This is a genomic window from Sphingomonas sp. ERG5, from assembly GCF_000803065.1.
Taxonomy (GTDB): Bacteria; Pseudomonadota; Alphaproteobacteria; order Sphingomonadales; family Sphingomonadaceae; genus Sphingomonas.
This window is the reverse complement of the sequence record NZ_JSXI01000016.1, coordinates 1-57,671: the sequence shown is the minus strand read 5'-3', so window position 1 is coordinate 57,671 and position 57,671 is coordinate 1. Positions and strand designations below refer to the sequence as shown.

The following is a 57,671-nucleotide window of genomic DNA, read 5'->3' as shown; positions in this document are numbered from 1 at the left end:
TCGCCCTGAGCCACTCGGCGTCGGCCCCTCGGCTGGTGAAATCATCGCGTTCAACGCACAGGTTCAACGCCTCCGCTCTGCTCTGGGGATCGCGATGCGCCCGAGCGGTCGCCCTGAACGCATGATCCGTTCGGCCGAGACGACGGGAGCCTGTGCCCGCGCGGATAATAGTTGACAGAGTCAACCACTATCCGCATCCTTGCGACATGGACTCGACGATTCAGTCGCTGCGCGCCTTCAACCGCTTTCACACCCGCTTCATCGGGGTACTCGGCGCGGACTATCTCCACAGCACGATGTCGCTGACCGAGGCGCGGTTATTGTATGAGATCGCAACGCGCGATGCCCCGCTGGCAGTCGATCTGCAGCAGATACTCGGGCTCGATGCCGGCTATGCCAGCCGCATCGTCCGGCGCTTCGAACAGCGCGGCTGGGTCGCGCGCGGTCGAAGCGACGATGCCCGCCGCCGCCCGATCGAGTTGACCGAAGCGGGGCGAGCGATATTTGCCGACCTTCAGCGACGCCAGCACGACTTGCTCGAAAGCCGGGTCGGATCACTCGGCGCGGCCGATCGCCGCATGCTGGTGACCGCGCTCGACACCGCGCGCAACCTGCTCTCCCATACCGAGCCGGCCGGCTATACCGTGCGGACATTCGAAACCGGCGACATGGGGCTGGTCGCCGCGCGCCAGGCGATCCTTTACCACGAAAGCCATGGCTGGGGGGCGCCGATGGAGGTCTTGCTGGGCGAGGTAACCTCCCGCTTCCTGCGCGATTTCCAGCCGGGGCGGGAGCAATGCTGGATCGCCGAAAGCGCGGGCACGATGGCCGGGTCGGTGTTCGTCGTCGATGCGGGCGATGGCGCCGCGCAGCTGCGATTGCTCTATGTCGAGCCTTGGGCGCGCGGCATGGGCATCGGCGGTGACCTCGTCGCGCGCTGCCTGACCTTTGCGCGGGCAGCCGGATATGGGTCGCTGCGCCTGTGGACTCATACCATTCTGGAAAGCGCGCGCCGCATCTATGCCGATGCAGGACTCCGCATTGTCTCTACCGAGATACACCATGAATTCGGCAAACCCGAGCAGGGCGAAACCTGGGAAATCGCGCTGAACACGTAATTTATTTCGGGGACACAATACTAAACTTGGACTTCCGCTTGCATTTCCGCAGGCTGAACACTCGACCGGTCCGCTTCCTATTGCTCGCCCCCCTCCTGCCCACCGGGCGGGCGATACGCAGCCTGCGTCATGTGATGTGCGGCATCGGGGATCGCGAGGCGCGCCATGGCCCTTGGTACCGTCATTCGGCGACGCCGGCTAATTAGTATTGTGTCCCTATATTAGTTGATGGGGATGCGAGTTTGTTGCTGCCGTGACAGGAGGTGGCCGATTGCGCTTCCAATACCCGCCTTCGCCGCTCGCTACGGTCCGCGCACAACCCTCGCCGTCATCGAACAGCACCACAGCCATCCGGACGCGGAATAAGCACCCTGCAAAATGAGGCGATGCTACCGTCGGTTTTGACAGGCTTTATCCGCAAAAGATGAGACAATAGGGAATATACATCGACATTCTCGAAAGAATTCAATTCGGCGCCACTCGTTATTCCCGGACCAGCGGCGAGAAAGAACGCATGCATATCCTGCATCGCATTGTCGTAGCCATGCATGCCTCGCATGGCGTTGCAACGAAGATCGGATCGGACGCAGAGGACATACCCCGGATCCGCGACCAGCAAAAAAGGCGGCGCGCGATCAGAGGTGCTGTTGTGGAAACGCTTTGGCAGGTCGCCCTTGGCCACCATGCGCAAATGGTCGGTATCGCGGGGCAGCGTGGGGACATAGCCATGCTGCGGCCACAATGCCATCGCGGGGCCCGATCCCAGCGCGACGCGGTTCAACCTGTTCAGATCAACCAGATCATCGACATTGATATTATGGCCGGCAGGCACGTCCATGTGCCCATGATCTGCCACGATCACGATCGCCGTGGTGTCGAACGCGCCAATCTCCTTGAGCCTCGCGACGAGATAACCGACCATCGCGTCAACCTGCGTGACCGCGTCCCGGGTCTCGTTCGATTCCGCGCCATGGGCATGTTCCGCATCATCAACCAGCGGGGTGTAGATCGTCAGCAACGCCGGTCGCTTGTCATCGCCGCGCGTCAGGAGATCGATCACAGTGTCGACGCGCGCGTTGAGCGGCATTCGCGCATAAAACGGGTCATAAGACATGCCGTAAGTGGGCCGCCCCTCACCCTGGGTGGCTTCGGAGCCGAGCCAACTCAATATCGCCGTCTTGCCGCCCTGCTTCTCCAGCGTCGCCCAAATGGGCTCCCCCCGCCACCAGCGACTGTCGTTGAACGGCCCGTCCCGGAAGCTTCGACCCGTTGCGGGATCGAACATCTCGTTCGCCACTATGCCGTTATGATCCGGATAGAGGCCAGTCGCGATGGCCCAGAAGTTTGGATATGTCAGCGAAGGCCAGACCGGGATCATCTCGGCCCGCACGCCGCTCCTGGCCAGCATATCGATATTGGGGGTATGGAACCGGTCCGGGATATCCCAGCGAAAACCATCGATCCCGATCAGAATGACGGCCTTCGGTTTGGCATGCGCGTCCCGCGCCGCGGCCGGACTTGTCGCCAGCATCGCGGACGAAACTAGAACCACGATAAGAGATATGATTCTCATTGTTCATTCCACGCGATCAATGATGGACCATAGAACAGGGAATCGCGGATGCTGCTGTCGGACGGTTGAACGACAACGCTGTATCCATCGACATGCGACACCCCCTGCACATTATCGACGGCCCAAAGATTGTCCTTGTGCGCGAGGAATAAATCCCGGCCGGCTGTTTGCAGTACGCGGGCGCTCGCTAACGCCGCGCTCTTTTCCACGACGAGGCTGACGTCGTGGAACTCTCCGAATGCTCCCTGGCGATAGAAACCGATATTGACGAAGAACAACCTGTCGTCCGCCATCGCGGGAGAAGAAGGTGGCGTTTCAGCCAGGCGTATCTCAAAACCCCCGACGTGCGAGACTTCGCGTAGGGTATCGAGGTGAGCGGAAGCCGGCTTTCCGGGCCATCGCGCCTTTGCCATTTCCGCCGCGCTGCTCAGCTCTTCCGCCGCCAGAAAGCAGACATCATGGGCTTCTATGCTGAGCCCCTCGATTGCTCCGCCGATACAAGCCATATATAATTTCACGGTGCTGCCTTTTATCAAGCGCTATGCGTCGCGGGTCGCGTTCGGCATCGATATGGCGGCGGTTTCGTAGGGTATATCATGGAATTTCAGCCCCGGACCTCGCCGCGAGTTGCTGACTGGCATGGCCAGGCGATCGGGATTCAACTGTTGCCCGGCCAGGGATATCGCACGAGCGAACCAATGACCGCGGCCAGCTTCGGATTGTCCTATGAGCGGCAGCGCGGCGTGCACAGCATCGCCTCCGACAAGTATCGAGACTTTGACCGCTTGCCGGGAACTTATTGCTGTATTCCGGCCGGTGTCGACATGTTCTCGGAGTCCGAATTGGGCGGCGAATATCTGGTGATACGATACGACCATAGCCTGGTGGACGACTTTTCTCCGATGGTCGATCATATCCTTCGGGGCAGCAATTATGGAATTTGGGTTATCGCGCAGGCGATCCGTTCAGCGCTTCTGATCGGCCAGGACGATGAAAACCAATTGGAGGAGCTCGCCCTGCAGGTGATGATGGCGATCCACGAAAGCCTGCCCTCCAAGGGCAGATACCTCAGCCAGGCTGAAGACCATCACCTTGTCTCCATTGGATTGGAAATCATCCAGGATAATCTGGGCAGCGAGCGTTTCAGGTTGTCGGACATCGCAACGACGCTGGGCTTGTCCCAAGTCGCCTTTCTGCGGGTTTTTCGACGGGTGACAGGTCTCTCCCCCAGCGAGTTCGTGCGTGAGTGCCGCGTCCAGCGCGCGCGCCGGTTGATCGGGGGACACCCCGCGCGATCCTTGAGCGAAATTGCCTTTGCAAGCGGCTTTTCTCACCAGTCACATATGGGCGCCGCCTTCCGACGCGTTCTCTCCATGACGCCGCTCCAGTACCGTCAGGCTATTTGACGATACTTGGTTGGTATTGGCGCTCATTAGGGCGGACAGTCATGCAACGTGCGGATCCGTGATTGCCATGGTCCATGATTTGGTGGCGTGACTCCGCACTGGCCGCTGCCGGAAATGGTTCGGCCCGATTCAAATCGCTCTCCGACATCGTCATTCCTGTTCTACCGCGCAGGTCTCGCGGCACCGGTACCCCCTTCGACCAGAGAGCTGAATCGAGCCGCCCTGAATCGAGCAATCCATGAATCTCCCCGGACACTTCCCGTTTTTCCCGCAGAGCGCTCGCAAAATTCCCGTGCGGCCGCGCCGGTTTTCCCGCAGATTTTCCCGCAGATTCCCGCAGAGCCCTCGAAAAAGCGGATTCCCGCAGCCCTTCCCGTGGCTGCGGGAATTTGGGTCGAAAATCGCTGGCGCCAAATCACCGCGGCTCTGAGGTAATGGCGCCCCCGATTCAAACCCGCCCTTCTCGCTGCCAGGACACCCCCAATCGGCACCTGAATACCGCTGCCCGCTCTTTGACATGTCCAGCACCAACCGCGCCCCTGTTGCGCCGATGACGGCAGGGCCCGGCACCCGATCCGCCACTAGGACGTGGTCGCTGGCCGAACGCCGCTCGCTTGGGATAACGCGTATTGCTACGCTTCTTGCGCCAGCCGGCGAACGGTCCTTCCACCGTGAATGTCTGAACCCGGCCAACGCCATGTTTCTTCGCTGCCAACAGGATGCCGGTCACCCATGCTCAGTCAGGCCGAACAGGCGATCCTGAACCTGGAGCAAGCGCGTGACTTGCGTGCTTCCGGCACGCCCTATCGGCAAATCGGTCGCCAGCTCGGGCTCACCTCCGGGCAACTCGGGCATATCCGTCGGACGCTCAAGCGGGAAAAAGGGTCACGCACCAGGCTGTTTTCGGCGAACCGCCAGGCAACGGACCGGGATTTGCCGGTCAGTCAGTCCGCCCTGCCGTCCGGCCTGCGGCAACGTCTCACCGCATCGGGATACCGAACGCTCGGCGACCTGGCGGACAGGCTTGCCGATCCGGACTTTCCCGGGCTGGAAACCATGCCCGGCATCGGCCCGCACCGGGCCAGACTGGTGAACAGGCTATTGGATCATTTCGGCCTGCTCCCCGGGCCGGACGACCTGCAGGCGGCGATCGAGCATATCTTTCCGGAATTCGGTGACGCGCCGCCGGGCGGGCAAGGGTCAGGGCCCGTGAAAAAACCAGCGCCATCATCTGGACGCCGCCGTGCCCGCCCCGCTATCGGCACGCGATGAGCATCATCGCCACCATCATGAATACGTCCACCGGACAGCCCATCCAGCGCATGACCTTCGGGCGCATGCCCAAGCCCTGGGCCTCGTTCAACCTCGAGAGCGGCGAGCTCGTCACCGCCGACCGCGTCCATGTCGGCAAGCCTGCGCCGGGCAAGTTCGTCGCACCGGTCGAAGTGTGGGTGACGCCCAAGAGCTGAGGGCCGGCCAATCGCCCGGGACATCGCCAACAATCTATCGCCATCACCGCCGGAATGGGGCTATCGCTGCGATGACCAAGGGCGACGCAGCCCTGAAAGGATGCCGATGCGCCGCCTGATTCTCGCCGCTGCCATGATGGCGATGCCCGCCGCCGCGCAGCAGTCCCCCGCGCCGACCACCACTGCCCAGCCCATCGCCACCGCGCCACCTGGTCCCGGTCAGCCCGCCGCGACGATCGTCGCCGAGCCGGTTGCGCTGATGATCGCCGCCTGCGACGCGGATGGCGACGCGCGCGTGACGGCCGCCGAGCTGACCGCATGCGTGGCGAAAACCTTTGCCGGCACCGAGGGGGCGGCGAGCGGATCGATCGGCTATATCGCCTATAGCGACTGGGCGCTGAAATGGCTGGGCGACCGAAATGCCCTGCCCAGCCCGTTCACGGTCGATGCCGATAATGACAACCGCATCACCCTGGCCGAGATGCAGGCGCAGTTCGCCAAGCTGTTCGCACGGTTCGATGTCGACAAGGACGGCGTGGCGACGCGCGCGGAATTGCTGACCATCAAAAGCGGGTTCCGCGATCAGGGTGGCCCGGGCGGCGAGCATGGCAAGCGCGGCGGCAAGCCACGACGGTGAGCAGGATCGGCCCGGGCCCGATTGCGGGCCGGCGATGGCGGCGGTATCGAGCCTGATGACCGCGTCGCGCTACAAGATGGTGATCTTCGATTTCGATGGAACGCTTGCGGACAGCGGCGACTGGTTCCTGTCGATCTCCGACGAACTCGCCGACCGCTTCCGCTTCCGCCGCGTGCCGCCCGAGGAAATCGAGATGCTGCGCGGCCAGTCGAGCCGTGAAGTGATCCGTTACCTGGGCGTGCCGCGGTGGCGGTTGCCGGCGATCGGGCGGTTCGTTCATGCGCGACTTGCCGAGGAGACGGACCGGATCCCGTTGTTCGAGGGCGTCAGGCCGATGATCGAGGCCCTGGTCGCCGCCGGCATCCGACTCGCTCTGGTCACCTCGAACTCGCAACATAATGCCTGCGCCATCCTCGGCCGCGAGATCACCGATCATATCGAGCATTTCGAATGCGGCGCATCGCTGTTCGGCAAGGCCCCGCGCTACCGCAAGGTATTGCGCCGCGCGAAGCTGTCGCCCGATCAGGTCTTCTCGATCGGCGACGAGACACGCGACATCTCCGCCGCGCACAAGGTCGGGATCAAGGCCGGCGCGGTGATGTGGGGCTATGCCAACCGCGCCGCGCTGGCCCGGCTTGCGCCCGAAGCGATGTTCGAAACACCTGCTGAGGTGCTGCAATTGCTGCTTGGCGAACAGCCTGCGCCCCTGCCCGTCGCCTAGATGCGCTCGATCCCCGACACTTTCGATGCCGCCACCGTCGTGGCGATCGACGCAAGGCTCGATTCGGTCGCGCGCGACGAGCGCGTATCGCTGCCGCTGGTGATCGAGAGCGGCAGCCGCGCCTGGGGCTTCGCGTCGCCCGACAGCGACTATGACTGCCGCTTCATCTATGTCCGCAGGCGACGGGATTATCTGGCGTTATGGCCGAAACGCGACGTCATCGAAACGCCGCTCGACGCCGTGCTTGATGCCAATGGCTGGGATCTTGCCAAGGCGCTGCGGCTGATGGTCAAGGGGAATGCGGTGGCGGTCGAGTGGCTGCGCTCGCCGATCGTCTATCGCGGCGACCGGGAATTTCGCGACGCGCTCGACGCCTTTGCGATCAAGCACATGCCCGCCGATGCGGTACAGAGCCATTACCTCCATCTCGGACTGCAGCAATGGGGCGTGCACGGCGCGAGAATCACCTCCGGCAAGAAGCTCTTCTATGCGCTGCGCCCCGCGGCGGCCTTGCGCTGGGGCCGGTTGCACGATCGCGCCCTGCCGCCGATGCATTTCCCGACATTGATGGCGGAGGGCGATCCGCCCGCCGATGTTGCCGCGATCACTGCCGACCTGATCGCGCGCAAGGCCGAGACCCGGGAACGCGGCGCGGCGGTCATTCCGGCCGAGATCGCGGCGTTCATCGAAACCGAATATGCACTGGCGGCGAACCCGCGGCGCGATCGCCGTACCAGCGACACGGCGAAGGTGGCCGCCGACGCCTTGTTCATGACCTTATTGGACCGATTTTCCCCCGATGACTAAACCCCGTTTCGACTTCACCATCCACGCCACCGACGGCAAGGCGCGCAGCGGCGAGATCGCGATGCGGCGCGGCACGATCCGCACGCCCGCCTTCATGCCGGTCGGTACCGCCGCGACGGTCAAGGCGGTCAAACCCGCCGATGTGCGTGCCAGCGGCGCCGACATCATTCTCGGCAACACCTATCACCTGATGCTGCGCCCCGGCGCGGAACGGATGGCGCGGCTTGGCGGTCTGCATGGCTTCATGGGTTGGGACCGGCCGATCCTGACCGATTCGGGCGGCTATCAGGTGATGAGCCTGTCCGACCTGACCACGCGGAGCGAGGATGGCGTAACCTTCAAGAGCCATCTCGACGGCACGCGCCACACGCTCAGCCCGGAACGCTCGATCGAGATCCAGCGGCTGCTCGGCTCCGACATCGTCATGGCGTTCGACGAGCTGGTCCCGACCACGTCGACCCGCGAGGTTCAGGCGGCGGCGATGGCGCGCTCGATGCGCTGGGCGAAGCGTAGCCGCGACGCCTTCGACGCCGGCGGCGAGCATGCCGAGAGCGCCGCGCTGTTCGGCATCCAGCAGGGCGCACTCGATCCGCGGCTGCGCGGCGAGAGCGCCGGCGCACTGATCGAAATCGGCTTCGACGGCTATGCGGTCGGCGGGCTGGCGGTGGGCGAAGGCCAGGAAGCGATGTTCGCCTGTCTCGATTTCGCGCCCGGCCAATTGCCCGAGGACAAGCCGCGTTACCTGATGGGCGTGGGCAAGCCCGACGACATTGTCGGCGCGGTCGAACGCGGCATCGACATGTTCGATTGCGTGCTGCCGACGCGCTCGGGCCGCACCGGCCAGGCCTTTACGCGCCAGGGGCCGATCAACATCCGCAACGCGAAGTTCAGCGAGGATATGGGACCGCTCGACCCGGCTTGCGGCTGCCCGGTATGCAAGACCTGGAGCCGGGCCTATCTTCATCACCTGGTGCGGGCGGGCGAAATCCTTGGCGCAATGCTGATGACTGAGCATAACCTGTATTTCTATCAGGCGCTGATGGGCGATTTGCGCGCAGCGATCGTTGAAGGGCGGCTGAAGAGTTTCGCCGATGGGTTCAGGGCGGATTATAACAAGAGTGCGACGTGAAGGATGATGGCGTGAGTGACGAGAGCGTACCCGAAATGAACGAGATCGAAGCGGCAGCGCATGAGGCAAAGCGCGCACGCGCCGCCGCCGATGCCAGCGTGGCGAAGCGCGATAGCAGTGGCAATTGGCCGATCGGGCCGATCAGCATCGGTATCGGTTCGGCCGCGCTGGTGGCTGCGCTGCTCTACGCGACCCGGTCGCGCAAGAAGCGCTAGGCGAGATTTAACTCTCCGTCTCCGTTCGTGCTGAGCGTGTCGAAGCATCGTTCTTTTCTTTCTGCGGTCGAGAAAGTGGAACAGCGCTTCGACAAGCCAGGGCGAACGGGTTTCTCGGGACATCGCCCCGAAAGATTACGTTAACTATCAACTGTTTCGTCGTGGGACGCGGCGAAATGGGGGGCATCCTGTTAAGCCCCTTCACGCTATGCGGGCACAGGCGGACTCAAGGGCTGAGTCGGCATGGGCCAGGGGCGCGACCGCTTGACGCTGGACTTGATCAGGAACTGGTTCCGGATGCGGCGGCTGGGCAAGCTCGGCGTCGCGGGGATCGTTGCGCTGGTCTTTGCCGGCGTGTCGGCGCAAGCGGCGCTACGCGCGATCGTCGAGCATAGCGGCCAGCCCGTCATCGCCGCGCCGCGCGCGATCGGCTATGAAGCCGAGGATCATTTCCCCGGCGCCGCCTATCTCTATGTCGCCGATGAGAATGCCGCACCGGCCAAGGGCGCGACCGGCACCGCCACATTGCCCGATCTGCCGTTGCCGCCCGAGGCTGCGTCGCTTGCCGCCGACACGTCGATCCGGCCCGCCTTGCCTTTCTCGATGCATTCCGCCAGCGCCACCGATCGCGGTCGCGCGCTGGAATGCCTGACTGCCGCGATCTATTACGAGGCCGCCTCCGAGCCCGATGCCGGGCAGCAAGCGGTCGCACAGGTGATCCTCAACCGCGTGCGCCATCCCGCCTTTCCCGCAACAGTGTGCGGCGTGATCTATCAGGGGTCGGAACGCACCACCGGATGCCAGTTCAGCTATGCCTGTGACGGCTCGATGGCGCGCATTCCCGCCAAGGCATATTGGAACCGCGCGATGCGCGTCGCGGCGCAGGCGCTGAACGGCTTCGTCTACGCCCCGGTCGGCATGGCGACGCATTACCACACTTATGCGGTGACACCGTCGTGGAACCGCAGCCTGGTAATGACCGCTGCGATCGGCGCGCATTTTTTCCATCGCTGGCAAGGCTATTGGGGCACGCCGGCGGCATTCCGGCAAGTCTATCGCGGCGGTGAACCGCTGCCCGGCCCGCATCCCCGCGCGGAAATGCCCGCCGTCACTATGGCCGCGGCGGCCGCCGTACCACCCGCACCGCGCACGGCTCCGACAGCAATTCAGCCGGCCTATGCACAAAGCGGGATGCCGACCAACGGCTACACGCCGCCTGTCGCCGCGCCGGCTTCGCTGCCGGGAGAGTCGCAGATCCTCGACCGCTGGAAGGATTCGGGCAAGCCGCTCCGCTGAAACGCGAAACGGCCCCGCCATCGCTGGCGGGGCCGGTCTGGTGCGCGGGCTTAGTAGCGGCCACCCTGACGGTCGTGCTTCTGGATCCGGATGCGCGCACTCAACCTGTCGAAACGACGGTCGAGGTCGCGGCGCTCGGCTATGGTCAGGCCGGGCCGGCTGCGGCGATACTGCGCTTCGAGATTGGCGATCTGACGGAACTCCGCCTTCAACCGGCTGGCTTCGACGCGGTTGAGCGCACCCGAACGAATGCCCTGATCGATCCGGTTGTACAGATTGGCCTGGCGCTGGTTGACGGTCTGCCACTGCGCCTGCGGATAAGGCGCCGCGCTGGCGGCGACGGGAAGCGCGGTGGCGGCAAAGCCGAGACTCGCGATCAAAATGGCAATCTTCTTCATAACCCTCACTCCTTTTACTCGGCCGGTCCGACCGGCCTGAAAGGAGTTATGAAAGCCGCCTGTCGCACGGATGTCCCGCAAAGGCGGGAAAAGTGTCGCGAACATTGTCAGTGGGCGATGGTTCGTTCAGGTTTGCCGGGACGGTGGACGCAGTGATCGCGGTTTGGGGCTCGCGATCGGACCGGCCGTCCCGGCAATAGGGTCAGTTCGATGCCAGCCGCCTGGCGAAATGAACTTCGACTGCGCGGCGTACGCTTTGCGCGATACGCTTGCGGCCATCGGGGGAATCGATGAACGCGGCGTCGTTCGGATTGGAGATATAGCCGGTCTCGAACAGGATCGACGGCATGTCGGGAGCCTTCAGCACCATCAGCGACGCCATGCGGTGGAAGTTTGCCTTGAGCGGTATCAGCGGCTGGGCTTCGCGACCAAGCAACCGGGCGAAGTTCGCCGAACTGTTCATCGTTTCGCGTTGCGTCAGGTCGATAAGGATCGACGAGATGTCAGTGGTGGTGCTGCCGAGATCCACGCCGGAGATGATGTCGGCCTTGTTCTCGCGCGCCGCGAGCCGCGCCGATTCCTTGTCCGAAGCGACCTCCGACAGCGTATAGACCGATGCGCCGCTCGCGGTTCCGGATCCAACGCTGTCGCAATGAATCGAGATGAACAGGTTCGCCTTCAACTTGCGCGCGATGCCATAGCGCTCCTGGAGGATCAGGAAACGATCGTCATCGCGAGTCAGCGCGACGCGCACCCGGCCCGAGCGCAGCAGTTCGTCACGGATCGCCTTGGCGATGCGCAGCGTCACATCCTTTTCGCGCAAGCCGCTATCGGGGGAAATCGCGCCGGGATCGACCCCGCCATGGCCGGCATCGATCACCACCAGCGGACGGCTGTCGTCATCGCCATAGACGGCCGGCAACGCGAGCGTCTTGCTCGGCCTGGGCACGGGGACCGTCACTTCATAGCGGCGCGGCGCCGGGGTCGAGCCGAAGCTGTTGAACGGCGGCAGGAAGCTCATCCGTCCTTCGGCCGCGGCACGCGCGAAACGGGCGTCGTCGACAGTGCGCAACTCAAGCGTCAGGTCACGGCCATCGCGGCCGAATACCCCTTCAGTGACGATCGCCGGGCGCGCCAGATCGAAGACGACGCGCGCGCCGTCTTCACCACGGGGCGCCTGACGGATCGAACTGACCGGGCCACCGGTGCTGGTCCGCCCGCCCGGTGTCGCGCCGCTCAGGTCGAGCGCGATGCGATTGGGCCCGGCGAGCATGAACATCGACGCATCGACGATGCGCTCGTCGAAATGCACCACGATACGGTTGCTCTTGACCTCGACGCGCTCCACCGACGCCGCCCAGCTGGGGGTGCCGGCAAGCCAGCATGCCAGAAGGGTCAGGAAGAAGGACACACGAGTGTAATGCCGCGCCGATGGTGGCGCGGTCCAGCGAAAATACATGGGCGGGGGGTCCCATTCGAAACAGTAATGACAATTGGCTGGATAATGCCCGTCCCCTTCCAACACGGTGAAGCGAGACAGTTAACAGCGCGTTCGGCATGAAATTGCCGGAAGGACGGCAGAAACGTGCCGGTTGCTGCGCGGAACGTCCGGTGCTAGATGCGAAATTGCACCGGTAAGCGCAATGTTCATGCGCCGAATCCGGTCCAACGGCCGCCCCGGCTTCCCGGGTGTGGTCTTTCCAGGTTGAAGTTCGCAATGACGCATTTCCTTTCCCGCCCGCACCGACCGGTTTCGACCGGCGGGATCGTGGGCGTGTCAGGTGCCACGGGCCATGCGCCCAGGCGTGCGCTGCGAGCAGAGGCACATTTCGACACCCCTAATCTCAACAACAGCGGCATGTCCGGGCCCGGCGGCTCTTCCGCCCGGCACGACGGCCATCACAATCGCGCGCGGCCTCACCGGCCCGGCCTGTTCCGGCCAAGCCCCGGACCGCGCGCCCGGAGAATATTCAATGACCACGCGTATGCTGATCGACGCACGCCACCGGGAAGAAACCCGTGTGGCGGTCGTCAAAGGGAACCGGATCGAAGAGTTTGATTTCGAGTCCGCCGAGCGCAAGCAGCTCAAAGGGAATATCTATCTAGCCAAGGTTACCAGGGTCGAACCGTCGCTGCAGGCGGCGTTCATCGACTATGGCGGCAATCGCCATGGCTTCCTGGCGTTCAGCGAAATCCACCCCGACTATTATCAGATCCCCAAGGAAGACCGCGAAGCCCTGCTTCGCGAAGAGGCGGAGCATGCCGCCGAGGAAGCCGCGCTGCGTGCCGAACAGGATGCGCAGGATGAGCTGCATGGCGACGATTATGACGACGAGCATGATCACGATCATGACGCCCATGACCATGACGGCGATATCGACGAAGAGACGGTAGAGCGGTTCGAGGATGACGGCGGCGTGCAGGCCGAAGTCGCCGCGGAAGAGGGCGGCCGCTCGCGCGGGCGCCGCAAGCGCGGCGCATCCGACGACGCGGTCGACGATTTGCGCGAGCGCCGCATGAATCTGCGCCGCCGCTACAAGATCCAGGACGTGATCCGCCGTCGTCAGGTACTGCTGGTGCAGGTCGTCAAGGAAGAGCGCGGCAACAAGGGTGCCGCGCTGACCACCTATTTGTCACTCGCCGGCCGTTATTGCGTGCTCATGCCCAACACGTCGCATGGCGGCGGGATCAGCCGCAAGATCAGCAATGCAGGCGACCGCAAGCGGCTGAAGTCGATCATGGCCGACATGAAGCTGCCGCCGTCGATGGGCTGCATCGTACGCACCGCCGGGTTGCAGCGCACCAAGGTCGAGATCAAGCGCGACTTCGACTATCTCGCGCGGCTGTGGGACGGGATTCGCGACACGACGTTGCAATCCTCGGCGCCGGCGCTGGTCTATGGCGACAGCGACCTGATCAAACGTGCGATCCGCGACATCTATAATCGCGAGATCGACGAAGTGATTGTCGAGGGCGAGCATGGGTATCGTCACGCCAAGGACTTCATGAAGCTGCTGATGCCGAGCCATGCGCGCAAGGTGAAGCATTATTCCGATCCCGTGCCGCTGTTCCAGCGCGCGCATGTTGAGGATCAACTCGGCGCGATGTATCATCCGGTGGTGCAGCTGAAATCGGGCGGCTATCTGGTGATCAACCCGACCGAGGCGTTGGTGTCGATCGACATTAACTCCGGCCGCTCGACGCGCGAGCATTCGATCGAGCAGACCGCGACCGCGACCAACCTGGAAGCGACGCAGGAAATCGCCCGCCAGTTGCGCCTGCGCGACATGGCCGGCCTCGTCGTCATCGACTTTATCGACATGGACAATGGCTCCAATGTCCGGAAGGTCGAGAAGGCGATGAAGGAGGCGCTGAAGAACGATCGCGCCCGAATCCAGGTCGGCCGCATCTCCAGCTTCGGCCTGATGGAAATGAGCCGTCAGCGGCTGCGTACCGGCGTGCTCGAAGCCTCGACTCGCCAGTGCCCGCATTGCGAGGGCACCGGCCTGGTACGCACCGCATCGTCGGCCGGCCTGTCGGCGCTGCGCATGATCGAGGATGAGGCCGCGCGTGGCCGGGGTTCCGAAGTCACGTTGCGCGCCAGCATGGAAGCGGCGTTCTACCTGCTCAACCGCAAGCGCGCAGAACTGGCCGAGATCGAGGATCGCTACGGCGTGAAGATCGAAGTCGCACCCGATGGCGAGCAGGAAGGGGCGCGCATGTCGGTCGAGGTCTCCGGACCGCCGCCAGCACATGCGCCGCGCTTCGACGCGCCGATCGAAGAATTCGACGAGGACGTTCCCGAGGATATCGAGGACGAAATCGATGACGTCGAGGAAGATGAAGCCGAAGAGCCGCGCAAGGCACGCGAACGCGGTGATCGCGGGAGCGACCGAAGCGAGCGTCCCGAGCGGTCGGGCGATGATGAGGGTGGTTCACGCCGCCGTCGTCGCCGTCGCGGACGTCGCGGCCGTAATCGCGTCGAGGGCGATGGCACGCCCGAGGGCGATGCCGCCGCCGAACAGGCCAATGCCGCGGCCGATGCTGAGGATGCGCTCGAAGATGCAGCCGGGGATACCGAAGCCGGCGCAGTCGATGCGACGGGTGAACAGTCTGCCGGTGACGGCGAAGGCCGCCGCCGTCGCGGGCGTCGCGGTCGTCGTGGCGGTCGTCGCACCGAGGGCGAGCGGACCAACGAGGGCGGCGAAGTAATCGCCACCGACGAGGCTTCCGTGGAGACGGAGATCGAAGCACTGGTGGCAGAGCCGGCGGCCGAGGCCGAACCGGTCGAAGCGCCGAAAAAGGGTCGCCGCCGGCCCAAGGCGCGCGAAGCGGCCGAAGCGCCGGCAGTGGTTGCTGAAGCCCCGGTCGAGGCGCCCGTCGCCGAAGCCGAAGCCGAAGCGCCGGCCAAGCCCAAGCGCGTGCGCAAGGCCAAGGCTGCTACTGCCGCTGCGGCTCCGGTCGAAACCCCCGCACCTGTGCCCGAGCCGGTGATCGAGGAGGCAGCACCCAAGGCCAAGCGTCGCGCGCCGCGCAAAAAGGCCGGCGCGGCAGCCGAGGCAGCTCAGCCAGATGAATCCGACATGCGGGCCATCCCGCTCGCTGACGGACTTGATAGTGCGGCCGCTGCCGATCCGGCGGCAGGCCCGGGCGATGCAGCCAATGATGCCGACCCGGGCGAGGCCGGCTCGCCGCGCCGCGGCTGGTGGCAGCGCACCTTCGGGGCGTAAGTCGGGATAGCCTCTCCTTCGAGGGAGGATACGACGGATAGCAGCGGCGAAGGCTTGATGCCTTCGCCGCTGTTTCCATTTCAAGGGTGCCCGCTTCACCCGTTATTCAGCGATGTCCCGCCACAGACGGCCCTTCCCCCGTTGCCAGAGCTGGAAGAAGCGTCAATATGTCAGGCATGAAGCGGATTCTCGCTGGTCTGACGGCCGCTCTTCTCCTCTGGGCACAGCCCGCCGTGGCGCAGTCGATCCTGCGCGATGCGGAAACCGAGGCAATGTTCAACGACATGTCGCGGCCGCTGATCATCGCGGCCGGGCTGAGCCCGCGCAATGTCCGCGTCGTTCTGATCAATGACGATTCGATCAATGCCTTCGTCGCGGGCGGGCAAACCGTCTATGTCCATTCCGGGCTGCTCCAGGCGGCCGACAATGCCAATCAGGTACAGGGCGTCATCGCGCACGAACTCGGCCATATCGCCGATGGCCATGTCGTGCTGCAGGACGCTGGCACGAAGCCGGCGATGGGCATTTCGATCGTCAGCATGGTACTGGGCTTGGCCGCAATCGCCGCCGGCGCGGGAGATGCCGGGATCGGCATCCTGCAAGCCGGTAAGCAAGCGGCAATGGGCAAGTTTCTGGCCTTCACCCGCATCCAGGAATCGAGCGCGGATGCGGCGGGTGCGCGTTATCTCAATGCATCGGGGATCACTGGCAAGGGTATGATCAGCTTCTTCAAGAAGCTGCAGAACCAGGAATATGCCTATGGGGTGAAGAATATCGATCCCTATGCGCAGAGCCATCCGCTGAGCGGCGCGCGCATCGCCAACCTGACGCACGATCTGGAATCCGCGCCCTCCTGGAACGCGAAGCTCGATCCGGCGCTGGAAATCCGGTTCAAGCGCGTCAAAGCAAAGCTGCTCGGCTTCGTCTCGGATCCCAAGACGACATTGAACGTCTTCCCCGATCAGGATCAGAGCGTCTACGCCCATTATGCCCGCGCCTATGCCTGGCATAAGTCGGGCTATCCCCAAAAAGCCGATGCCGAGGCCGCGGCGCTGATCAAGGCCGATCCGCACGATCCGTATTTCCTCGAGATCCAGGGCCAGATCCTGCTTGAGGCAGGCAAGCCGGTCGACGCGTTGGTGCCATTGCGTGAAGCCACGCGCCGGTCGGACAATTCGCCGTTGATCGCGACGACTTTCGGCCATGCGTTGATCGCCACCGAGAACAAGACAAACTATCCCGAAGCAGTGACAGTGCTGCGCGGCGCCATCGCGCGCGACGACCAGAATCCGTTCGCCTGGTTCCAGCTTGGCACGGTGTACGAACTGACCGGCGATCAGCCCCGCGCCTTGCTGGCCAGCGCGGAGACCGCGAGCATGCGCGGCGATTCACCGACCGCCGCTTATACGGCGCGTGGCGCGATGGCCGGGCTATCGCCCAACAGCAGCGACTGGATTCGTGCGCAAGACATCGCGATGACGGCGCAGAACGACATCGACGAGAATCCGAAGAAATTCAAACGCCGATGAGCGGCGGCGAACCAGAGAAGTAGCAGCAATGATCGATCGATTGCCCAGAAATCCGCTGGCGCTGGCCGGCGCCATCCTGCTCGCCGCGCTGGTCGGCGCGGGCGCGATGTGGGGCCTGCAGCGTATCGTGCCCAACGCATTGAGTGCAACCGACACCGCGCGCGTCGAGGCGGTGGTGCGGGACTATGTCCTTGCCCATCCCGAGCTCATCCCCGAAGCGATGGACCGGTTGCGTGATCGCGAAATGGGCAAATTGATTTCCGCCAACCGCCAGGCGATCCTCGAGCCGTTCGGCGGAGCCTGGATCGGCAATCCGAAGGGCGATGTCACGCTGGTCGAATATTATGACTATAATTGCGGCTATTGCCGCGCCAGCCTGCCGGCCATCGCCAAATTGATCGAGCGCGACCCCAAGGTGAAGATCGTATTCCGCGAATTTCCCATCCTGAGCGAAGAAAGTATCATCGCGGCGAAGCTGAGCCTCGCCGCAGCCGAACAGGGCAAGTTCAAGGTGTTTCACGACGCGCTTTATGCCGGCGGCCCACTCACCCCCCAGAGCATGGCGGCTGCCGCCAAGCAGGCCGGGCTGGATATGGCCAAGGCGGCGGCAATGACGCCCCGCGCCGAAGCGGAAATCGCTGCGAACCGCAACATCGCGCAGCAATTGGGGCTGACCGGCACGCCGAGCTGGGTGATCGGCGACAAGGTCGCTTCGTCAGCCCTGACGCTTGAAGAGCTGGAGAAAGCGGTCAAGGCGGCGCGCGAAAAGAGCTAGCCCACGCAATTGAAGCGGGACCATCGCAGTCCTACTTAAGGCCCATCCTAAAAGGGGGCCAAGTGGACACCATTCTCTCCGTCAGCGGCGTATCCAAGACCTATGGGTCGGGTACGACCGCGCTGCATTCGGTCGACCTCGACATCGCCAAGGGCGAGATCTTCGCACTGCTCGGGCCCAATGGCGCGGGCAAAACGACGCTGATCAGCATCATTTGCGGCATCGTCACGCCATCGACCGGCTCGGTCATGGTGATGGGGCATGACGCCATCCATGAATTCCGCGCCGCGCGCCGGCTCGTCGGGCTGGTGCCGCAGGAATTGTCGGTCGACATGTTCGAAACCGTGCTGGCGACGGTCAAGTTCAGCCGTCGCCTGTTCGGTCGGTCGGGCCATGATGCCTATATCGAGGAAATTCTCCGCGACCTGTCCTTGTGGGACAAGCGTGACGCCAGGATCATGGAACTGTCCGGCGGCATGAAGCGCCGCGTGCTGATCGCCAAGGCGCTGAGCCACGAGCCCGACATCCTGTTCCTCGACGAACCGACCGCCGGCGTCGACGTCTCCTTGCGCCGCGACATGTGGAAACTGATCCACCGGCTGCGCGACAAGGGCACGACGATCATTCTCACCACCCATTATATCGAAGAGGCCGAAGAAATGGCCGACCGGGTGGGCGTGATCGACAAGGGCAGATTGATTCTCGTCGAGCGCAAGACCGAACTGATGAAGCGACTGGGCAAGCGTCAGATGCTGATCGCGCTCCAGGAACCGATGACCGTGATCCCGCCCGAGCTGGAGGAGTGGCATCTCGAGCTGGAGGATGACGGCAAGAAACTCCTCTATATCTTCGACGCGACCAGCGAGCGCACCGGAATCCCGTCGCTGCTGCGCAAGCTTGCCGAGATCGGCATCGGCTTCAAGGATCTGGAGACGAGCAAATCGTCGCTGGAGGATATTTTCGTCGATCTTGTTGCCCAGGGTCAGACTCAGACGGGGGTGGCAGCATGAGCGGACACAGTTTCAACGCGCATGGCGTCTGGGCGATCTATCGCTTCGAAATGGCGCGCGCGCTGCGCACTTTGTGGCAGAGCCTGGTCACGCCGGTCATCACCACCTCGCTGTATTTCGTCGTGTTCGGCGGCGCGATCGGCAGCCGCATGCAGACGGTCGACGGCGTCGGCTATGGCAGCTTCATCGTGCCGGGGCTGATCATGATGTCGCTGCTGACGCAAAGCATCTCCAACGCGTCGATCGGCATCTACTTCCCCAAATTCACCGGGACGATCTATGAACTGCTTTCCGCCCCGGTGTCGGCGATGGAAATGGTGCTGGGTTATGTCGGCGCCGCGACCACCAAGTCGGTGATCCTCGGGCTGATCATCCTGATCACCGCGATGCTGTTCGTACCGCTGCCGATCGCGCATCCGTTCGCGATGCTGGCGTTCCTGGTGCTGACCAGCGTGACGTTCAGCCTGTTCGGCTTCATCATCGGGGTATGGGCCAAGGGCTTCGAGCAATTGAACTTCGTGCCCGCATTGCTGATCACGCCGCTGACCTTCCTGGGTGGCGCATTCTATTCGATCAGCATGCTGCCTCAGCCCTGGCAGACGATCAGCCTGTTCAATCCAGTGGTCTATCTGGTCAGCGGGTTCCGCTGGAGCTTCTTCGATAAGGGCGATGTCAGCGTCGGCATCAGCCTTGGCGTCACGGCGTTGTTCATGATCCTGTGCCTCAGCGTGATCGCGTGGATCTTCAAGACGGGATACCGGCTGAAGAGCTGATTCAGATCCTCCCCGATGGGGGAGGATCTATTTGATCACCGGCAACACGATCTTCGAGCCCGAGCACACGCTTTGCGTGGCCTTGACGAAATCGCCCGGCTTCGCCCGCGCGATATTGGGCACGAAGCTCTGCGGATTGCGATCGATGACGGGGAACCAGCTCGACTGGATCTGCACCATCAGCCGGTGCCCCTTGAGGAAGACATGGTCGTGATCCTTGAGCGGCACGTCCCATGCCGTCACCTTGCCCGGCACGAGTGGCTGCGGATCGGTGCCGCTCGCCAGGAACTTGCCGCGCCGCACCTCCATCGCGATCGGGAACTGATAGCCACCCAGTTGCTGCGGATAGGCACCGAGCGGCGCGCCATAGTTGAACGGCGCAAAATCGTCGGGCAGCACATCGATCAGCTTGACGACAAAGTCACTGTCAGTGCCGGTGGTCGCGGCCATCAACTGCGCGACGATCGTGCCGGTGACGGTCAGGTTTTCGGAGAGCGGCGCACTGACATAGCTCAGCACATCGGGACGATGATCGACGAAGCGCTGATCCTCCGCCTCCCACCAGCGCCATTCGGGGCGCGGATAAGTCTTCGAGATCGGCCGTGGGCGAAACGGCACCGGATTGGCCGGATCCGACAGATAGTCGCGGCATGCTTCCCCGGCGGCGGGCGCGGTGAAGGATAGCGACCCGTCGGCGTGGAAGTAGAGATCGGTCGCCCTGGCTTCCACGGGCGGCCAGCTCTTATATTGTTTCCAGGCGTTCGATCCTGACTGAAAGCTCTTCACCTCGAAATCGGGCCGCGGTCCTTTGCCATGGAGCCAATAGGCGAAGAACGGCGCCTGAATCGTGTCGCGAAAATCCTTGCCGCTGTCGCCGCCAAGCGGCACGCGGCCGATCATCGACGTATTGCCCTGCCATCCGCCATGCGCCCAGGGGCCGGCGACCATCTGGCTGAGATGATCGGGATCGTTCTTCTTCTGCCGGGCATAGATCTGCCAGGAACCCCATGGATCCTCCTGATCCCAATAGCCCGCGACATTGAGCGTTGGCACGACGGTCTTGCCGAGTGAATCGGTCCAGCGTTGGTCGGTGTAAAAGCTGTCGTGATTGGGATGATCGAGGAGCGCGGTGAACATCGGCGAGCGGCCCTTGAACTGCGCTTTGTCGATACCCTCGGCGGTGCCCATGCGCAGGAACCAGTCATAGGTGTCGAGCGTGTCGTATTCCGGCCCGACATCATTGGTCTTGCTCAACTGCAGCGAAGAGACCCAGTCGGTCGCATAGCTCAGGCGAAGCGCACCATTGCGGTGCAGATCGTCATTCTGCCAATAATCGATCCATGCGGCCTGCGGCGAAACCGCCTTCAGCGCAGGATGTGGCTTGGCCAGCGCGACTGCGGCGGCGAAGCCGGGATAGGACACGCCCCACATCCCGACCTTGCCGTTGTTCGGCTTGGCATTCTTCACCAGCCAGTCGACCGTATCATAGGCATCCGTCGCTTCGTCGACCGCTTTCGCGCCCTTCCTGATCGCGGTGGAGAGCGTGAACACGCCGTCCGATTTGAAGCGTCCGCGCATCGACTGAAAGACGAAGATATAGCCATCCTGCGCCAACGCGCTGAAGCGGTCCGGCATCGCGGGTGGCACGGTGTCCGGGACGCCATAGGGCGTGCGCTGCAGCAGGATCGGCAACGGCCCCTTCGCGTCGCGCGGGCGCCAGATCACGGTCTGCAGCTTCGCCCCGTCGCGCATCGGTATCATCACCTCTTCAAAGGTGAAAGGCGACTGCGCAGCGGGCGCGGCAGCCGGGGCCGCCTGCGGTCGGGCAATGGCAAGCGGCGCGGCACTGGCGACCGATACCGCCGCGAGAGAAAGGAAGCCGCGAATCCGCATATTCATCACCCCTGATGTGAGACGATGACTAAAGGCGCGCGGCGATTCCCTGTCAATCGAGCGGATTGAGCGCCGCCTCAGAGGCGGTGTTCGCCCTTCACCCAGCGCACCGTGCCCGAGCTGGCGCGCATCACCACGCTTTCGGTGGTCATCTTGCCGGCCTTGCGCTTGACCCCGGCGAGCAATGATCCGTCGGTCACGCCGGTCGCGGCGAAGATGCAATCGCCCCGGGCCAGTTCAGTCAGGTCATATTGCTTGTCGAGGTCGGTCACGCCCCATTTGCGTGCCCGCGCGCGTTCGTCATCGTTGCGGAAGATCAGCCGGCCCTTGAACTGACCGCCGACGCAGCGCAGCGCAGCGGCCGCCAGCACGCCCTCCGGCGCGCCGCCCGATCCCATATAGATGTCGATCGTCGTGTCCGGATTGGTCGTCGCGATCACGCCCGCAACGTCGCCATCACCGATCAGCATGATACCAACACCGAGCGCACGCAATTCGGCGATCAGCTTCTCATGACGCGGGCGGTCGAGCACGCAGGCGATGATCTGCGATGGCGCCACGCCCTTGGCGGCGGCAAGCGCAGTCACGTTCTCGGTCGGCGATTTGTCGAGATCGATCAGGCCGTCGGGATAGCCCGGGCCGATCGCGATCTTTTCCATATAGACGTCGGGCGCGTTGAGCAGCCCGCCCTGCTCCGCGATCGCCAGCACGGCGAGGCTGTTCGGACCGGCCGTCGCGCAAATCGTGGTGCCTTCGAGCGGATCGAGCGCGATGTCGATCTTTGGCCCCTTGCCGATCGCCGATCCGACTTTCTCGCCGATATAGAGCATCGGCGCCTCGTCACGCTCACCTTCACCGATCACGACGGTGCCATCCATGTACAATTCGTTGAGCGCGGCGCGCATCGCCTCGACCGCCGCGGCATCGGCCGCCTTCTCATCGCCCCGGCCGACCAGCGTCGATGCGGCAATGGCCGCAGCCTCGGTCACGCGGACCATTTCGAGCACGAGAACGCGGTCGAGGACCTTGCTGGCGGTGGTGTTCATGGGAATCCTCTTCTGATCTTTGTCGGCGCGGATAGGCGGCGCACGTTGCATTGTCGAGACTGGCCCAATCTCGAACGTCGGCCTTAGCGTCGTCCGGCGGCTTTTGGGTGTGTGCCCTTGGGCGGTACGATTTCGAACAGATAAGGCCATTCCTTGCCGGTCACGAACAGACGGCGGCGCGCTTTGTCCCAGGCAATGCCATTGGCGACCTGATTCTCCCCGAAGACGCCGGCGCGCGCATGCAGCGCGGACAGGTCGATCCAGCCGATCACATGGCCGCTCTTCGGATCGATCCGCACGATGCGGTCAGTGAGCCAGACATTGGCGAGGATCTCACCATCGACATATTCGAGCTCGTTGAGCTGCTCGATCGGCAGGCCATTCGCGGTGACGCGGAGCGTGCGGCGCTGGCGGAAATTGCGCGGATCGAGAAAGCGCAGGGTCGATGTGCCGTCGGACATGATCAGGCTGGTGCCATCCGACGTCAGCGCCCATCCCTCACCTGGATAGCGGAAGCTGCCGACCTTCCTGAAGCCGTTGATCGACCAGCGGAAGCCGATGCCGTTCTTCCAGGTCAGGCTGATGATCTGGCCGCCCCATGGGGCGATGCCTTCGCCGAACAGCGGCGGTTCCACCGCGACGCTCGACTCGACCTTGCCGCTGTCGAGCACGACCTTGCGGATGCCCGAACGGCCGACTTCGCCGGTGCTCTCATAGAGCATGCCGTCGAGATAGAAGAGGCCCTCGGTATAGGCGCGCGGGTCGTGCGGATAAGTCCGCACGACCTTTGCCGCCTCGACCGGCGCCTGCTGCGCCACGGCAGGGCCGGATGCGAGCAACGCCGCGGCGAGAAGAAGCCGGCGCCTCACGCTGCGGGCACCGTATCGCGAACCCAGGAATTGCCGCGCTGATGCGCGACAATCAGCGTCATGGCATCGACCTTCCATCCATCAGACGTGCGGAAAAGATGATGGCGATAGGTACCCCAAACCTCCCATAACGGGTCGCCATTACCCTCCATTCGGTTCCACGCATAACCGGCGGATTCCACCTCAGCCACGTCGCCGGCAAGCGTCACCTGATGATTGGTGCGCATATGGAAGCTGGTCTTGGCCGCAGTCAAATTCGTCGCCCAGGCCTGGACCAGCGCATCGCTCGGAATATCGGCAGCGGGCTGGCCCGACAGCGTGCTGAAATCGGCGGTCAGCCGATCAGCGAAATGGGATCGCACCACGGCCCAGTCCTTTCCATCCACCGCCCGGTCGATCGCATCGACGACGCGGATGATCTCGGCGATGGTCTGGCTGTCGGAGGCATGGCTGTCAGGCATGATCTTTCCTCAGTCGCGCAGCAACTCGTTGATGCTGGTTTTGGAGCGCGTCTGAGCATCGACGCGCTTGACGATCACCGCACAATACAGGCTGGGCTTGCCGTCGCCACCGCCGGTCGATCCCGGCACGACGACCGCATAGGGCGGCACTTCGCCGCGGAACACTTCGCCGGTCGCGCGGTCGATGATCTTGGTCGAGGCGCCCAGATAGACGCCCATCGACAGCACCGCGCCTTCACCGACGCGCACACCCTCGGCGACTTCGGCACGGGCACCGACAAAGGCACCGTCGCCGATGATCACCGGATCGGCCTGGAGCGGTTCGAGCACGCCACCGATACCAGCACCGCCGGAGAGGTGCACGCCCTTGCCGATCTGCGCGCAGCTGCCAACCGTCGCCCAGGCGTCGATCATCGACCCTTCGCCGACATAGGCGCCGATATTGACGAAGCTCGGCATCAGGATCGCTCCCTTGGCGATGAACGCGCCACGCCGCGCGACTGCACCGGGCACCACGCGAATACCGGCGGCGCGGAATTCCGCCTCGCCCCAGCCGGCGAATTTGGAAGGGACTTTGTCGAACGCGGGCGCGCCGGCCGATCCGCCGTCGATCAGCACATTGTCGTTGAGCCGGAACGAGAGCAGCACGGCTTTCTTGAGCCATTGATTGACTCGCCAGCCGCCCGCCCCGTCCGGTTCGGCAACGCGCGCCGCGCCCGAATCGAGCAACGCCAGCGCATCATCGACGCTTTTGCGCACCGCGCCGACCGTGGTGAAGCCGAGATTATCGCGGTCGTCCCAAGCGGATTCGATCACGGATTGCAGATGGTCGGTCATTGCGCCTCCAGAACGGCTTGCAGCCAGTGCGTGATGTCATGGGTGGTGAAGTCGATATAACTGCGATCGCGGTCGACCGCCTGTTCCGAGCCGTTATCGACCCAGACCGTGGTCATGCCGATCGCCTTGGCCGGGGCAAGGTTGCGCGCCATATCCTCGACGAACAACGCGGTATGCGGATCGAGATCGAACGCCGCGCAAAGCCCGGCATAGGCCGATTCCTGCGGCTTGGGGGCGAGATCCATCGCGTGGATATCGTGGATCGCCTCGAACGTTTCGCCCAGCCCGAGCCGGCCGAGCACCTTGGTCGCATAGGGCGTGTCGGCATTGGTGAAGACCAGCTTGCGTCCCGGCAGCTTGGCGATCGCGGCGGCGAGCGGCGCATTCTCCTCCAGCACGTCCATCTCGATATCATGGACGAAATCGAGGAATTCGTGCGGATCGACGCCGTGTTCGGCCATCATCCCGGCCAGTGTGGTGCCGTGGCCGTGGAAATAGCCCTTCTGGATACGCCGTGCCTCGACCAGGTCGACGCCGAGGCGCCGCGAAATATAGGCGCCCATCTTCTCGTCGATCTGGTCGAACAGCTTCGCGCTCGCCGGATAGAGCGTGTTGTCGAGATCGAAGATCCAGGTGCGGATATGGGAAAGGCGCGGGTCCATAGGGGCGAGGCTCTAGGCCGGGGGTGCGGATCGGGCAAGGCGGCGTGCCATAAGTTCGGCAAGTGATGACATGCCCGTTCCCGTGTCATGGTTGAATCGCCGCCAGCGACAGGACCAGGGGGCAGTAATGTGGGTGTCGGCGGGAGATATGTTACACCAGACGTGTAACATATCTCATGTAGGGCAGCTTCGGTGAGATGAGATAAATATTATTATCTATCAGATACTTATGTATTTAATCCTTGAGACAAACTCTGCCGTCATCCCCGCGAAGGCGGGGATCCCGCTGCCTTGCCCCATCCTCAGAAAAAAAGCGGGATTCCCGCTTTCGCGGGAATGACGGGAGTGGTCCAACCGAATGTTATCCCACTCCCGATCCCTTTCCGTACCGAATGCACTCTGCTCGGCACGAAGCGCTCGGATCAAATGCGCCGCGCCCGATACCCGCAAACAAGTTCGGCGCGACGAAGATTTTCTAATCTGGCGAAGCCCCGTGCCCCTCCCCATCTTCCAGCCATGACAGCCTATTCCTTGCTCGATCTCGTTCCTGTCGTCGAAGGCGGCAGCGTGTCCCAGTCGCTCGCCAATGCCGCCGATCTCGCCAGGCATGTCGAGGCGTTGGGGTTCAGCCGCTACTGGACCGCGGAGCATCACGGCATGACAGGCATCGCCAGCGCCGCGACCTCGATCGTCATCGCGCATGTCGCCGCCGCGACCAGTACGATCCGCGTCGGCGCGGGCGGGATCATGCTGCCCAACCATTCGCCGCTGGTGATTGCCGAGCAGTTCGGGACGCTCGATGCCCTGTTCCCGGGCCGGATCGACCTGGGGCTGGGCCGCGCACCGGGGTCGGACCAGAAGGTTGCGCGCGCCATGCGCCGGACGCTGGAAAGCGACGCCAACGCTTTCCCGCAGGACGTGCTCGAACTGCAAAGCTATTTCGCCGATGACGGACAGACCGGGATCAGCGCGACGCCCGGCGCCGGGGCGGACATCAAATTATGGATCCTGGGATCGAGCCTGTTCGGCGCACAACTCGCCGCCGCGCTTGGCCTGCCCTATGCTTTTGCTTCACATTTCGCGCCCGATGCGCTCGATGGGGCGCTGGCGATCTATCGTCGCGACTTCCGCCCTTCGGCGGCGCTGTCGAAGCCCTATGTGATGGCGGGATTCAATGTCTTTGCCGCCGACACCGACGATGAGGCCGAACTGCTGGCGAGTTCGCAGCAGCAGGCGTTCGTTGCGCTACGCACCGGCAATCCAGGCAAGATGAAACCCCCGGTCGCGAATTATCGCCAGTCGCTGGGTCCGCAGGGTGCCAGCATTCTCGACCATGTGCTGCAATGCTCGGCGGTCGGCAGCCCCGCCACGGTGGCGCGCGGCATTGCCGCATTCGTCGAGCGCACTGGCGTGAACGAGATCATGGTGGCGAGCTCGATCTACGACCATGAAGCCCGCAAACACAGCCTTGAGATTACCGCGGATGTAATGCGAGAGTTGGTCACGACGGCATAAGGACCGCCGCACCCCGCAGGAGGGAATGCATGCCCGACTTCATGTTGCTGATGCACAACGACACTGTGCGCGAGCCATCGTCCGATATGTGGGACAGCTATTTCACCAGCCTGCGGCAACGCGGCGGCTTTTCCGGCGGAAGCTCGATCGGCAGCGGTGAGACGGTCCGCAAGGATGGGCCGGCGGGTCCGGTTGCCGACCATCTCGTCGGCTATATCCGCATCGAAGCCAACGACCTTGCCGATGCGAAAAGCCGTGTCGCCGGCAATCCGGTCTATGAGTGCGGCGGCACGGTCGAGGTCAGATCGCTACCGCGCGGCGAGGATTAGGTGGCTGCAGGGCCTGGCCGCTGAAGTGAAAACCGGGTCGCCGTCGGCAATGCGGAACAAACCGGCAACGTGAAACTATGAACTGGCGACGCCATATCGGGCTCCCGCGAATGATGGAGCGCCGCCCTATGACACCAGCAGAACTGACGCATGAATTCGATCGCCAGATCACGGTACTGATCGAAAGGAATTATCTGCAGCACAGCGGCGCGGATGAAGCCGTATTCCGCGCACTGCTGGCACCATTGGGCGAAAAGGCCATGACGCTTCAGGTTGGCGCCAGCGACGTGGAGATCGGGAAACTGCCGTTCGTCATTGCCGTCAAAAGCGAGCTGGTTGCGGCCGACATACAGATGGCCGCCGTCAGCAAAGATGGCCGGCACGGGGTTTCAAAACTGTTTCCGCGCTCGGCAGCCGATTTCCACACCACAGCCGACACCGTCCTGCCGCACAACCCGGCCTATTTGATCGTCGACATCGATCGCGGGCAGCAGAACAGGAACCTGCCGCCGAACGAAGCGCTCATCCTGATCAAGGACCAGGCCAGGCTAGCGCTGACGATCGAAGAAGGCATTGCGATCGCTACACAATTCCCCGACTTTCTCAGGAAGAATAATTGCTACTCGCTTCTGGCGTCGCGCCACGCGGGCGATCAGCGCGTTCCTGCGATATGGATTAACGCCGCTCGCCAGCCGAACCTTGGTTGGTGCTGGGATGGCAACCCTCACACTTGGCTGGGTTCGGCCTCATGTGCGAGCCGGATCGGCTAGCCTGCTTCAGTTCGCGGCGGGCAACCGCAACCGCACCAGCAGCCCGCCCAGATCCTCGCTCTCCTCGAGGCTGACGGTACCTTCGTAAATCTCCGCCACGTCGCGGACGATCGCCATGCCCAGGCCGGTGCCCGGCTTGCCCGAATCGAGCCGCACGCCGCGGTCGAAGATGCGCACGCGTTGTTCCTCCGGGATGCCCATGCCGTCATCCTCGATGAGGAATTCAACAAAGCCCGAATGCTGACCGACCGTCACGAACACGCTGCCGCCGCCATATTTCGCGGCATTCTCGATCAGATTACCAAGCATCTCGTCGAGATCCTGCCGTTCGACATGGACCTGCAGCGTCTTGGGTCCCGCAATGTCGATACGAACATGGCGGTAGAGCCGCGCGACGGCGCGCTCGACCGATTCGAGGCTCGGCCACACATCGGCGCGGCTATGCGCCGATCCGCGGCGGCCGACCGCGCGGGCGCGGGCGAGATGGTGGTCGACCTGGCGGCGCATCGTCCGCGCCTCTCGCACCACCGTTTCGCCGAGATCATCGGCCTGAGCGGTGGCCGCGTTCATGATCACGGTCAGCGGCGTCTTCAATGCATGGGCGAGGTTGCCGGCGTGGCGCCGCGCCTCCTCCGCCTGGCGTTCGTTATGCGCGATCAGGCCGTTCAGTTCCTCGACCATCGGCGCGACTTCGATCGGCATGGCGCGTTCGATCTGCCGCGACTTGCCGGCACGCATGCGGGCAATCTCCTCACGCACTTTCCGCAGCGGCCACAGGCCGTAAAAGGTCTGCAGCGCGGCCATGATGATCAGGCCGAGGCCAAGCAGCACGAAACTGCGCACCAATGTCCGGCGCAGCGCGTTGATCTGCGCATCAAGCCCTTCACGCGTTTGCGCGACCTGGAAGCGCCAGCGCAGCGGCGATCCCGGGAGTTTCACATCGCGTTCGAGAATACGCAGTTTCTCGGCATTGAACTGGACGCTGTCGTAACTGTGAATGCCGAGATCGGTATGCTGCGACCCGAACGACAGGCGCCGGTCCCACAGCGAGCGCGAGGGAAAATCCTCACGCCCCTTGGTGCTGACTTGCCAGTACAGGCCCGAATAGGGTTCGAGGAAGCGCTGGTCGGCAGGCTCGCGATTGAACACGACCTCGCCGTCCGGGCCGATCTCAGCCGAGACGATCAACGCGGTCAGGACATATTCGAGCTGATCGTCGAAATTGCGTGTGATCGCCGATGACAGCACCCGGTCGAGCGCAAAGCCGCCGCCGGTCAGCAGCAGCAGGATCCACGCCGCCGCGATCAGGATCATCCGGCGGCTGAGCGAACCCGTCGTACGGACATAGCCACGGCCAAGCGGCGCGTCGGCATCGGCCGTATCAGGTACCGCGACCTCATTTCCGTCCGCCCTGAGCTTGTCGACGGGCTGCTCTTCCTGTTCCACGGTCAGAAGGAAGAAGAACGGTGCTTCGACAGGCTCAGCACGAACGAGGAGAGGACAATCCGAAAATTACGCATCGGGATCTTCGAGGCTGTAGCCCAGGCCGCGGATCGTGGTGATCACATCCTGGCCGAGCTTTTTGCGGATGCGCGTCACGAACACTTCGATGGTGTTCGAATCGCGGTCGAAATCCTGATCGTAGATATGTTCGATCAACTCGGTGCGGCTGACCACCTTGCCCTTGTGATGGAGCAGATAGCTGAGCAATTTATATTCCTGCGCGGTGAGCTTGACCGGTTCGCCGGCGAGCGTGACTTTGCCCGAGCGCGTGTCGAGCCGGACATCGCCCGCGGTCAGTTCCGACGAGGCATTGCCCGAGGCACGGCGAATCAGCGCGCGCAGCCGGGCAATCAGTTCCTCGGACTGGAACGGCTTGGCGACATAATCATCGGCGCCGGCATCGAGACCCGCGACCTTGTCCGACCAGCTGTCGCGCGCGGTCAGCACCAGCACCGGCGCGGTGCGGCCTTCCTTGCGCCAGCGATCCAGGACGGTCAGCCCGTCAATTTCGGGCAGGCCGAGATCGAGCACGATCGCATCGTAATTCTCGGTCGAGCCCATGAAATGACCTTCTTCGCCATCAGTGGCGAGGTCGATCGCATAGCCCGCGCCTTCCAGCGTGTTCTTCAGTTGCTGACCGAGATTGGGTTCGTCTTCGACGATCAGGACGCGCATTCTTGTTCCCCTCTAGCCACGATCGGGCGAATTCAGTTACCGGTGCGGCCGATGATCTGGCCCGACCGGCCATCAACCTCGACCCAGATGACATTTCCATCGCGCAGGAATTTGAGCGTGTAAATGCCACTCATCGAATCGAGTTCGACGCCGAGATATTGCGCACCGCGCATTTGCGGCACGACACGGCGTTCAATCTCATGAAGCGGCAGCAATCGGCCCTTTTTGAGCTGATCGAACGCTTCGACCTGATCGCCCCGACGCTGGTCGGGCGCAGGTTCGGCCAGAGCCGGTCCAGTGGCGGCAAGGAGGCAGATTGTGACAGGCAGCAACATCTTCATGTGCGTCGCATAGCCGGGCCGGCTTGAACAGCCTGTGAATGTGTCGGTCAGGCAAGCGTAACTTGCCGTGTCCGCATCCGCCGCCTAACGGACCGCCATGGCAGCCCCAATCCTCGCATTTGAAAATCTCGGCATCATCCAGGGATCGGGGTGGCTGTTCCGCGGCCTCGACATCCATATCCAGCCGCGGGACCGGCTTGCGCTGATCGGGCGCAACGGTGCGGGCAAGACGACTTTGCTCAAGCTGATCGCCGGTGCGGTCGATGCGGACGAAGGACGGCGGACGATCCAGCCCGGCACGCGCGTGGTGCTGCTCGAACAGGAACCCGACCTGCGCAAGCATGCCACCCTGCTCGATTATGTGCTTCACGGCGATGATGCGCCGCTGCCGCACGAAGCGGATGCGATCGCCGATCAACTCGGCATCGACCTGTCGCGTGAGGCGGCAAGCGCGAGCGGCGGCGAGCGGCGACGCGCGGCGATCGTGCGGGCGCTGGCGCTGGAGCCCGACGTACTGCTGCTCGACGAGCCGACCAACCATCTCGACATCGCGGCGATCGACTGGCTGGAGGACTGGCTCGGCCGGTTCCGCGGCGCGTTCATCGCGATCAGCCATGATCGTACGTTCCTCACCCGCCTGACCAAGCAGACCCTGTGGCTCGATCGCGGGACGATTCGCCGCGCGGAAATCGGCTTTGGCGGGTTCGAGGCATGGACCGAACAAGTCTATGCCGACGAAGCGCGCAATGCCGAACGGCTCGACGCGAAACTCAAGCTGGAGGAGCATTGGCTGCTGCGCGGCGTCACCGGGCGGCGCAAGCGCAACCAGGGCCGGTTGACCAAATTGCTCGAGATGCGCGAGACGCGCGCGGCGATGATGGGGCCGCCGGGCACCGCGAACCTGTCGATCGGCAGCGACGACGCGCGCACCAAGATGGTGATCGACGTGAAGGGCGTGTCGAAATCCTTCGGAGATCGACCGATCATCAAGGACCTGACTCTGCGCATCATGCGCGGCGACCGCATCGGTATCGTCGGTGCCAACGGCGCGGGCAAGACCACGTTGCTCAAGCTGCTGACTGGCGAACTCGCACCCGATTCGGGACATATCCGCCTCGCCAAGACGCTCGATCGAATCGTGATCGACCAGCAACGCAGCCTGATGGCGCCGGAGAAGACGGTGCGCGAAGTGCTCGCGGACGGCGGCGACTGGATCGAGGTCCAGGGCATCAAGAAGCACATCATCGGCTATCTGAAGGAATTCCTGTTCGAACCCGGGCTGGTCGATGCGCAGGTCGGCACCCTGTCGGGCGGCGAACGATCACGCCTGTTGCTGGCGCGCGAATTCGCCCGGCCATCGAACCTGCTGGTGCTCGACGAGCCGACCAACGATCTCGACCTCGAAACGCTCGACCTGCTGCAGGAAGTGATCGGCGATTATGACGGTACCGTGCTGATCGTCAGCCATGACCGCGATTTTCTCGACCGCACGGTGACGATCACCCTCGGGCTCGACGGATCGGGCACAGTCGATGTTGTAGCGGGCGGTTATGAGGATTGGGAAAAGCGCCGCCGGCTGAAAGTCAGCGGCGGCAAACGGCCCAATCCGCGCAAGGTGGAGCCAACCGCGCCGGCCGCGCCGCGCGTGAAATTGAGCTACAAGGACCAGCGCGATTACGATCTGCTGCCCAAGCGGATCGAAGAAATCGAGGCGGCGATCAAACGTGACGAGGCATTGCTCGCCGATCCGGCGCTCTATTCGCGCGATTTCGCCAAGTTCGAACGGCTGACCAAGGCGATCGAGGCGGCGCGCGAGGAAAAGGATGCGGCGGAAATGCGCTGGCTGGAACTCGCCGAACAGGTCGAGGCGTTGACCTAGAGTTTGATCCAGCTGCGCTGAAGCGCGGAGCAGCCCAAGGTTCCGGCGATGCAACGCATCGTTGGAATGGCTGTGGAGGGCGGTGCCGTCTTGCTGAATCAAACTCTAGGCCGCCAGCTCCAGCGTCACGCGTGTTCCGGTGCGGTCGCTGTCCGTGGTGATCGTCCCCCCCGCCTGACGTGCGAACGCTTCGATCAGACGGCTGCCCAGACCATGATCGGGACCGGGGGCAACGGGTTTCCGGGGCAAGCCGACGCCGTCATCGGTCACCGTGACGGTCCATCCACCGCCGGTGCGGTTGTAGAAGACGACGCTGATGCTGCCGATATCCCGGCCGGGAAAGGCATGCTTGGCGGCGTTGGTGACCAGTTCGTTGATGACCAGCCCGATCGACACGGCGCGGTCGCGCGGCACCGATGCCTGGTCGGTGTCGCAGGCAAGGGTGATGCCGCCGCGCAGGAACAGGGCCTCGGACAAGGCCGCGCACAGATCGGGCAGATATTCCTGCATCTCGACCATGCCGGGCTGTTCGCTGCCGCGATAGAGGTGGCGGTGCGCACGCGCGATGCTGTCGATGCGCATTTGCGCGACGCCCAGCGCCTCGGCCGTCGCCGGATCGGTCGCGCGGCGCTTCTGCATGTCGAGCAGCCCGGCGACGATCGCGAAATTATTCTTCATGCGATGGTCGAATTCAGCCAGGAACAGGTCGCGATCGGCAATCTCCCGGTCGCGCTCGCGCGTTGCGCGATACGCCGCGCGGCGGAACAGCTCGGCAAGTCCGATGGTGATGAGGGCGGTGACCACCACCACACCGACCGACAGCGCCCCGGCAGAATCGACAAAGCGGAACGAGTTTGGGATCGGATAGAGATAATACCAGATGTACAGGATCATCACCGTGGCGGCGACGATTCCGGCAAAGGCGCGCGCGAACAGTGTCGCGAGCATGATCGCGGGGTAGATCAATGCGAAAGGCGCGGCGCCACCCGCAACGATGTCGAAGCCGATGCGCAGAAGACGCGTCGCGCCCGACGCGACCAGTCCGACAATGACTTGAGTCACCCAGACCGGAATGGTTGGCGAGAGTCGATCGCACAGGTCGAGTTCGCCGATACGGGCCATTCAGCAAGACAGCAGCGGCTGGCGGGTCAAGTCAAGCTACGTTTAGCGTAACCTGGTCCAAATCTGCTATAATCTCAGCGACCTGCCATGCTTTCCGGCCAGATCGACGATGTAATGCCAGGCCACACGACCCGACCGGCTGCCACGCCGGGTCGCCCAACCGACCGCCTCGACCGGATCGAAGGGCAAGTCATGGGTGTCGGTATAGCCCTTCACGATGGCGAGATACCCTTCCTGATCGACGACATGGAAACCGAGGCTCAGGCCGAAGCGATCGGCCAGCGCGAGATTGTCGTCGACCGCATCGCGCGGGTTGATCGCGCTTTCCTGCTCGGCAATGTCGCGCGGCACCAGATGGCGGCGGTTCGACGTCACCAGCAGCCGCGCATTTGTGGGCCGCGCCTCCGCCCCGCCCTCCAGCATCGAGCGCAGCGCGCGGGCGTCGCTGGCGGCATTGAAGCCAAGATCGTCGATGAACAGCGCAAAGGCGCGCGGGATGGTGGCAATCGCGGCGAAGAGCGTCGCGAGTGTGTCGAGTTGCGTGGTGACGACTTCGATCAAGGCGATCGCCTTGCCCTCTGCCTGCAACGCGGCGACGCTGCTCTTGACCAGCGCCGACTTGCCCGTGCCACGCGCGCCCCATAGCAGCACGTCATGCGCGGCATGCCCCTGCGCCAGGCGATCAAGATTCGCGACAAGCGTCGCCTTTTGCGCATCGATGCCGTGCAGATCGCCGAGCGGCAGCGCGGCGAAATCGCGCGCGGCGGCCAGCGCGGCGCCACGCCAGATATAGGCCGGATGCGCCAGCGGGTCGGCAGGCACCGGCGGCGGCGGGGCGATGCGGTCGAGTGCGGCGGCGATACGGTCGAGCGGGTCGGTCATCCGCTTCCCTTAGTCCGCCCGGGCGACGCGGATCAAATGGTCTTGAGTAATGCGGCAGCGGCCTCGCGATCGGTAAAGGTCGGATCGCTCAATGCCGCGTCGACCTGCGCCCGGGCATCGGCGCCACGGCCAAGATCGGCATAGGCCTGTCCCAGATGCCAGCGCAACATGGCATGTTCGGGTGCGATCGCGACCGCCTTTTCGAGCAGTTGCACCGCCGCGCCATTGTTGCCGCCTTGATACAGCGCCCAGCCATAGGCATCGGTGGTCGCCGGGTTGAGCGGCGCCAGACGATAGGCCGCCTTGGCATAGGACAAGCCGGTCACGTCATCGCCATCGCCGATATAGGCATAGGACAGTTCGGTCAGCAGCGCGGCATCGCGGTTGCCGATACGCTGACGCAGCCCTTCGAGCGTTTCGATCGCGGCCGCGAATTCGCCCGCCGCGATCTGCCAATGCGCGGCGAGCCGCTGGCCGGCGATATTTTGCGGATTCTGCGACAGGAACAGCGCCAGCACGTTGGACGCCTCGGACCGGTGCCCGGCGCGGTCGAGCGCGTCGACGATGCGCAACATGGTCGGTTCGTCGAACCGGATATCGGCGGCGTGGCGATAAGCGGCGGCAGCGTCGTCGTAACGCTTCATCACCATCAACATGTCGCCGACGGCAAGATGCGCCGCGGGCGCGCCGGGCGCCATCCGCGCCAATGCCTGCGCCTGAGCCAGTGCTTCGGCATTGTCGCCGGCATCAACCAGTCCGCGCAGAAAGACGATGCGCCGCACTGGGTCGTCGGGATTGTCGTTGGCGAGACCGCCGAGCACTGCCAGGCTGTCATCGGTTCCGAACGGTACCGAACCATCGCGCGCCGGAAAGGCGGCGCGGTCCAGAAACTTGCCGGCCCAGTCGCGTTCGCCAGTGCGTTCGAACGCCCGTGCGACCAGCGTCAATGTATAGCTGTCGGCATCGAACCGCATCGCGACCGGGCGCAGCACGTCGAGCGCGCCCTGCGCATCGCCGGAACGCAGCAGCGCGGCTCCAAGCAACCGGCGCGCGGTGATGTTCATCGGCTGGCGGCCGACCAGCTCGCGCCATTTGTTGATTGCCTGCTCGTACCCGCCCGATTCGTAATCGAGCGTGCCGCCGAGCAGCAGCGCGCCGGGCAAGCCATTGAGCGCCTCGCCGGTGCGTTGCATCAGCGTGCGGGCGAGATCGTAATTGCCCGCGCGCGCCGCCAGCACCGCCTGAAGATAGAAGGCCTGCGCGCTGTCCGGGCGCGCGGCGAGCGCGCGGCGGGTGGCGGCGAGCATGTCGCCATAACGACCGGCATCGCCGAGCGTCGAGGCATATTCGATCAGCGCAGGATGATAATAGGCGTCGCGGGCGAGCGCGGCTTCGAACCAGGGCAGCGCCGCGACCAGGCCATATTGGCCACGTACCAGTTCACCGCGCAGGGTGAGCGCTTCGAGGTTGGCGGGGTCAAGCTCGGTCGCCTTGGTCGCCGCCACGATCGCGCCGCCGATATCACCACTGTCGAAGCGCACCCGGCCAAGATCGGACCAGGCCGCACTATTGGCCGGGTCTACCGACAAAAAATCCACCAGCACCTGCCGCGCGCCCGGAAAATCGCCTTGCGCGGCCAGTGCGCGCGCGCCGACACGGACGGCATAGCCCGAGAAACGCGGCTCGACCGTCGCCGCCGTACGCAACGCACGCTTCGCATCGCCCTGCAACAGATAGGCATGGGCATAGAGTTGCTGTGCGCGTTTTACATCGAACCCGGCCGCCTTGGCGCGATCGAGCTCAGCCTCGGCGCCCAGTCCGTCGCCGAGCGACAAATAGGTGCGTGCCAGTACCGCATGGGCAAGGCCCCAATTGGGGTCTTCCTTGATCGCGGCCTGCGCGTGATTGCGCGCCGCACTGAAATTGCCGGTCTTGAGCGTCGCCAGGCTCCTGGCGAGCGACAGGCGCGCGGAATCGGCATCGGCGCGGGCCGGGGTGGTGACGGCGAAGGCGAGCAACGCCGCGGCGCCGAGCGACGATGCGACGGCGCCGGCCAGACGCATGAGGGTTTTGGGAGCGGGCATGTCACGCATGGAGATCATAGCTCTTCAAAAGATCGTACAGGGTCGGCCGGCTCACCCCTAGCAGCTTGGCAGTATTGGAAATGTTACCATCGGCGCGGGCGAGCGCGTGGCGGATCGCCTTGCGGTCGGCGACTTCACGCACGCTGCGCAGGTTGAGCGGTATATCCTCGGCATCGCCGGCAAGGTCGAGATCGGCGGCGGTGACCAGCTTGCCCTCGGCCATGATCACCGCACGCTTCATGCGGTTCTCCAGCTCGCGGACATTGCCCGGCCAGCCCCAGGCATCGATCGCGGCGCGCGCATCGGGCGACAGGCCGGTGACCGCGGAGTGCATGGTCTTGGCGTATTTCTTGAGGAAATGCTGCGCGAGCAGGCCAGCGTCGCCGCTGCGTTCGGCAAGCGAGGGAATGCGCACGACGATCTCGGCCAGACGGTAATAGAGGTCCTCGCGAAAACGCCCATCGGCGATCATCGCATCGACATCCTGGTGCGTCGCGCAGACGATCCGCGTATCGACCGCAATCGGCTTGCGCCCGCCGATCCGCTCGATCACGCGCTCCTGCAGAAAGCGCAGCAGCTTGACCTGGAGCGGCAGCGGAATGTCGCCGACTTCGTCAAGGAACAGGGTCCCTCCCTGTGCCAGTTCGATCTTGCCTTCGGTGGTCTTGACCGCACCGGTGAACGCGCCTTTTTCGTGCCCGAACAATTCGCTTTCAAGCAGGGTTTCGGGGATCGCCGCGCAATTGATCGCGACGAACGCTCCCTTTCGGCGCGGGCTGGAATCATGCACACCGCGCGCGAGCAATTCCTTGCCAGTGCCGCTTGCGCCAAGCAGCATGACCGACACATCCGCCCCGGCGACGCGTTCGATCGTGCGCGTGACCTTGAGCATTTCGGGCGCCGCGGTGATCATGCCGCCCAGCGCGGTCGAGCCGGTGCGGTCGGCGAGCCGGCGATTTTCCGCCTCCAGCGCATGGACATGGAAAGCGCGTGCGACGATCAGGCCAAGCGCGTCGATGTCGATCGGCTTGGCATAAAAATCCCATGCTCCCTCGGCGATCGCGCGCAGCGCGCTTTCGCGCGCGCCATGCCCGGAGGCGACGATGACCTTGGTATCGGGCTTGAGGCTGAGAATCGCCTGCAGTGTCGCAAAACCCTCGATCGTGCCGTCCGGATCAGGCGGCAGGCCAAGGTCAAGCGTGACGACATCGGGTTCCTCGGCGCGCACCGCATCGAGCGCACTCGCACGGTCCGACGCGACCACCACATCATACCCCTCATAAGCCCAACGCAACTGACGCTGCAGCCCGACATCATCCTCGACGATGAGCAACTTCGGTTTGGCGGTCATGCAGCCTGTTCCATCGGTAGCGCGCGGGCGGATGACAGGATGACGCGGAAGCGGGTGCCCTCCCCCTCCCGGCTGTTGACTTCGACCGTGCCGCCCATCGCCTGGGCCAGCTGCCGTGCCTCGAACGCGCCGATGCCGAAGCCGCCGGGCTTGGAGGAAACGAATGGCTTGAACAATTTGTCGCGCAGAAAGGCGGGCGACATGCCGCAACCCTGGTCGATCACGTCGATGAGCACCGTCCCCGCGTCGACCGAGATCGCAATCGTCACCGGCTCGACCGCCGGGCTCGCCTCGATCGCATTTTGCAGCAAATGGCCGAGCAATTGTTCGAGCCGTACCGGATCGGCCTGCGCCAATGCCTGCCCCCCGACGATCGCGACGGGATGCTGCGCACGGCGACGCGCGGCGACACGCTCGACCAGTGGCATCAATTCAACCGGACGCAGTTCCTCCGCACGAGCACTATGATGCTGCGACAGGCGCGCAAGCAGATCGTTCATGCGTCCGGCCGAATCCTGCAATGTCGCGATCATATCGGCGCGGAATTCGGGATTGTCGGCATGGCGCTCCGCGTTGCGCGCAACCAGGGTCAGCTGACTCACCAGATTCTTGATGTCGTGCAGGATGAAGGCGAAGCGGCGATTGAATTCGTCGAAGCGCTCGGCATCGGCCAGCGCCTCCTGCGCACGGGCTTCCGCCAGATAGCTCGCCGCCTGGCGGCCGGCGATGCGCAGCAAGTCGAAATCCTCCCAGTCGAGCGCACGGTCGACCGGCGGCCGCGCGAGCAGGATCGCGCCCTGCAAGCGGTCGAGATGGACCAGCGGGATCAGCGCCCAGGTGGTGCCGTCATCGAGCATCCATTGCGGCACGCTCGCCGCTTCGGCGCTGAGTTCGGATTCGTCTCCGACATCGCCGCGGATCTTGTCGAGTTCGACGATCCGCCCACTATGGACGAGATGACGGGCAAGCAATTCGTCGCCGCCCGATACGGGCAGCCCGTCGCGATTCCAGTTCCAGGTGGCGCCGATGCCCAATCCCGCCCCGTCGGGCACAAGCAGCAGGCCCGCGGGCGAATCGGTCAAGTCGGCGACCGCCTTGACGATACGCTCGTCAAGCGGGGCGGCGCCTTCGGGCTTGCCGAGCGTATCGGTGAAACGAGTCCATTCGGCGCGATAATCGTAGCGATGATTGAACAGATGCTTGGCCAGCTTCACCTTCGCCCAGGCCTTGAGCCAGGGCGAGGAGACCAATGTCAGCGTCGCGGCGGCCGAGCCGAATACAAAGGCGGTCTGGGCGATGCGGACATAGGTGCCGCTGAACGCAGCGATTCCGCTGGTGATCAGCACCATCGTCGCCAGCCACAATATCGTCGCGGCAAGCGACAGCGATTGCCAGGCGACGGTACGCGACAGCTTCAATCTCCAGTCGCCATTGCGCATCACCGCGAGCGCGAACAGCGGCGCGAGCAGCGCCATCGCGGCACCGCGCAGCGCGACGAGTTCGATGCCCCAGCTCCCCGTCAGATAAGCGGTGGCATAGATGGCCAGGTCGAGACTCCACATCACGGCCAGCGCGATGACAACCAGGAGGATGCCGCCCCGCGCCCGTGGCGCGACGGCGGAATAAAGGTGATGGACCAGCACCAGCGCACTCACCGCGACCATCATGCGCAACAACAACCGGGCGGAGCCCATCGATATGGCGTCGGCCGGGGCCAGAGTGGTTTCCGCGATGGCCAGCGCGATCCCGGCCAGCACGATCAGCGCGACGACGCCGTAGACGGTCGCCACCGCCTTGCCATGCGGTGCGCTCGGGTCACGCCGGACCAGCGCGAACATGAAGCCGAGCCACGCAAGATTGCGCCCGCTCTCGGCGATCCGGGCCATGACATCGCGGGGATCGATCCCCGCCACTGCCAGCGCCCATAAAGCGGTCGCGATCAGGGCGACGACGAACGTGAGGCGCGGCAAGGCGGTCGCCGCATCGCGCAGTTGCGACAGGGCAATCATGCCGAAGAGCAAGGCGGCGAACGCATGGCCCCACAGGATGAGCGTCATCGCCATGGTTATATGACCCCGGGAGCGTTCATCGCGCGCCTTCCGGCCACAATATGACGCGGATCGTCTGCAGCAGGATCAATATGTCGAGGAAGGGCGAATAATTCTTGGCGTAGTACAGGTCATATTCGAGCTTCTGCCGCGAATCCTCAATCGACGCTCCATAGGGATAATTGATCTGCGCCCAGCCGGTAATGCCTGGCTTCACCATGTGGCGCTCGGCATAATAGGGCAGTTGCTGTTCGAGATCGTCGACGAATTGCGGTCGTTCGGGGCGCGGGCCGACGAAACTCATCTCGCCCTTCAGCACCGACCAGGTCTGCGGCAGTTCGTCGATCCGCACCTTGCGAATGAAGCGGCCGATGCGCGTGATGCGCGGATCGTCCTTCTCCGCCCATACCGCCTGCCCGCCGATCTCGGCATCCTGGCGCATCGAGCGTAATTTGATGCAATCGAATCCGACACTGTACAGGCCCACGCGGCGCTGGCGGTAGAAAGCCGGCCCCTTGCTCTCCAGCTTGATCGCGATCGCGGTAAGCAGGATGATCGGCGCGGTCAGCGCGAGCAGCAGAGCGCTCGCAGCAATGTCGAACAGCCGCTTGAACACGCTCGACAACATCCGCCCCGACGAAAAGCCATCGGAAAAGATCAGCCAGCTCGGATTGACGCTTTGCAGGTCGACCCGGCCCGTTTCGCGTTCGAGGAAAGTCGAGATTTCATTGACGTGCACGCCGGTGGTCTTGATCCGCAGCAGATCCTTCAACGGCAACGCGTTGCGGCGTTCCTCGAGCGCGAGCACGACTTCGCTGGCATTGAGCAGCACGACATGATCGGCGAGGTTATAGATCGCATCGCGCGCGATCGCCTCGGGGATCACGCGCGCGGCTTCGCTCATCGAGACATAGCCGACCACGACGAAGCCGGCCCCCGGCGTCGCGGCGAGCGCCTTGAGCCGCGCGGCGCGGGCGCCGGCGCCGAGCACCACGACTCGGCGCTTGAACGCCTGCCCGCCGATCATCTTGCCGAGCAGAATGCGCAAGCCGACCAGCAGGACCACCGCCGCGCCCATCGAATAAAGCAGATTTGAGCGCCAGAAGGTGATCGCCGGCATGATGAAGAAAATCACGCTGAGGAAGATCACGCCGAGCGAGATGGCGACGACCAGCCGCGCCGCGGCGTAGCGCAGCGATTGCAGTGAGCTCGCGCCATAAACGCCGACCGCGATCATCGCGAGTTCGAGCGAACCGGCAAAGGTCAATAATTGCGGGATGCGGGTGTGAATCGGCTCGACCAGCATCTCGATCTGGTTGGCCCGATAGATCCAGCCGAACTCGGCCGCGGCCAGCAACAACACGACATCGAACAGGCCAAGCAGCAGCACGGCATGTGGTATATAATGTTTGAACAGCCTGATCATTGCGGTCGAGTCCCAGTCGGTCCGTGTAAATTTTTCCGACACGTGCGATCCGCTGTCGCAGAAATTGACAAATAAAGGTTGAACGCCGGGATCGCGCTTGATCGAGGACAGTTTGTCAGGTGCGCAGCCTGCCCTAAGGAAAGAGCGCCACAGGAGGATTCGAATGCCGCTTTCCAGACCGATCGTCCCCGTAATCCTTTCGGGCGGATCGGGTACACGGCTGTGGCCGATGTCGCGGCCCGAATGCCCCAAGCAGATGCTGGCGCTGACCGCCGAGGAAACGATGCTGCAATTGACCGCGCGGCGCGCGACCGGCGAGCGCTTCGCGGCGCCGATCGTGGTCGCCAATGCGCGGCACGCCGACATGATCGACGAACAGCTCAATGCAGTCGAGGCCGGCGCGCAGGCGGTGATTCTCGAACCGATGGGCCGCAACACCGCACCGGCCATCGCCCTTGCCGCGATCGCGGCGGGCGGCGGGCCGACGCCGTTGCTGATCATGCCGTCGGATCATGTCATCGCCGATGTCGATGCGTTCCACGCCGCGATCCATGCCGCGATGCCCTTGGTCGCCGAAGGCTGGCTGGTGACGTTCGGAATCGAGCCCGACGCGCCGGAAACCGGCTATGGCTGGATCCAGGTCGGCGAGAAAATCGCCGAGGGTGTGCACAGGGTCGTGCGCTTCGTCGAAAAACCGCCGCTGGACAAGGCCGAGGCGATGCTCGCGGCCGGCGACCATGCCTGGAATGGTGGCATCTTCCTGTTCCGCGCCGACATGTATCTCGGCGCGCTGGCCTCCTTTGCGCCCGATATGCTGGTTGCTGCGCAGCGCTCGATGGACAAGGCACGACATGACGGGAGCCGCGTCTACCCCGACGCCGACGCCTTTGCCGCCTCCCCCGCCGACTCGATCGATTATGCGGTGATGGAAAAGGCCCAGCGCGTCGCGGTGGTACCGGTCGCAATGGGCTGGAGCGATCTTGGCAGCTGGGACGCACTTTACACGCTCAGCGCCGATGCCGACGGCCATGCCCATGCCGGCCATGGCGGCGGCGAGGTCGTCGCGATCGATACCACCAATTGCCTGGTGCGCAGCGATGGCGTGCGCATCGCCATCGTCGGCGTGGAGGATCTGATCGTCGTCGCCAGCGGCAATGACGTGCTGATCCTGCCGCGCGGCCGCAGCCAGGAGGTCAGGAAGCTGATCGAGGCAATGAAAGACAAGCCCTGATCCGCGCTGGGATTGAAATTGCATAACAGGGTATATAACATGCTATCGACTCGATGGAGACGACGGCATGACGAACGACATCATGAAGGAAATGGGCTATCTGTTCCTTGGCAGCCGACTGAAGCGGCTGGCGGAACGGATGCAGGCTGATGTCGCGAGCATCGCCGAACGCGTCGGGCTGGCGATCCAGCCGAGCCAATATCCAATCCTCATTGCGCTCGACCGCGGCACACTGACCGTCGGCGCGCTGGCCGAGAAACTGGGGCTGAGCCAGCCGGCGATCACGCGCAACATCACGAGACTGGTCGAACTCGGCCTGATCGAGACAGTCGCCACGCCGGGCGACCAGCGGCGCCGGTCATTGTCGCTGACCGAGGCGGGTCATGACGCGATGGCGCGATCGAAGCGCGAGGTCTGGCCGCATATCGACGCGGCGGTGGTCGAACTATGCGCGGGGCTGGATGGCCCGTTGCTCGACCAGATCGCGGCGATCGAGGATGCGCTCGAGCGTAACTCGATCGAGCAACGCGTGCTGGCTGGACCGGTGTCGGGGCTGACGATCCGCGAATTTTCCGACGAACTGGCGCGCGATTTCCACGACATCAACGCCGAATGGATCGCGTCGATGTTCCGCATCGAGCAGACCGACCGCGATGTGCTGGAAAATCCCCGCGCACGGATCGTCGATCCGGGCGGGGTAATCCTGTTCGTCGAGGCAAGGGATCTCGGCATCGTGGGCACATGTGCATTGCAGAAGACCGGCGAAAACCAGTTCGAGCTCACCAAGATGGGCGTGCTCGAATCCGCCCGAGGCCGCAAGGCGGGCGAGTATCTGCTCGAGGCGATACTACGCCGCGCCCGCCAGATGGAAATCGAGACGCTCTATCTGCTGACCAGCTCGAAATGCGCCGCCGCGATCCATCTCTACGAAAAGCTCGGTTTCACCCATGATGCGGAGATCATGCGCGATTTCGGTGCACGCTACGAACGCTGCGACGTGGCGATGCGGTACAAAGGTTAGGTCGTGGCGCTCTTTACGGTCTTGACGGTTTTTGCCTTTGCCGGCGCAGCCGCGACGGCTGGCTTGGCGAGAGGGCGTGCGAGCGCGCGATTACGCCGTTTGTTGGCGGTGCGTAGCTGTCCCATGGGGAAGTCCAATCATGTCGGAGGCGATTGCGGTTTCTGGCCGAGCGCCGGCCACCGCAATGATGGCCTTGTCCTTGGTCATGATATGAGCGCTGTGACAAGCGCTATCGCCGTCGCTCCGGCTTGCGCCCTGAACCCGATGTCCCGATGATGGCTGTTGACGACGAGCCCGGAGCAAAGACGATGCTATCCCCCACGACTTTGACCGCCGCCTTCGATCGCGTGACCGATTATTGGTCACCCAAAGTGGTCGGGCGCGTGAACGACCAGTTGCTCAAGGTGGCCAAGCTGAAAGGCGAGTTCGTCTGGCACGCGCATGACGGCGAGGACGAGCTGTTCTATATCGTCAAGGGTTCGCTACGCATCGAGTTCGAGGCTGGCCCGGTCGAGCTGTCACAAGGCGACTTCCTGACCGTGCCGAGCGGCGTCCGGCATAACCCGGTCGCGGACGAGGAATGCTGGGTGCTGCTGATCGAGCCGGCATCGACCAAGCATACCGGAGACGAAGTCACCTCGCGCACCCGCAGCCTGGAAGAGCAGCTCGGTTAGCGTGAGGCTTTATGCCAGCACCGTGGCAGCCCTGTTTTTCCGACAATGGGAAAGAGCGTACCGGTACAGGTCCGGCGAGGGATGACATGCCCCAGTCTGTGTCATGGTTGAATCGCCGTCAGCAACAGGGCCGTGGGGGTAATCGGATTGCATCAGTTGCTCTCCGATCAAAAGCGGCGCAGATTTGGCGCGCCAATCAGGGAGAGTCTCGATGAAGCGCGCCATGCTCAGGGCCCTTGCGGGCACCCCTGAACGGCGCGAGCCGCGTTAGCGGCGGCCGGTGCGCAAAACCGACGTCATCGCCGGACTGTCGGTTGCCGGGCTGATGCTGCCCGAAGCGGTCGCTTATGCCGGTATCGCCGGCCTTGCCCCGCAACAGGCCATCCTCGCTGCGATTGTCGGCGCGCTGGTTTACTCGGCGGTCGGCCGCAGCCGCTTCGCCATCGTGTCTCCGACCTCTTCCTCGGCCGCGATCCTGGCTGCGTCGCTCGGCACGCTGACCGTCGATCCCGCCGTGAAGATCGCGCTCGCAACGATAACGGTCGCCCTTGTCGGCATCACCTTTCTCGCCGCATCGGCGGCCCGTCTGGGCGGACTGACCGGATTCGTCTCCCGGCCAGTGTTGCGCGGCTTCGCGTTCGGCCTCGCCATCACCATCATCCTCAAACAGATGCCGCTGGTCTTCGGCGTCGCGCCCCAAGCGAGCAATGTCTTTGGGCTGGTCGCCGGCCTGCTCGCCGAAATGGGCGCGTGGAACTGGATCAGCATCGCCACCGGAGCCACCGCCCTGCTCCTGCTGTTGGCGTTGCGCCGCCTGCCCATGATCCCGGCCGCGTTCGTCGTGCTCGCGGCGGGCATTGCCGCGTCGATCCTGTTCGACTTGCCGGGCCATCATGTCGCCACCGTCGGCCTGATCGACCTGAGCATCGCCATGCCGTCGCTGCCGCATATCCCCTATCCGATGCTCATGGGGCTGGCCGAGCTGGTCATTCCGCTGGTCCTGATCCTGCTCGCGGAGAGCTGGGGTACGATGCGCGCGCTGGCGCTGAGCCACGGCGACAGGATCGAGCCCAACCGCGAGCTTGCCGCACTCGGCATGGCCAATCTCGGCTCCGCGCTGGTGCAGGGGCTGCCGGTCGGCGCGGGCTTTTCCGCCGGCTCGGCCAGCGAAGCGGCGGGAACCAAGACGCGCGCAGCCGGCGCGATCGCCGCGATCGGGCTCGCCGTCCTGATGCTGGCCGGTGTCCGGCTCATCGCACATCTGCCGCAACCGGTGCTGGCGGCAGTGGTGATCGCGGCGCTTTCCCACGCGCTCAACCCGCAGCCAATCGTCCGGCTATGGCGTCTCGGGCGCGATCAATATGTGGCGATCGGGGCAGCGATCGGCGTGCTTGCTCTTGGCGTGCTCAACGGCATGTTGTTCGCCATATTATTGTCGATCGCGGCGCTGGTCCGCCGGCTGGCCTCGCCACAACTGGTCAGGCTGGGGCGGCTGGGCAGTTCGCATAATTTCGTCGACCTCGCCCGCCATCCCGAGGCCAGCGCCATCCCCGGCGTGGCGATCTGGCGGCCGGCCGAGCCTTTATTCTTCGCCAATGCCGAAGCTGTGCTGGCGCTGATCACCGACCATCAGGCCGCGGATCGCACCATCACCACGGTGATCGTCAGCCTGGAGGAAAGCTTCGACGTTGACAGCACTGCGGTCGATGCGCTGATCGAATTCGACGCGCGTCTGCGGATCAATGGCGCCCGCCTGTTGCTTGCGCGCGTGCGCGACGGGGTGCGCGACTTGCTGACGGCGGCCGGATCGCATGATCTTGCCGCGCGATCCAGCTATAGCGTGGACGATGCCGTCGCCAGCCTGTCACAGGAAGCCAGCCAATGATCCAGGACCCCGAGCCGCTCCTCCATCCCCGGGAGATTTCCAGCCTGCGCCCGACGCAGATCACGGTCGGCCTACGCGAAGTCGAACGCAAGCAGCAGGAATGGCGCCATCGGGCGGAGCGCGAGGGGCCGGACTTTCTCGGCCGCCACATGCTGCCGGTGGTGATCGGGCCCAAGGATCGCGCCTATCTGATCGACAACCACCATCTGGCGCTCGCCCTCCACCGGGAAGGCGTGAAGCATGTCCTGGTCCATGTCATCGCCGATCTGAGCATGCTCGCCCGGCCCGCCTTCATCACCTTCATGGACAATCGCAACTGGCTGCATCCGTTCGACGCAAAGGGTGTTCGCCAGGACTATGACGACATTCCGAAACAGGTCGCGGGCCTGGCCGACGATCCGTATCGCTCGCTCGCTGGCGCGCTGCGGCGCGCGGGCGGTTACGCCAAGGTCGATACACCCTATGCCGAATTTCTCTGGGCCGACTTCCTCCGACGGCGGATCAAGCCGGCGCGGGTCGATGACCATTTCGACAAGGCGTTGTCGGATGCGCTGGCCTTTGCGAACAGTCGTGACACGGCGCATCTGCCGGGCTGGTCGGGGATCAGCGACTAGCCGCTAGCGGCAGCGCGGCGGGAGTGCCGAGGCGCTCGGCGGAATGATCGCGACACCATCGAGACGGCGCACCCGTGCCGTCAGCGCGCCCGGCACCGTGCCGTCGAGCAACACGTAGAGCCGCGTCGGGTCGATCCGCCCGGCCTGGAAATCCAGCGCCTCGGCATCGAGGCGCGCGCGCATCATGGCGGTCTCGCGCGCGGCATAGGTGAAGCGGACCGGGCGGCACAGGCGGACGGCGCGCCATGTCACTTCCTCCATCAGCGCCAGATCGGCAAAGGGGTTGGGCGGCTGGAAATCGATCGAGCCCGCGCGCGCGATCAGCGCATCCCAGCGCGGGTCATGCGTGCGGCGATAGGTACCGGACGAGTCCGCCACCGCACTGGTCGCGCGGACGGCGGCAAGCATCGGCATCAGGTCGACCAGTTGCAGCGCCAGCGCCCCGGCGAGGATCAGCGCCGCACGCGGCATGCTGCAGATGACCAGCAGCACCGCGATCACCAGCGTATAGGTCGCGGGCCAGAACAGCCGCCCGCCGGCGCGCACCGGGTCGAGCGCGTCGATCAGCGCCGGGGACAGATGCGCGGTCCACAGCGGCGCGCCCCAGATCTTGGGCTGCGGCCCGATCGCGACGACCGCCAGCACCAGCAGCGCGGGCACCAGCCAAGCCAGCCGCCGCAACGCATCCCATGGCACGGCCAGCGTCACGCCGCGCGCGGCGCCCGCCACCGACCAGCCCAGCCCGATCAGCAGCAGCGCGATCAGCCCCGCGCCGAGATATTGAAACCCCTCGAACCCATGCCCGTCATCGGGCGATGACGGCAACAAAGCGGCGTAGGACGGGTTGGCCGGGTTCCACCACGCATCGAGCGCGACCGGGAACGCGCCATAGGTGCCGGTCGAGGCGAAGTGCTGCCCCAGCACGCCGTGCAGCGCGACGATCGCCACCACCAGCGCCGCCACGCCGACGCTGCCGGCCAGGGTGCGCCAGCGCCGCGGCTCGACCCAGAACGCCCGCAGCATCGCGCTGGCCCAGATCGCGGCGACGATCAGCAGCAGATAGGAATGCACCAGCGCCGCCGTCGCGAGCACGGCCGCCCACCACAAGTGCGACCGCGACCGCACCGGATCGAGGTGCAGCCATAGCGCCCACAGGATCAGCCATTGCGCGCACAGGCTGGCATGGCCGTAGCGATTGATCAGCACCGGCATCAGCGCGAGCAACGCGGCGCACAGCCACGCGCTGAGCCCGTCGCGCGCGCGCGGCCGGACGATCGCCCAGGCGAACCCGACCTGCAACAGCATGCAGGCGAGATACCACAGGCCGAGAAATTGCAGCCCCGGCGGCAACCAGCGCGCGACCGGACCAAGCAGGATGCCGAGCAGCGGGATGCTGTCGGTGAACAACAGCGTCATCCCCTCCGGCGCGCCCAGCAGCGGCTGATGCAGCAAGGGCCAGGGGCCGCCGGCGCGCAGATAGGCGGCGAGCCCGATCGCGCTTTGCCCACGGTCGTGCCCGTCGATCAGCCAACCGACATTGGCCGGATCGAGCACGCCGGGATGCATCCACGCCGCAAAGACCGTGACGGCAAGCGCGACAAGCGCGATCAAAGGCAGGGAACGGCGCATCATCCGTCGTCAGCCATGCCCCGCCACGCTTCGACAAATGGTTAACGGCCGGCCCCCAGCCCGCCGGGTCAGAGCGCCGTGAGCGTCATGCTGTGGCTGCACCCGCCCGACACGGTAATGCGGATCGCGGTCAGGTCGTGCGTCTTCGGCGCGGTCGACACCAGATCGTCGCCGATCGCGTTCCGGTCCGCCGCGCTCAGCGGCGTCGCGGGCGCCAGCGTGGCGACCAGATTCGGCAACGCGGCCTTGAGCGGCGCGGATTCGCTGCACCCGGTCTTTGGCCGGCTGATCAGGCGAACCTGCCATGCCTTGCCATCGGGCAGCACAAAGACCTGCGCGAGACCGCCGGGCGCGGTGATGGTGCGGATCGCGCCGCCAGTGGTCGTGTCGCGAATGCCGTCCTTGACCGTGCCGCCCTTCCACGGGCCGCCGGCTTCCTCGATCGCCGTCGTCGCCCCGTTCAGATCGGCCGCGAAGGCGGGCCGCGTCAACGCCACCGTGTTGGTGGCGCTATCGTCATCCGCGACCGGCGCCGGCGTGGAATCGCAGGCGGAGAGCGCCAGCAGAGTGGTCGCGGCGCTCATCCAGACCAGGCTTCGCATTCGTATATCCCCTTTTACGCCATCAACGCTTCGCACTGATCGAGCGTGTCCCTGAAGGTCGCGATAATCGCCTGATACGGCGCCGGTGACGCCATATCGAGCCCCGCGCGCTTGAGCAACGCGACCGGATGGTCCGATCCGCCAGCCTTCAGCACGCCGAGATAATTATCCCGCTCCTTCACCCCGCCCTTCAGGATCGAGCGCGCGAAATAGGACGCGGCCGATATCGAAGTGGCGTATTGATAGACATAAAAGCTCGAATAGAAATGGCCGATATACTCCCATTCGGATGCATAGGCCGGGTCGATCGCCACCTTTGGTCCATGATAGCGTTTGAGCAGGTCGAGATAGATCGCGCTGAACGCCTCGCCCGACAGCCCCTCGCCCGCTTCCGCCTTGTCATGGCAGGCCAGTTCGAATTCGGCGAACATGGTCTGGCGGAAAAAGGTGCCGCGAATCCCCTCGAGCTGCTGGCCGAGATAGAAGAGCTTCTCTTCCTTCGTCTTCGCTCGCCCGACCATATAGGCGGCAAGCAGCTGTTCATTGCAGGTCGAGGCGATCTCGGCCGTGAACAGCGGATAATCCGCCTTGTCATAGACCTGCGCCCTGGCCGCGAGCAGCGAGTGCATCGCGTGGCCCCATTCATGCGCGAAGGTGGTCATGCCGTCATAATTCTCGCCGAGATTGAGCAGCAGATAGGGATGAACGTCATAGGCGCCGGGGTTCATATAGGCCCCCGAGCGCTTGCCCTGGCGCGGCAGCGGGTCCATCCATTTGCCCGCCGTGGCCTTGCCCAGCAGCGCGACATAATCGGGACCAAGCGGCTTGACCGCCTCAAGCACGACGCTGCGCATCTCCGGGATGGTCACCTTGCGGTCGAGCGACACGAGCGGCGGATAAATGTCGTAATAGGCCATGTCGGGCAGCTTGAGCAGCCGCCGGCGCAGTTCGAAATAGCGGTGCAGTTCGGGCAGACCCTTGTTGGTCTCGGCGACCAGGGTGCGGTACACCGCCTCGGGCACGTCATTGCCCGACAGCGAGGCGGCGAGCGATGTCTTGTACTTCCGCGCCTTCATGTCGAACACATCGGCCTTCAGCTTCGACAGATAGGCCGCGCCAAGCGAATTGCGGAACTGGCCATAGGTCGCCCAGAAAGTGTCGAAGACCTTTTTGCGATCGGCGCGGTCCGGCGCGTCGCGCACCTGCGTATACCCCTGATCGTCGAGCCGGATCGATTTGCCGGTCGACAAGGTAATGGTCGGCCAGGGAATGTCGGACGCGACCAGCTGGCCGCGAATATCCTCCGGTCCCTGCAGCGGCCCGCTGGTGCCGGCGAGCAACGCTTCCTCATTCGCGCCAAGCGTGTGCGGCGCCTGACGCAGGATGTTGCGCAGATAGAAATCGAAGCGCGACCCGAGCACGGCGTTGCCGGCAATGAAGCGCTCGATCTTTTCCGCGCCGATCGCCAGTATTTCGGGCGAGAACCAGGAGCCTGCCTCTCCAAAAGCGGTGTAGAGATCGATCGCCTGCGCCTGACGCTGCTGGTTGGCCGAGACGCGAACATCCTCATCGGCCTTGAGGCTGGCATAGACATAGATGCGCGCGATCGTCCGGCCCATGTCGGATGCGGCGACCATTGCCCGAACGAGCGTCTCGGCGCTGTCGCCGAGCTTGCCGCGATACCCGGTCAGCGACGGCACCGCCGCCAGCGCTGCCTTGCGCGCGGCATCCCATGCCGCATCGCTGGGGTAGATTTCCGACAGGTCCCATGCCGCGCCGCTCGCCGACGGGATGGTTGTGGCGTCCAGCGCCCAGGCGGGCAGCGCACCGGCGAAGGTGGCGGCAAAAGCGGCGCCAAGCGTTGTGGTGGCCGAGGCGGCGAGCGCCTCACGGCGAGTCAGGCTGGTCATGGGTTCCCCCGGATGGCGATGCGATGGCGTGCATAGTGTCGCGCCCGCTGCGCAATTGGAAGAGGGTGTATCAATTCCATAAGGCACCTGGTCATGGGGGCACCGAATTCGCGCAGTTGCGGGATGGGCCACGGGAAACCGCTTTTTACCGGGTCCTGCGGGAAGCTGCGGGAAATCCTGCGGGAATTCCGGCGCGGCGGCGCGGGACTCTGGCGCGGCGCTTGCGCGAAAATCGGGAAATGGCGGGGTGAAAGTCATGACCTGTCCAATCTCGTGCCTGCGCGATTCAAATGCGCCGTCGGATGCGCTTTCATCCCTGGCGCGCAACAATGCGGGGAGCAGACATGACGATGCCCGAGGGCGAGTTGAATCGCGAAGATGCAGGCGAAGCCGTGGGCGCGACAGGCGACCCGGCGGGGAGCGGCTATTGCGTGGGCTATGGCAAGCCGCCGATCGAGCACCGCTTCGCCAAAGGCAATCGCGCCAATCCGGGCGGCAAGCGGCGCAGGGTGCTGCCCGCCGACACGGTGCTGCCGCAGCTGACCGCTGACTCAGTGCATGAAATGCTGGTGGCCGAGGCGCGGCGGATGGTGCGGGTGAAGGCCGGCGGGCGCATGGTCGAGATCCCCGCGCTGCAAGCGGCGTTTCGCGCCGTGGCGATGCGGGCGGCGCGCGGCAACCGGCTGGCGATGGCGACGATGACGCAGCTGGTGATGCGGTCGGACGCCACGGAACGCCGCGCCGCGCCGGAACCGGCATCGGCGACCGCGCCCGCGACCGCCACCGCCACCGGGTGGTTCGACGCGCTGCGCACGCCCGAGGCGCTGGCCGATGCGCCCTCGGCAGTCGAGGCGGCCGGGGAATATAAGGCGATCTGGACACGGGTGCTGACCAAAGCGGCCACGCTGGGCGCCGCGCTTGCCGCGCCGACGCCCCATCCGGACGATATCACGATCGGCCTGGTGAAGGGCGTCGCGCACTGGCCGGGGTCACTGCCGGGCGAGATGCTGTCGCTGGACCGGCTGGCCACAATGCATGCCGAGCTGCAGGCGGAATTGCCGGCGCGACGCCCGGCGATCGAAGCGATGCGGGAGGGATATGACAAGGCCGCCGCATGGTGCGGATGGTTCGCGCTGGACGATGTCCGCGCGCTGATCGCCGAGCATCTGCCCGAACGCTATGCCGGGCAGATCGAGCCCGACATGCGCCCGCCCGAGGAACGGGTGCGCGACCGATCGCTGCGATCACTGGCACGATATGACCGCGAGCGACATGAAAGCCTGCGCGCGTGGGACGCCGCCGCCCGGACGGGTGCGGAAGCGGCGGGTGACGCGGTGACGCCGCCAGGTCATGATGGCATGGACGATGGCGCACCGGAGGCGGGTCGAACGGACGGGCGTGAAACTGGTCCGGGTGATGCGGCGGAATGCGCTGCGAGTACCGCGATGCCGGTGATGGAGGCGGCGGCGGTGGCGGAGCCGGGCCCGGCGCCGACCGTGGCGGAGTCGAGCACCTATCAGGCGGCGTGGCTGGAGATGCTGCACGCCGCCCAGGGGATGGAGGTCGGGATCGAAGCGCCAATGCCGCCGCCCGACGACGTGATCATCGACGCGGAGACGGAAACGGTGACGTATCGCACGCCGCCGACGCCGGGCCGGTACGCGACGCTGGCCAGCCTGCGTACCACGCTGGCCCGGCTGACGGCCGATGCCGCGCGGCACCAGCGCGACGCGAACTGGGCGGGCCAGCCGCTTTTCGCGACGCGTTCAAGCCGCAGGCGCGACGAAGTGCTGGCGCTGTGTGCGGTGATCGAGCGGCATCTGGCGGGGCATGAGGGCGGCGCGCGCGGGGATGGAGGCGGGTGACGGCCTCAGCCGATTTCGCGCTTGCTACACAAGAATGGTCCATTCCGGATGGAGCGCCGATTGAGCGCTGGATCCGCACGGATTCTCGCGTATGTTGATCCCGATTTGTTCTCGGAGGACGCATGCAACGGAAGCATAGATTCTTGGCTGGCGCGGCGTGCCTGACGCTGGTCGGCGGCGCGGCGGGTGCGCTGGCGCAGGAGACGACCACCTATAGCTATGACGATCTCGGGCGGTTGACCGGGAGCGTGCTGAGCGGCGGGCCGAACGCCAACCGGCAGACCGGGACCTGTTTCGACCCGGCGGGCAACCGGGTGCGCTACGATGTCGCGACGAGCGCGCCGGCGGTGTGCCCGACGCCGACACCGACACCGACGCCCTGAGGGCGCTGGCGGGCCCGAAAGGTCCGGCGTGATGATGTATTCCGGTTTGAGAGGGGTCTGCGGTGGGGGTTATTCGTGTGAGCAAGCGGTTGGCGGCTTTTGGCGGACTCCTGTGCCTGGCGATGTTCAGCGCGGTGCCGGCAGGGGCAGGATTCGCGCCTCGTCAGCAATCCGGCGGACCATTTCACCATCGCGCCGGGCGGGGTCGACATGCGAACCGGCCGTTATGCCTATAACGAGACCGACCTGGCGATCGGCGGCGCGGGCCAGCCGAGCAGCCTGTCGCTTACGCGCACCATGCCGGACCCCGCCATGCGCGCCAACAATTCGTTCGGCAATTTCGCGAGCAACTGGCATGTGATGCTGCACATCTATCTTTATGATATCGATGGCGACGGCGCCACGACGGACTATCGCGCGATCGTCTATTCGCGCGGCTTGTCCACGACCTTCGATTCGGCTGATTATGCCACCGGATATGGGCTCACCTCGGACGGCCCGACCCAGTATCTGACCTATAGCGGCGGCACGCGCACCGGCGCGTCGACCATTTACACCTATACCGCCGGCGACGGCACGGTGGTGGTGTTCAACGCGGTCGGCAGCGCGGGTCCGCCGATTCTGCCCGGCTGGGTATCCGCCTATGCCTCATCGATCACTGAGCCGGACGGCACCAAATACACGCTGAGCTATACCCCGGTCAGCGGGGGCTATGCCCGGCTGAGCAGTGTGGTGAGTTCACGCGGCTATGGGCTGGAGCTCGAAGGAGGCGCGGGGCTGGGCAACCGCATCACCAAGGCGTGCATCGTCAATCTGGCGCTGACGACGCTGCCCGGATATTGCCCGGCGACGGCGCTGGCCACGACAAGCTATAGCTATACCGGCGAGCGGCTTGCCGGCGTGACCGGACCCGATGGCCAGACGGCGAGCTTCGATTATGTGCCGCAGCCCGGCGGCACTTTCCTGATGAAGTTTTTCAAGCCGGGACAAAGCACGCCCTGGCTGACCAATACCGTCGTACCTGGCAGCGACGGTCCGGACGGCCCGGAGGTGGAGATCGTGGAAGCGCAGAGCTTCGCCGATGGCCGGAGCTATAGCTATGTCTTTTCCCATTACGATGGTCCTTATCAGACCGCCGAGGGTGGGACCTATCAGGACAATCTCAGCAACGTCACAAAGGTTGGCTACCACTTCCCGATCCTGCCGGGAACCGGACCACAGGACAGCCTGCCCTGCATACCGATCAATAGCTGCCATGAGAACCCGCCCGACCAGTTCCCAAAGATCGTCTATCAGCGGACGACCGGACCGGCCGAGATTGTCGATCCACTGGGGCGCAAGACGGTGTTCGATTATTGCGACCCGGTCTTCCTGCAGACCTTGCCATCCTATTATGGCAATCGGTGCGTGATGGGGCCGCTGCGCAACTTCACCGATCCGGAAGGGGTGAAGACGGTGCTGAGCTATACCGGCCGCAACGTCACCCAGTCGCGACGCATCGCCAAGCCGGGGAGCGGCTTGGCCGATATCATCACGGCGGCGACCTTTGACTGCACGGTGGCGAAGCTGTGCAGCAAGCCGACCTCGATCACCGATGCACGCGGCAATGTGACGAGCTACACCTACAAGCCGGAAAATGGCGAGATCCTGACCGAGACCAAGCCGGCTGATGCAAACGGCATCCAGGCGGTGACGCGGAACGACTATGTCCAGCGTTATGCCTGGGTCAGCAATGGTGCGGGGGGTTATGCCCAGGCGGCGACACCAGTGTGGCTGGCAGCGACGGTCAGGACCTGTCGTACCACGGCGACGGTCAGCGGCGCATGCGCAGGGGGTACGGCGGACGAGGTTGTGACGAGCTTCGACTATGGGCCGGACTCGGGGCCGAACAATTTACTGTTGCGCGGCAAGGTGGTGACGGCGGACGGGGTCAGCTTGCGCACGTGCTACGGTTATGATGCGACCGGCAACAAGATCAGCGAGACGAGCCCGCGCGCGGGTCTGGCGGTGTGCTCATGAGCGGCACGATGGAACGCGGCATGGGCCGGGTGTTCGTCGCCCTTGCAGGGCTGCTCGCCACAGGACTGCCCTCGGCAGCGGCAGCGCAGTCGGCGCCTTCGGCGTTCACCAGCGCGACACGCTATGATGTCGAGCGGCGGGTGACGGGGACGATCGCGCCCGATCCGGATGGTGCGGGACCGATCGGCTTTGCGGCGGTGCGCAACAGTTATGATGTGATCGGACGGCTGATCAAGGTCGAGAAAGGCGAGCTTGCGGCATGGCAGTCGGAGACGGTCGCCCCCGCGGCATGGAGCGGGTTCAGCGTGTTCCAGACGGTCGACACGACCTATGACATGATGGACCGCAAGCTGAGCGAGAAGATATCGGCGGGCGGCACGGCGTACAGCCTGACACAATACAGCCTGACACAATATAGCTATGACGCGCTGGGCCGGCTGGAATGCACGGCGATCAGGATGAACCCGGCGGCCTATGGATCGCTGCCGGCAAGCGCCTGCACATTGGGCACGACGGGTAGCCAGGGCGCGGACCGGATCACCAGGAGCGTCTATGACGCGGCGGGGCAGTTGCTGAAGGTGCAGAAGGCCTATGGCCGACCGCTGCAGCAGGATTACGCGACCTACACCTATAGCCAGACCGGCAAGATGGCCTCGATGGTCGACGCCAATGGCAACAAGGCGACGATGAGCTGGGACGGACAGGACCGGCAAAGCCGCTGGACCTTCCCGTCGAAGACCATGGTCGGCGCGGTCAGTACGACCGACTATGAAGAATACGCTTACGATGCGAACGGCAACCGGACCTCGCTACGCAAGCGCGACGGTCAGGTCATCGGCTATAGCTATGACAAGCTCAACCGGGTGACGGTGAAGGACATCCCCGGTGGGACGGCGGCGGATGTCTATTATGGCTATGACCTGCGGAACCTGCAGCTTTACGCGCGGTTCGGATCAGCGACGGGCGAAGGGCTAAGTCAGGTCTATGACGGGTTCGGGCGGCTGACATCGAGCACGACCAACCAGGGCGGCACGACGCGAACGCTTGGTTATCAGTATAATGCCGATGGTGGCCGGACGCGGGTGACGCATCCTGACGCCACCTACTTCACTTATGATTATGACGGGCTCGACCGCGCGACGATCGTCAAGGAGAATGGGGCAACAACGGTCGCGACGATCACCTACGACAATCAGGGCCGGCGCTCGGGCAGCAATCGCGGCGGCGTGGCAACCAGCTATGGCTATGACCCAGTCTCGCGGCTGGCGAGCATCGCTGACGATCTGACAGGTACGGCGAGCGATGTGACGGCAACGTTCGGCTATACATCGGCAAGCCAGATGGTGAGCCGGACGCGCAGCAACACGGCCTATGCGTTCAGCGGCTATACCAATGTCAGCCGCACTTACGCGGTCAACGGGCTCAACCAGTACACCACCGGCGGTCCGGCGGCGTTCGCTTATGATGCCAATGGCAACCTGACCTCGGACGGGACCAATGCGTATAGCTATGATGTCGAGAACCGGCTGGTCACGGCATCGGGCAGCGTGGCGCTGGCGTGGGATCCGACGGGGCGATTGTACAGGGTATCGAGCCCAACGACCGATACGCGGTTCCTGTACGATGGCGACGAACTGGTCGCGGAGTATAACGCAGCGGGCACATTGCTCCGGCGCTATGTTCACGGCCCGGCCGACGACGATCCGCTGCTCTGGTACGAGGGCGCTACACTCGCGGACCGCCGCTCATTGCAGAGCGATCATCAGGGCTCGATCGTCTCGACGGCCAATGCGGCGGGCACGCTGATCGCAATCAACGCCTATGATGAGTATGGCATCCCCAACGGGTACGGCACCGCCGCGCCAGGGCAGTTCGGGCGGTTCCAATATACCGGCCAAGCCTGGCTGCAAGAGCTTGGCATGTACCATTACAAGGCGCGGATCTACTCACCCAGCCTTGGGCGGTTCCTCCAGACCGACCCAATCGGGTATAAGGATCAGAATAACCTTTACGCTTATGTTAGCAATGATCCCGTCAATGGCCGAGACCCGAGCGGATTAGAAGAAATTAAAAGTGAAATGAAGGAGCAACATGCACTGGCCGCAGCAATAAACAAAATAATTCGAGGAGACGGAAAGCAAGAAATAACGCTAAATAATAAAACCAAAATCTCCTTCGAAAGACATGGGAATAAAATCTCTTTAACTACGTCAGGAGTAACTGTATCAGGAACATTTCAAAACAGGAAAGGAGAAGGATTTAATATAGTCAACCCAACAGTAACCTCCAGTATACCGGGATTATCTATTGCATCAAACCCTCCAAAAGGTGATCGGTCTCCGCAGGTGGTTGGATTGAGAGTTTTTGGCGCCAAAAATGGTGCTGGAGGAGAAATAAAAACTATCTACAAACATGACCAAGTCGCAAAGCAATTTGGATTTAAAGTTTTTACCTGGAAAGCATTCAATTCACCTAGCGAAACCCCGAACACTATCACAGCATATGAAATAGGAAATGGAAAGAAAGATGAATAGATCTATTCTTATCAGAACTTTTTTC

The 57,671-nt window shown here is 64.1% G+C and carries 50 protein-coding genes; 28 read left to right on the top strand and 22 right to left on the bottom strand.

Annotation, left to right across the window (positions count from 1 at the left end):
• Window positions 1-206 precede the first annotated feature (206 nt).
• A complete protein-coding gene (locus OO12_RS04185) occupies window positions 207-1,118 on the top strand; it encodes a bifunctional helix-turn-helix transcriptional regulator/GNAT family N-acetyltransferase (RefSeq protein ID WP_034157387.1) in 912 nt (303 codons plus the stop codon).
• Between the two features lie 328 nt (window positions 1,119-1,446).
• On the opposite strand, the gene OO12_RS04180 is transcribed toward OO12_RS04185, so the two are convergent.
• Together OO12_RS04180 and OO12_RS27385 are read right to left on the bottom strand one after the other, a co-directional pair.
• Entirely contained in the window at window positions 1,447-2,691 is a 1,245-nt protein-coding gene (locus OO12_RS04180; protein ID WP_082006330.1) for an alkaline phosphatase family protein, read from the bottom strand.
• Complete coding sequence (locus tag OO12_RS27385) at window positions 2,688-3,209, bottom strand: DUF1543 domain-containing protein (RefSeq protein WP_235364679.1); 522 nt, start codon at window positions 3,207-3,209, stop codon at window positions 2,688-2,690. The genes OO12_RS04180 and OO12_RS27385 overlap by 4 nt, the downstream gene beginning before the upstream one ends.
• A gap of 78 nt (window positions 3,210-3,287) precedes the next feature.
• Between OO12_RS27385 and OO12_RS04170 the strand changes: the two genes are divergently transcribed.
• From OO12_RS04170 to OO12_RS04130, 9 genes are all read left to right on the top strand, one after another.
• A complete protein-coding gene (locus OO12_RS04170) occupies window positions 3,288-4,097 on the top strand; it encodes an AraC family transcriptional regulator (RefSeq protein WP_052215528.1) in 810 nt (269 codons plus the stop codon).
• 732 nt (window positions 4,098-4,829) lie between these two features.
• Window positions 4,830-5,369: a hypothetical protein gene (locus tag OO12_RS04165; protein WP_034157385.1), complete on the top strand. Its 540-nt coding sequence runs from the start codon at window positions 4,830-4,832 to the stop codon at window positions 5,367-5,369.
• Window positions 5,366-5,566 carry a hypothetical protein gene (locus OO12_RS04160; RefSeq protein WP_082006328.1) on the top strand — a complete coding sequence of 67 codons (201 nt, stop codon included), beginning with the start codon at window positions 5,366-5,368 and terminating at the stop codon, window positions 5,564-5,566. The genes OO12_RS04165 and OO12_RS04160 overlap by 4 nt, the downstream gene beginning before the upstream one ends.
• Before the next feature lie 106 nt (window positions 5,567-5,672).
• Window positions 5,673-6,203, top strand: coding sequence for a calcium-binding protein (locus OO12_RS04155; RefSeq protein WP_052215571.1), 531 nt, complete (start codon window positions 5,673-5,675; stop codon window positions 6,201-6,203).
• Window positions 6,172-6,924: an HAD hydrolase-like protein gene (locus OO12_RS04150; protein WP_235364678.1), complete on the top strand. Its 753-nt coding sequence runs from the start codon at window positions 6,172-6,174 to the stop codon at window positions 6,922-6,924. Before OO12_RS04155 ends, OO12_RS04150 begins: the two co-directional genes overlap by 32 nt.
• Window positions 6,925-7,731: a nucleotidyltransferase domain-containing protein gene (locus OO12_RS04145; protein ID WP_052215527.1), complete on the top strand. Its 807-nt coding sequence runs from the start codon at window positions 6,925-6,927 to the stop codon at window positions 7,729-7,731.
• Complete coding sequence (gene tgt, locus OO12_RS04140; RefSeq protein ID WP_034157384.1) at window positions 7,724-8,860, top strand: tRNA guanosine(34) transglycosylase Tgt; 1,137 nt, start codon at window positions 7,724-7,726, stop codon at window positions 8,858-8,860. Before OO12_RS04145 ends, tgt begins: the two co-directional genes overlap by 8 nt.
• Before the next feature lie 11 nt (window positions 8,861-8,871).
• Window positions 8,872-9,075, top strand: a complete 204-nt coding sequence (locus OO12_RS04135; protein ID WP_235364677.1) for a hypothetical protein — start codon at window positions 8,872-8,874, stop codon at window positions 9,073-9,075.
• Window positions 9,076-9,339: 264 nt separating this feature from the next.
• Window positions 9,340-10,371 carry a cell wall hydrolase gene (locus tag OO12_RS04130; RefSeq protein WP_235364676.1) on the top strand — a complete coding sequence of 344 codons (1,032 nt, stop codon included), beginning with the start codon at window positions 9,340-9,342 and terminating at the stop codon, window positions 10,369-10,371.
• Between the two features lie 50 nt (window positions 10,372-10,421).
• Here OO12_RS04130 and OO12_RS04125 read toward each other — a convergent pair whose 3' ends face one another.
• Both OO12_RS04125 and OO12_RS04120 read right to left on the bottom strand, forming a co-directional pair.
• Window positions 10,422-10,769: a hypothetical protein gene (locus OO12_RS04125; protein ID WP_034157383.1), complete on the bottom strand. Its 348-nt coding sequence runs from the start codon at window positions 10,767-10,769 to the stop codon at window positions 10,422-10,424.
• 202 nt (window positions 10,770-10,971) lie between these two features.
• The gene (locus tag OO12_RS04120; RefSeq protein WP_034157382.1) at window positions 10,972-12,228 is read right to left on the bottom strand and encodes an N-acetylmuramoyl-L-alanine amidase; all 1,257 of its coding nucleotides are present in this window, start codon (window positions 12,226-12,228) and stop codon (window positions 10,972-10,974) included.
• 514 nt (window positions 12,229-12,742) lie between these two features.
• On the opposite strand from OO12_RS04120, the gene OO12_RS04115 reads away from it, so the two are divergent.
• The 5 genes from OO12_RS04115 to OO12_RS04095 all read left to right on the top strand — a co-directional run bounded on the left by OO12_RS04115 (window position 12,743) and on the right by OO12_RS04095 (window position 19,586).
• Entirely contained in the window at window positions 12,743-15,499 is a 2,757-nt protein-coding gene (locus tag OO12_RS04115) for an Rne/Rng family ribonuclease (protein WP_443024539.1), read from the top strand.
• 176 nt (window positions 15,500-15,675) lie between these two features.
• Window positions 15,676-17,028, top strand: coding sequence for a M48 family metalloprotease (locus tag OO12_RS04110; RefSeq protein ID WP_034157381.1), 1,353 nt, complete (start codon window positions 15,676-15,678; stop codon window positions 17,026-17,028).
• Window positions 17,029-17,056: 28 nt separating this feature from the next.
• The gene (locus OO12_RS04105; protein WP_034157380.1) at window positions 17,057-17,803 is read left to right on the top strand and encodes a DsbA family protein; all 747 of its coding nucleotides are present in this window, start codon (window positions 17,057-17,059) and stop codon (window positions 17,801-17,803) included.
• Window positions 17,804-17,865: 62 nt separating this feature from the next.
• Window positions 17,866-18,813 (top strand): ABC transporter ATP-binding protein, encoded by a 948-nt coding sequence (locus OO12_RS04100; RefSeq protein WP_034157379.1) that lies wholly within the window; start codon window positions 17,866-17,868, stop codon window positions 18,811-18,813.
• A complete protein-coding gene (locus OO12_RS04095; RefSeq protein ID WP_034157378.1) occupies window positions 18,810-19,586 on the top strand; it encodes an ABC transporter permease in 777 nt (258 codons plus the stop codon). Before OO12_RS04100 ends, OO12_RS04095 begins: the two co-directional genes overlap by 4 nt.
• A gap of 27 nt (window positions 19,587-19,613) precedes the next feature.
• Here OO12_RS04095 and OO12_RS04090 read toward each other — a convergent pair whose 3' ends face one another.
• The 6 genes from OO12_RS04090 to OO12_RS04065 all read right to left on the bottom strand — a co-directional run bounded on the left by OO12_RS04090 (window position 19,614) and on the right by OO12_RS04065 (window position 25,354).
• On the bottom strand, window positions 19,614-21,479 hold the full coding sequence (locus OO12_RS04090) for a CocE/NonD family hydrolase (protein ID WP_034157567.1): 1,866 nt from the start codon (window positions 21,477-21,479) through the stop codon (window positions 19,614-19,616).
• Window positions 21,480-21,556: 77 nt separating this feature from the next.
• The gene (gene glpX / locus OO12_RS04085; protein WP_034157377.1) at window positions 21,557-22,525 is read right to left on the bottom strand and encodes a class II fructose-bisphosphatase; all 969 of its coding nucleotides are present in this window, start codon (window positions 22,523-22,525) and stop codon (window positions 21,557-21,559) included.
• 83 nt (window positions 22,526-22,608) lie between these two features.
• Window positions 22,609-23,394: a glutaminyl-peptide cyclotransferase gene (locus tag OO12_RS04080; RefSeq protein WP_034157376.1), complete on the bottom strand. Its 786-nt coding sequence runs from the start codon at window positions 23,392-23,394 to the stop codon at window positions 22,609-22,611.
• Entirely contained in the window at window positions 23,391-23,855 is a 465-nt protein-coding gene (locus OO12_RS04075) for a nuclear transport factor 2 family protein (protein WP_052215526.1), read from the bottom strand. Before OO12_RS04075 ends, OO12_RS04080 begins: the two co-directional genes overlap by 4 nt.
• Before the next feature lie 9 nt (window positions 23,856-23,864).
• Window positions 23,865-24,692 carry a 2,3,4,5-tetrahydropyridine-2,6-dicarboxylate N-succinyltransferase gene (gene dapD / locus OO12_RS04070; protein ID WP_034157375.1) on the bottom strand — a complete coding sequence of 276 codons (828 nt, stop codon included), beginning with the start codon at window positions 24,690-24,692 and terminating at the stop codon, window positions 23,865-23,867.
• On the bottom strand, window positions 24,689-25,354 hold the full coding sequence (locus OO12_RS04065) for a pyrimidine 5'-nucleotidase (protein ID WP_034157374.1): 666 nt from the start codon (window positions 25,352-25,354) through the stop codon (window positions 24,689-24,691). The genes dapD and OO12_RS04065 overlap by 4 nt, the downstream gene beginning before the upstream one ends.
• Before the next feature lie 516 nt (window positions 25,355-25,870).
• Between OO12_RS04065 and OO12_RS04060 the strand changes: the two genes are divergently transcribed.
• The 3 genes from OO12_RS04060 to OO12_RS04050 all read left to right on the top strand — a co-directional run bounded on the left by OO12_RS04060 (window position 25,871) and on the right by OO12_RS04050 (window position 27,968).
• Window positions 25,871-26,869 (top strand): LLM class flavin-dependent oxidoreductase, encoded by a 999-nt coding sequence (locus OO12_RS04060; RefSeq protein ID WP_034157373.1) that lies wholly within the window; start codon window positions 25,871-25,873, stop codon window positions 26,867-26,869.
• Between the two features lie 29 nt (window positions 26,870-26,898).
• Window positions 26,899-27,198, top strand: coding sequence for a YciI family protein (locus tag OO12_RS04055; RefSeq protein WP_034157372.1), 300 nt, complete (start codon window positions 26,899-26,901; stop codon window positions 27,196-27,198).
• Between the two features lie 128 nt (window positions 27,199-27,326).
• Window positions 27,327-27,968: a DUF5701 family protein gene (locus OO12_RS04050; RefSeq protein WP_034157371.1), complete on the top strand. Its 642-nt coding sequence runs from the start codon at window positions 27,327-27,329 to the stop codon at window positions 27,966-27,968.
• A gap of 6 nt (window positions 27,969-27,974) precedes the next feature.
• Here the strand turns inward: OO12_RS04050 and OO12_RS04045 are convergent, their stop codons facing one another.
• The 3 genes from OO12_RS04045 to OO12_RS04035 form a co-directional block, all read right to left on the bottom strand.
• Window positions 27,975-29,282 (bottom strand): sensor histidine kinase, encoded by a 1,308-nt coding sequence (locus tag OO12_RS04045; RefSeq protein WP_034157565.1) that lies wholly within the window; start codon window positions 29,280-29,282, stop codon window positions 27,975-27,977.
• A gap of 198 nt (window positions 29,283-29,480) precedes the next feature.
• A complete protein-coding gene (locus tag OO12_RS04040) occupies window positions 29,481-30,146 on the bottom strand; it encodes a response regulator transcription factor (protein WP_034157370.1) in 666 nt (221 codons plus the stop codon).
• 32 nt (window positions 30,147-30,178) lie between these two features.
• On the bottom strand, window positions 30,179-30,487 hold the full coding sequence (locus OO12_RS04035) for a PepSY domain-containing protein (RefSeq protein WP_034157369.1): 309 nt from the start codon (window positions 30,485-30,487) through the stop codon (window positions 30,179-30,181).
• A 97-nt stretch (window positions 30,488-30,584) separates the two neighbouring features.
• On the opposite strand from OO12_RS04035, the gene OO12_RS04030 reads away from it, so the two are divergent.
• A complete protein-coding gene (locus OO12_RS04030) occupies window positions 30,585-32,366 on the top strand; it encodes an ABC-F family ATP-binding cassette domain-containing protein (RefSeq protein WP_034157368.1) in 1,782 nt (593 codons plus the stop codon).
• Between the two features lie 105 nt (window positions 32,367-32,471).
• Here the strand turns inward: OO12_RS04030 and OO12_RS04025 are convergent, their stop codons facing one another.
• The 6 genes from OO12_RS04025 to OO12_RS04000 all read right to left on the bottom strand — a co-directional run bounded on the left by OO12_RS04025 (window position 32,472) and on the right by OO12_RS04000 (window position 41,279).
• Window positions 32,472-33,488, bottom strand: a complete 1,017-nt coding sequence (locus OO12_RS04025) for a sensor histidine kinase (RefSeq protein ID WP_034157367.1) — start codon at window positions 33,486-33,488, stop codon at window positions 32,472-32,474.
• Window positions 33,489-33,554: 66 nt separating this feature from the next.
• On the bottom strand, window positions 33,555-34,370 hold the full coding sequence (locus OO12_RS04020) for a DUF815 domain-containing protein (protein ID WP_034157366.1): 816 nt from the start codon (window positions 34,368-34,370) through the stop codon (window positions 33,555-33,557).
• Window positions 34,371-34,402: 32 nt separating this feature from the next.
• On the bottom strand, window positions 34,403-36,454 hold the full coding sequence (locus OO12_RS04015) for a tetratricopeptide repeat protein (protein ID WP_034157365.1): 2,052 nt from the start codon (window positions 36,452-36,454) through the stop codon (window positions 34,403-34,405).
• A gap of 1 nt (window position 36,455) precedes the next feature.
• A complete protein-coding gene (gene prsR / locus OO12_RS04010) occupies window positions 36,456-37,805 on the bottom strand; it encodes a PEP-CTERM-box response regulator transcription factor (protein ID WP_034157364.1) in 1,350 nt (449 codons plus the stop codon).
• Entirely contained in the window at window positions 37,802-39,862 is a 2,061-nt protein-coding gene (gene prsK, locus OO12_RS04005; RefSeq protein WP_082006355.1) for an XrtA/PEP-CTERM system histidine kinase PrsK, read from the bottom strand. The genes prsR and prsK overlap by 4 nt, the downstream gene beginning before the upstream one ends.
• A 28-nt stretch (window positions 39,863-39,890) precedes the next feature.
• Window positions 39,891-41,279, bottom strand: a complete 1,389-nt coding sequence (locus OO12_RS04000; RefSeq protein ID WP_034157362.1) for a TIGR03013 family XrtA/PEP-CTERM system glycosyltransferase — start codon at window positions 41,277-41,279, stop codon at window positions 39,891-39,893.
• A gap of 229 nt (window positions 41,280-41,508) precedes the next feature.
• On the opposite strand from OO12_RS04000, the gene OO12_RS03995 reads away from it, so the two are divergent.
• The 5 genes from OO12_RS03995 to OO12_RS03975 all read left to right on the top strand — a co-directional run bounded on the left by OO12_RS03995 (window position 41,509) and on the right by OO12_RS03975 (window position 46,704).
• Window positions 41,509-42,510 (top strand): sugar phosphate nucleotidyltransferase, encoded by a 1,002-nt coding sequence (locus OO12_RS03995; RefSeq protein WP_034157361.1) that lies wholly within the window; start codon window positions 41,509-41,511, stop codon window positions 42,508-42,510.
• A gap of 67 nt (window positions 42,511-42,577) precedes the next feature.
• Window positions 42,578-43,531, top strand: coding sequence for a bifunctional helix-turn-helix transcriptional regulator/GNAT family N-acetyltransferase (locus OO12_RS03990; RefSeq protein WP_034157360.1), 954 nt, complete (start codon window positions 42,578-42,580; stop codon window positions 43,529-43,531).
• A gap of 326 nt (window positions 43,532-43,857) precedes the next feature.
• Window positions 43,858-44,205 carry a cupin domain-containing protein gene (locus OO12_RS03985; RefSeq protein WP_235364675.1) on the top strand — a complete coding sequence of 116 codons (348 nt, stop codon included), beginning with the start codon at window positions 43,858-43,860 and terminating at the stop codon, window positions 44,203-44,205.
• A 280-nt stretch (window positions 44,206-44,485) separates the two neighbouring features.
• Window positions 44,486-46,090: a SulP family inorganic anion transporter gene (locus OO12_RS03980; protein ID WP_034157359.1), complete on the top strand. Its 1,605-nt coding sequence runs from the start codon at window positions 44,486-44,488 to the stop codon at window positions 46,088-46,090.
• A complete protein-coding gene (locus OO12_RS03975; RefSeq protein ID WP_034157358.1) occupies window positions 46,087-46,704 on the top strand; it encodes a ParB-like protein in 618 nt (205 codons plus the stop codon). The genes OO12_RS03980 and OO12_RS03975 overlap by 4 nt, the downstream gene beginning before the upstream one ends.
• Window positions 46,705-46,707: 3 nt before the next feature.
• Here OO12_RS03975 and OO12_RS03970 read toward each other — a convergent pair whose 3' ends face one another.
• The 3 genes from OO12_RS03970 to pepF all read right to left on the bottom strand — a co-directional run bounded on the left by OO12_RS03970 (window position 46,708) and on the right by pepF (window position 50,845).
• Entirely contained in the window at window positions 46,708-48,336 is a 1,629-nt protein-coding gene (locus OO12_RS03970) for a DUF6311 domain-containing protein (RefSeq protein WP_034157357.1), read from the bottom strand.
• Between the two features lie 65 nt (window positions 48,337-48,401).
• Entirely contained in the window at window positions 48,402-48,935 is a 534-nt protein-coding gene (locus OO12_RS03965) for a hypothetical protein (RefSeq protein WP_034157356.1), read from the bottom strand.
• A gap of 14 nt (window positions 48,936-48,949) precedes the next feature.
• On the bottom strand, window positions 48,950-50,845 hold the full coding sequence (gene pepF, locus OO12_RS03960) for an oligoendopeptidase F (protein ID WP_034157355.1): 1,896 nt from the start codon (window positions 50,843-50,845) through the stop codon (window positions 48,950-48,952).
• 344 nt (window positions 50,846-51,189) lie between these two features.
• Here pepF and OO12_RS03955 point away from each other — a divergent pair, with 344 nt between their 5' ends.
• The 4 genes from OO12_RS03955 (at window position 51,190) to OO12_RS27380 (ending at window position 57,646) form a co-directional block, all read left to right on the top strand.
• A complete protein-coding gene (locus OO12_RS03955; protein ID WP_034157354.1) occupies window positions 51,190-52,710 on the top strand; it encodes a DUF5681 domain-containing protein in 1,521 nt (506 codons plus the stop codon).
• A gap of 122 nt (window positions 52,711-52,832) precedes the next feature.
• On the top strand, window positions 52,833-53,093 hold the full coding sequence (locus OO12_RS03950) for a hypothetical protein (RefSeq protein ID WP_034157353.1): 261 nt from the start codon (window positions 52,833-52,835) through the stop codon (window positions 53,091-53,093).
• 210 nt (window positions 53,094-53,303) lie between these two features.
• The gene (locus tag OO12_RS03945; RefSeq protein WP_152616264.1) at window positions 53,304-55,112 is read left to right on the top strand and encodes a hypothetical protein; all 1,809 of its coding nucleotides are present in this window, start codon (window positions 53,304-53,306) and stop codon (window positions 55,110-55,112) included.
• 140 nt (window positions 55,113-55,252) lie between these two features.
• Window positions 55,253-57,646, top strand: coding sequence for an RHS repeat domain-containing protein (locus OO12_RS27380; protein WP_160296734.1), 2,394 nt, complete (start codon window positions 55,253-55,255; stop codon window positions 57,644-57,646).
• The last annotated feature ends 25 nt before the right edge of the window (window positions 57,647-57,671 follow it).

Bases quoted from the DNA above. Each gene is read 5' to 3' on its own strand.
- OO12_RS04185 (WP_034157387.1), top strand. From the start codon at position 207: ATGGACTCGACGATTCAGTCGCTGCGCGCCTTCAACCGCTTTCACACC.
- OO12_RS04180 (WP_082006330.1), bottom strand. From the start codon at position 2,691: ATGAGAATCATATCTCTTATCGTGGTTCTAGTTTCGTCCGCGATGCTG.
- OO12_RS04170 (WP_052215528.1), top strand. From the start codon at position 3,288: ATGGAATTTCAGCCCCGGACCTCGCCGCGAGTTGCTGACTGGCATGGC.
- OO12_RS04165 (WP_034157385.1), top strand. From the start codon at position 4,830: ATGCTCAGTCAGGCCGAACAGGCGATCCTGAACCTGGAGCAAGCGCGT.
- OO12_RS04160 (WP_082006328.1), top strand. From the start codon at position 5,366: ATGAGCATCATCGCCACCATCATGAATACGTCCACCGGACAGCCCATC.
- OO12_RS04155 (WP_052215571.1), top strand. From the start codon at position 5,673: ATGCGCCGCCTGATTCTCGCCGCTGCCATGATGGCGATGCCCGCCGCC.
- OO12_RS04150 (WP_235364678.1), top strand. From the start codon at position 6,172: ATGGCAAGCGCGGCGGCAAGCCACGACGGTGAGCAGGATCGGCCCGGG.
- OO12_RS04145 (WP_052215527.1), top strand. From the start codon at position 6,925: ATGCGCTCGATCCCCGACACTTTCGATGCCGCCACCGTCGTGGCGATC.
- tgt (WP_034157384.1), top strand. From the start codon at position 7,724: ATGACTAAACCCCGTTTCGACTTCACCATCCACGCCACCGACGGCAAG.
- OO12_RS04125 (WP_034157383.1), bottom strand. From the start codon at position 10,769: ATGAAGAAGATTGCCATTTTGATCGCGAGTCTCGGCTTTGCCGCCACC.
- OO12_RS04120 (WP_034157382.1), bottom strand. From the start codon at position 12,228: ATGTATTTTCGCTGGACCGCGCCACCATCGGCGCGGCATTACACTCGT.
- OO12_RS04115 (WP_443024539.1), top strand. From the start codon at position 12,743: ATGACCACGCGTATGCTGATCGACGCACGCCACCGGGAAGAAACCCGT.
- OO12_RS04110 (WP_034157381.1), top strand. From the start codon at position 15,676: ATGAAGCGGATTCTCGCTGGTCTGACGGCCGCTCTTCTCCTCTGGGCA.
- OO12_RS04105 (WP_034157380.1), top strand. From the start codon at position 17,057: ATGATCGATCGATTGCCCAGAAATCCGCTGGCGCTGGCCGGCGCCATC.
- OO12_RS04095 (WP_034157378.1), top strand. From the start codon at position 18,810: ATGAGCGGACACAGTTTCAACGCGCATGGCGTCTGGGCGATCTATCGC.
- OO12_RS04090 (WP_034157567.1), bottom strand. From the start codon at position 21,479: ATGCGGATTCGCGGCTTCCTTTCTCTCGCGGCGGTATCGGTCGCCAGT.
- glpX (WP_034157377.1), bottom strand. From the start codon at position 22,525: ATGAACACCACCGCCAGCAAGGTCCTCGACCGCGTTCTCGTGCTCGAA.
- OO12_RS04075 (WP_052215526.1), bottom strand. From the start codon at position 23,855: ATGCCTGACAGCCATGCCTCCGACAGCCAGACCATCGCCGAGATCATC.
- dapD (WP_034157375.1), bottom strand. From the start codon at position 24,692: ATGACCGACCATCTGCAATCCGTGATCGAATCCGCTTGGGACGACCGC.
- OO12_RS04065 (WP_034157374.1), bottom strand. From the start codon at position 25,354: ATGGACCCGCGCCTTTCCCATATCCGCACCTGGATCTTCGATCTCGAC.
- OO12_RS04060 (WP_034157373.1), top strand. From the start codon at position 25,871: ATGACAGCCTATTCCTTGCTCGATCTCGTTCCTGTCGTCGAAGGCGGC.
- OO12_RS04055 (WP_034157372.1), top strand. From the start codon at position 26,899: ATGCCCGACTTCATGTTGCTGATGCACAACGACACTGTGCGCGAGCCA.
- OO12_RS04050 (WP_034157371.1), top strand. From the start codon at position 27,327: ATGACACCAGCAGAACTGACGCATGAATTCGATCGCCAGATCACGGTA.
- OO12_RS04045 (WP_034157565.1), bottom strand. From the start codon at position 29,282: ATGATCCTGATCGCGGCGGCGTGGATCCTGCTGCTGCTGACCGGCGGC.
- OO12_RS04040 (WP_034157370.1), bottom strand. From the start codon at position 30,146: ATGCGCGTCCTGATCGTCGAAGACGAACCCAATCTCGGTCAGCAACTG.
- OO12_RS04035 (WP_034157369.1), bottom strand. From the start codon at position 30,487: ATGAAGATGTTGCTGCCTGTCACAATCTGCCTCCTTGCCGCCACTGGA.
- OO12_RS04030 (WP_034157368.1), top strand. From the start codon at position 30,585: ATGGCAGCCCCAATCCTCGCATTTGAAAATCTCGGCATCATCCAGGGA.
- OO12_RS04025 (WP_034157367.1), bottom strand. From the start codon at position 33,488: ATGGCCCGTATCGGCGAACTCGACCTGTGCGATCGACTCTCGCCAACC.
- OO12_RS04020 (WP_034157366.1), bottom strand. From the start codon at position 34,370: ATGACCGACCCGCTCGACCGTATCGCCGCCGCACTCGACCGCATCGCC.
- OO12_RS04015 (WP_034157365.1), bottom strand. From the start codon at position 36,454: ATGCCCGCTCCCAAAACCCTCATGCGTCTGGCCGGCGCCGTCGCATCG.
- prsR (WP_034157364.1), bottom strand. From the start codon at position 37,805: ATGACCGCCAAACCGAAGTTGCTCATCGTCGAGGATGATGTCGGGCTG.
- prsK (WP_082006355.1), bottom strand. From the start codon at position 39,862: ATGACGCTCATCCTGTGGGGCCATGCGTTCGCCGCCTTGCTCTTCGGC.
- OO12_RS04000 (WP_034157362.1), bottom strand. From the start codon at position 41,279: ATGATCAGGCTGTTCAAACATTATATACCACATGCCGTGCTGCTGCTT.
- OO12_RS03995 (WP_034157361.1), top strand. From the start codon at position 41,509: ATGTCGCGGCCCGAATGCCCCAAGCAGATGCTGGCGCTGACCGCCGAG.
- OO12_RS03990 (WP_034157360.1), top strand. From the start codon at position 42,578: ATGACGAACGACATCATGAAGGAAATGGGCTATCTGTTCCTTGGCAGC.
- OO12_RS03975 (WP_034157358.1), top strand. From the start codon at position 46,087: ATGATCCAGGACCCCGAGCCGCTCCTCCATCCCCGGGAGATTTCCAGC.
- OO12_RS03970 (WP_034157357.1), bottom strand. From the start codon at position 48,336: ATGATGCGCCGTTCCCTGCCTTTGATCGCGCTTGTCGCGCTTGCCGTC.
- OO12_RS03965 (WP_034157356.1), bottom strand. From the start codon at position 48,935: ATGCGAAGCCTGGTCTGGATGAGCGCCGCGACCACTCTGCTGGCGCTC.
- pepF (WP_034157355.1), bottom strand. From the start codon at position 50,845: ATGACCAGCCTGACTCGCCGTGAGGCGCTCGCCGCCTCGGCCACCACA.
- OO12_RS03955 (WP_034157354.1), top strand. From the start codon at position 51,190: ATGACGATGCCCGAGGGCGAGTTGAATCGCGAAGATGCAGGCGAAGCC.
- OO12_RS03950 (WP_034157353.1), top strand. From the start codon at position 52,833: ATGCAACGGAAGCATAGATTCTTGGCTGGCGCGGCGTGCCTGACGCTG.
- OO12_RS03945 (WP_152616264.1), top strand. From the start codon at position 53,304: ATGCGAACCGGCCGTTATGCCTATAACGAGACCGACCTGGCGATCGGC.